38 protein-coding genes are annotated in these 43257 nt (G+C 73.3%); 9 read left to right on the top strand and 29 right to left on the bottom strand.

All coding sequences use genetic code 11. The features are described 5' to 3' along the window. Window positions 1–131: 131 nt before the first annotated feature. Complete coding sequence (locus R7226_RS18030) at window positions 132–1913, bottom strand: FAD-dependent oxidoreductase (protein ID WP_318598632.1); 1782 nt, start codon at window positions 1911–1913, stop codon at window positions 132–134. 123 nt (window positions 1914–2036) lie between these two features. Here R7226_RS18030 and R7226_RS18025 point away from each other — a divergent pair, with 123 nt between their 5' ends. After that, window positions 2037–2543, top strand: coding sequence for a c-type cytochrome (locus tag R7226_RS18025; RefSeq protein ID WP_318598631.1), 507 nt, complete (start codon window positions 2037–2039; stop codon window positions 2541–2543). A 115-nt stretch (window positions 2544–2658) separates the two neighbouring features. Further along, on the top strand, window positions 2659–3234 hold the full coding sequence (locus tag R7226_RS18020) for a helix-turn-helix domain-containing protein (protein WP_318598630.1): 576 nt from the start codon (window positions 2659–2661) through the stop codon (window positions 3232–3234). 9 nt (window positions 3235–3243) lie between these two features. On the opposite strand, the gene R7226_RS18015 is transcribed toward R7226_RS18020, so the two are convergent. The 19 genes from R7226_RS18015 to R7226_RS17925 form a co-directional block, all read right to left on the bottom strand. Continuing rightward, a complete protein-coding gene (locus R7226_RS18015; protein WP_318598629.1) occupies window positions 3244–3477 on the bottom strand; it encodes a DUF559 domain-containing protein in 234 nt (77 codons plus the stop codon). A 497-nt stretch (window positions 3478–3974) separates the two neighbouring features. Then, window positions 3975–4289, bottom strand: a complete 315-nt coding sequence (locus tag R7226_RS18010; RefSeq protein WP_318598628.1) for a Dabb family protein — start codon at window positions 4287–4289, stop codon at window positions 3975–3977. Continuing rightward, on the bottom strand, window positions 4286–5431 hold the full coding sequence (locus R7226_RS18005; RefSeq protein WP_318598627.1) for a M24 family metallopeptidase: 1146 nt from the start codon (window positions 5429–5431) through the stop codon (window positions 4286–4288). The genes R7226_RS18010 and R7226_RS18005 overlap by 4 nt, the downstream gene beginning before the upstream one ends. Next, entirely contained in the window at window positions 5428–6408 is a 981-nt protein-coding gene (locus R7226_RS18000; protein ID WP_318598626.1) for an NAD-dependent epimerase/dehydratase family protein, read from the bottom strand. Before R7226_RS18000 ends, R7226_RS18005 begins: the two co-directional genes overlap by 4 nt. A 37-nt stretch (window positions 6409–6445) precedes the next feature. Next, complete coding sequence (locus R7226_RS17995; RefSeq protein ID WP_318598625.1) at window positions 6446–7429, bottom strand: alpha-ketoacid dehydrogenase subunit beta; 984 nt, start codon at window positions 7427–7429, stop codon at window positions 6446–6448. Beyond that, window positions 7422–8417: a thiamine pyrophosphate-dependent dehydrogenase E1 component subunit alpha gene (locus R7226_RS17990; protein WP_318598624.1), complete on the bottom strand. Its 996-nt coding sequence runs from the start codon at window positions 8415–8417 to the stop codon at window positions 7422–7424. The genes R7226_RS17995 and R7226_RS17990 overlap by 8 nt, the downstream gene beginning before the upstream one ends. After that, window positions 8417–9799 carry a class-II fumarase/aspartase family protein gene (locus R7226_RS17985; RefSeq protein WP_318598623.1) on the bottom strand — a complete coding sequence of 461 codons (1383 nt, stop codon included), beginning with the start codon at window positions 9797–9799 and terminating at the stop codon, window positions 8417–8419. The genes R7226_RS17990 and R7226_RS17985 overlap by 1 nt, the downstream gene beginning before the upstream one ends. Next, a complete protein-coding gene (locus R7226_RS17980) occupies window positions 9796–10275 on the bottom strand; it encodes a VOC family protein (RefSeq protein ID WP_318598622.1) in 480 nt (159 codons plus the stop codon). Before R7226_RS17980 ends, R7226_RS17985 begins: the two co-directional genes overlap by 4 nt. After that, a complete protein-coding gene (locus R7226_RS17975; RefSeq protein WP_318598621.1) occupies window positions 10272–11474 on the bottom strand; it encodes an extracellular solute-binding protein in 1203 nt (400 codons plus the stop codon). Before R7226_RS17975 ends, R7226_RS17980 begins: the two co-directional genes overlap by 4 nt. Next, window positions 11474–12283: an SDR family NAD(P)-dependent oxidoreductase gene (locus R7226_RS17970; protein WP_318598620.1), complete on the bottom strand. Its 810-nt coding sequence runs from the start codon at window positions 12281–12283 to the stop codon at window positions 11474–11476. The genes R7226_RS17975 and R7226_RS17970 overlap by 1 nt, the downstream gene beginning before the upstream one ends. Next, window positions 12276–13517 (bottom strand): ABC transporter permease, encoded by a 1242-nt coding sequence (locus R7226_RS17965; RefSeq protein ID WP_318598619.1) that lies wholly within the window; start codon window positions 13515–13517, stop codon window positions 12276–12278. Before R7226_RS17965 ends, R7226_RS17970 begins: the two co-directional genes overlap by 8 nt. After that, on the bottom strand, window positions 13507–15033 hold the full coding sequence (locus R7226_RS17960) for a sugar ABC transporter ATP-binding protein (RefSeq protein WP_318598618.1): 1527 nt from the start codon (window positions 15031–15033) through the stop codon (window positions 13507–13509). The genes R7226_RS17965 and R7226_RS17960 overlap by 11 nt, the downstream gene beginning before the upstream one ends. Next, the gene (locus R7226_RS17955; protein WP_318598617.1) at window positions 15020–16042 is read right to left on the bottom strand and encodes a sugar ABC transporter substrate-binding protein; all 1023 of its coding nucleotides are present in this window, start codon (window positions 16040–16042) and stop codon (window positions 15020–15022) included. Before R7226_RS17955 ends, R7226_RS17960 begins: the two co-directional genes overlap by 14 nt. 78 nt (window positions 16043–16120) lie before the next feature. Then, window positions 16121–17221, bottom strand: a complete 1101-nt coding sequence (locus R7226_RS17950; protein ID WP_318598616.1) for a LacI family DNA-binding transcriptional regulator — start codon at window positions 17219–17221, stop codon at window positions 16121–16123. Continuing rightward, window positions 17218–18312 carry a Gfo/Idh/MocA family protein gene (locus tag R7226_RS17945; RefSeq protein ID WP_318598615.1) on the bottom strand — a complete coding sequence of 365 codons (1095 nt, stop codon included), beginning with the start codon at window positions 18310–18312 and terminating at the stop codon, window positions 17218–17220. Before R7226_RS17945 ends, R7226_RS17950 begins: the two co-directional genes overlap by 4 nt. Before the next feature lie 6 nt (window positions 18313–18318). Further along, window positions 18319–19263: an amidohydrolase family protein gene (locus R7226_RS17940; RefSeq protein WP_318598614.1), complete on the bottom strand. Its 945-nt coding sequence runs from the start codon at window positions 19261–19263 to the stop codon at window positions 18319–18321. Window positions 19264–19499: 236 nt separating this feature from the next. Continuing rightward, on the bottom strand, window positions 19500–20483 hold the full coding sequence (locus R7226_RS17935) for a type IV toxin-antitoxin system AbiEi family antitoxin domain-containing protein (RefSeq protein ID WP_318598613.1): 984 nt from the start codon (window positions 20481–20483) through the stop codon (window positions 19500–19502). Between the two features lie 58 nt (window positions 20484–20541). Further along, the gene (locus R7226_RS17930) at window positions 20542–22734 is read right to left on the bottom strand and encodes a 3-hydroxyacyl-CoA dehydrogenase NAD-binding domain-containing protein (RefSeq protein ID WP_318598612.1); all 2193 of its coding nucleotides are present in this window, start codon (window positions 22732–22734) and stop codon (window positions 20542–20544) included. Further along, the gene (locus tag R7226_RS17925) at window positions 22734–23951 is read right to left on the bottom strand and encodes an acetyl-CoA C-acetyltransferase (RefSeq protein ID WP_318598611.1); all 1218 of its coding nucleotides are present in this window, start codon (window positions 23949–23951) and stop codon (window positions 22734–22736) included. Before R7226_RS17925 ends, R7226_RS17930 begins: the two co-directional genes overlap by 1 nt. A 148-nt stretch (window positions 23952–24099) precedes the next feature. On the opposite strand from R7226_RS17925, the gene R7226_RS17920 reads away from it, so the two are divergent. Then, window positions 24100–25074, top strand: a complete 975-nt coding sequence (locus R7226_RS17920; RefSeq protein WP_318598610.1) for a M56 family metallopeptidase — start codon at window positions 24100–24102, stop codon at window positions 25072–25074. Beyond that, entirely contained in the window at window positions 25071–25472 is a 402-nt protein-coding gene (locus R7226_RS17915) for a BlaI/MecI/CopY family transcriptional regulator (RefSeq protein WP_318598609.1), read from the top strand. The genes R7226_RS17920 and R7226_RS17915 overlap by 4 nt, the downstream gene beginning before the upstream one ends. A gap of 46 nt (window positions 25473–25518) precedes the next feature. Here R7226_RS17915 and R7226_RS17910 read toward each other — a convergent pair whose 3' ends face one another. From R7226_RS17910 to R7226_RS17895, 4 genes are all read right to left on the bottom strand, one after another. After that, entirely contained in the window at window positions 25519–26691 is a 1173-nt protein-coding gene (locus R7226_RS17910; RefSeq protein WP_318598608.1) for a hypothetical protein, read from the bottom strand. A 111-nt stretch (window positions 26692–26802) separates the two neighbouring features. Beyond that, window positions 26803–28224, bottom strand: a complete 1422-nt coding sequence (locus R7226_RS17905; RefSeq protein WP_318598607.1) for an ATP-binding protein — start codon at window positions 28222–28224, stop codon at window positions 26803–26805. A 7-nt stretch (window positions 28225–28231) separates the two neighbouring features. Continuing rightward, a complete protein-coding gene (locus tag R7226_RS17900; RefSeq protein WP_318598606.1) occupies window positions 28232–29917 on the bottom strand; it encodes an FAD-dependent oxidoreductase in 1686 nt (561 codons plus the stop codon). A gap of 105 nt (window positions 29918–30022) precedes the next feature. Then, window positions 30023–32404 carry a hypothetical protein gene (locus tag R7226_RS17895; protein WP_318598605.1) on the bottom strand — a complete coding sequence of 794 codons (2382 nt, stop codon included), beginning with the start codon at window positions 32402–32404 and terminating at the stop codon, window positions 30023–30025. Window positions 32405–32490: 86 nt separating this feature from the next. On the opposite strand from R7226_RS17895, the gene R7226_RS17890 reads away from it, so the two are divergent. Next, entirely contained in the window at window positions 32491–33036 is a 546-nt protein-coding gene (locus R7226_RS17890) for an HhH-GPD-type base excision DNA repair protein (RefSeq protein ID WP_318598603.1), read from the top strand. 27 nt (window positions 33037–33063) lie between these two features. Here R7226_RS17890 and R7226_RS17885 read toward each other — a convergent pair whose 3' ends face one another. Continuing rightward, window positions 33064–34419, bottom strand: coding sequence for a DUF2254 domain-containing protein (locus tag R7226_RS17885; RefSeq protein WP_318598602.1), 1356 nt, complete (start codon window positions 34417–34419; stop codon window positions 33064–33066). Between the two features lie 8 nt (window positions 34420–34427). Further along, on the bottom strand, window positions 34428–35942 hold the full coding sequence (locus tag R7226_RS17880) for a flavin-containing monooxygenase (protein WP_318598601.1): 1515 nt from the start codon (window positions 35940–35942) through the stop codon (window positions 34428–34430). 166 nt (window positions 35943–36108) lie between these two features. Here R7226_RS17880 and R7226_RS17875 point away from each other — a divergent pair, with 166 nt between their 5' ends. The 3 genes from R7226_RS17875 to R7226_RS17865 all read left to right on the top strand — a co-directional run bounded on the left by R7226_RS17875 (window position 36109) and on the right by R7226_RS17865 (window position 38710). Then, window positions 36109–37095: a glycosyltransferase family protein gene (locus R7226_RS17875; protein ID WP_318598600.1), complete on the top strand. Its 987-nt coding sequence runs from the start codon at window positions 36109–36111 to the stop codon at window positions 37093–37095. Between the two features lie 101 nt (window positions 37096–37196). Further along, window positions 37197–38054 carry a hypothetical protein gene (locus R7226_RS17870; RefSeq protein ID WP_318598599.1) on the top strand — a complete coding sequence of 286 codons (858 nt, stop codon included), beginning with the start codon at window positions 37197–37199 and terminating at the stop codon, window positions 38052–38054. Between the two features lie 44 nt (window positions 38055–38098). Further along, window positions 38099–38710: a TetR/AcrR family transcriptional regulator gene (locus tag R7226_RS17865; RefSeq protein ID WP_318598598.1), complete on the top strand. Its 612-nt coding sequence runs from the start codon at window positions 38099–38101 to the stop codon at window positions 38708–38710. Here the strand turns inward: R7226_RS17865 and R7226_RS17860 are convergent. After that, entirely contained in the window at window positions 38707–40602 is a 1896-nt protein-coding gene (locus tag R7226_RS17860) for a CocE/NonD family hydrolase (RefSeq protein ID WP_318598597.1), read from the bottom strand. The genes R7226_RS17865 and R7226_RS17860 overlap by 4 nt on opposite strands. Window positions 40603–40695: 93 nt before the next feature. Continuing rightward, window positions 40696–41493 (bottom strand): alpha/beta fold hydrolase, encoded by a 798-nt coding sequence (locus tag R7226_RS17855; protein WP_318598596.1) that lies wholly within the window; start codon window positions 41491–41493, stop codon window positions 40696–40698. 87 nt (window positions 41494–41580) lie between these two features. On the opposite strand from R7226_RS17855, the gene R7226_RS17850 reads away from it, so the two are divergent. Then, window positions 41581–42873 carry a hypothetical protein gene (locus tag R7226_RS17850; protein WP_318598595.1) on the top strand — a complete coding sequence of 431 codons (1293 nt, stop codon included), beginning with the start codon at window positions 41581–41583 and terminating at the stop codon, window positions 42871–42873. Window positions 42874–42918: 45 nt separating this feature from the next. Here the strand turns inward: R7226_RS17850 and R7226_RS17845 are convergent. Next, window positions 42919–43257: helix-turn-helix domain-containing protein (locus R7226_RS17845; RefSeq protein WP_318598594.1), on the bottom strand; the 339-nt coding region annotated here is incomplete at its 5' end.

Below are 43257 nucleotides of genomic sequence, written 5' to 3'. Positions count from 1 at the left end.
CAGCACGAGGGTGGTGCCGGCCCCGGCGCCCGCGGCCGCGACGCTCGCCCGCGAGCCGGGCGCGGCCGCGGCGGGCGCGCGCGCCGGCTCCTCCACCCCGTAGACGAGCCCGGCGCGGTCGAGCGTCTCCATCACACCTCCTTGACCGGCTCGCCGATCGCGTTCTCGCCGGCCGTGAAGCCGTTCGTGATCGCCGGCCCGAGCGTGCCGCCGGCCGACCAGTAGGCCTGCCCGGCGAGCGAGGCGACGCAGTTGCCGGCGCCGTACAGCCCCGGGATCGGGCGGCCGTTGACGTGCTGGACGCGGCCGGAGGCGTCGACGACCGGGCCGCCGTTGGTGTCGAGCGTGCCGCCGCCGATCAGGATGCAGTGGTACGGCCCGCTCGGGCTGAGCGGATACATCGACGGGTTCTTGCTGTTGCCTCTGCGGCGCGGGCCGCCCCATGAGACCTGGATCGGCGTCGAGCCGCGGCCGAAGTCATCGTCGCGACCGGCGCGGGCGAAGCCGTTGAAGCGGTCGATCGTGCGCTGGAGGTTGTCGGCGAAGCCGTCGTCGAGCCGCACGTCGGGGCCGATCGCGCCGTTGACGGCGACTCTGCCGCGCAGTCTGTCGAGGCGCGTCTGCACGTTGGCGGCCAGCTCGCCGATCGTCGCGCCGCTGACCACGTACGGCGCTCTCGTGCCCGGTCTCGGGAAGGGCATGCCGTACGCCTGGTACGGGTCGTTCGCGACGGTGTCGTCGTAGACCATGAACTGCACGAGGTTGGGGTACTCCGAGCGCGTCGTGTCCCACACGAAGTGGCTCTGCGTGTGCTCGTTGTACGGCGTCTTCTCGCTCGCGACGCGGTCGCCGAAGCGGTTGACCATGATCATCGCGTCGCCCGGCGGGATCCACAGGTCGTCGACGACGCTCGAGTTCGCCAGCGCCTGCTCCAGCACGTGCTGGACGAAGAAGCCGTTGCGCATGTTCCCCAGCCGCGCGCCGAGCTGGGTCGCCATGTCGATGAAGTCGCCGGTGTTGGTCGGGACCGCGCAGCCGCCGAAGATCGGGCCCTTGAGGTAGTTCATCACCTTGCTGCGGTCCTGCGTGAAGCCGCCGGTGCCGAAGACCACGGCGCGCTTGGCGCGGTAGAGCCGGTCGCCTCTGTCGGTCTGGACCTGCACGCCGACGACCTCGCCCTTGCCGTTGGTCGCCAGCTGCACGACGTGCTGTCCGGTCAGCACTCTCACGCCCGCTCTGCGCGCGTAGGTCGCAAGACCGGTCATGAGGCTGCCGCCACCGCCGCCCTCGGCGCCGGTCGGATGGAGCGTGCGGCCATACGGCGCCTTGTTCTCCGCCAGCTCGGCGTGGTACTCGGGGTGGGTCCACTCGATCCCGTCGGTCGCCGTCTGTCCGGGGCGCAGCTCGGCGATCTGCGATCTCAGCACGCCCATTCTCTCGATCCGCTCGATCACGGCCGGCGCGAGGTCGAAGTACTTCGAGATCAGCCCGTGGCTGAACTCGCCGATGCCGAGGTCGGGCGACTGCGGATCGTAGACGCTCGGGTAGGCGAGCCGCGCCATCAGCTTGACGGCGTCGTCCTTCGGGTCTCTGACACCGTGCTCGCGGCGCATCACGTGGTTGTTGGGGATCCAGTAGGCGCCGCCGGAGCGGGCGGTCGTGCCGCCGATCGCCGGCGCCTTCTCCAGCAGCAGCACTCTCGTGCCGCCCTGCGCGGCACCGACCGCGGCCGCGAAGGCGGCACCGCCACCGCCGACGACGATCACGTCGGCCTCAGCGTCGAACGAGCGGCCGGCTGCCCGCGCCGCGCGCGGCATGCCCGCCAGCGCCGCGCCACCGGTGACCGCGCCCGCCGCGGCCAGCAGCGAACGTCGCGAGACCTTTGAACCGTGCTGCACGGCGTCGTCGCCCATCTCTCTCTCCCAACTCACACAATATTGCGCACAGACTGCGGCCGACTATCGCATATTCTGCACACGTCGTGTACGGTCTCCTCGCGCCGCGAAGCGCGTCCCGTCGACTGGAGAGAGCCGCCCATGCCGTCCCGAGCCATCCCGCTGTTCGCCGTCCTGCTCGCCTGCCTCGGGCTGACCTTCGGCCTCGCCGCCTGCGGTGGCGACGACGAGAGCACGACCGCCTCGATCGAGCTGACCGACCTGCCCGCGGATCCGCAGGGCGGCTCCGAACCGGATGCGTCCCAGCCGCCGGCGAGCAGCGACGACGACGGCGGCGCTGCGGCCGGTGACGGCGGCGATGACGACGCCGGCGCCTCGGATGGCGGCAGCGCCTCGGCCGGCGGCGGCGCGGCCGACGACGAGGGCAAGGCGATCTTCACGCAGAGCTGCGCCGGCTGCCACACGCTCGCCGATGCCGGCGCGAGCGGCTCGGTCGGCCCCAACCTCGACGACGCCAGACCGACGGTCGAGGCGGTCGCGGCGATGGTCAGAGGCGGTGGCGGCGGGATGCCGTCGTTCGGCGGCACGTTGCAGCCGGAGCAGATCGACGCCGTCGCGGCGTACGTCGCGGGCGCGGCAGGGTCCTGAGTGACGCCGTCGTCGGCGCGCGCGGGGTGGCGCCGCGCGGCACGTCGCGGCGGGCGTGTCCGCGCCTGAGCGGCCCCGGTAGATTTCCGTCGCGGGCCGCCGGCGGCCCGCGACGATGACCGACCTGCCCGATCCACCACTCGGCCCGCGCCTGCGGGAGCTGCGCCAGCGGCGCGGTCTGTCGATCAAGGCCGCCGCCGACCAGGCCGGGCTGTCGGCCTCCTTCCTCTCGCTCGTCGAGCGCGAGCAGAGCGACCTCGCGATGAACCGGCTGCTGCGTCTGCTGCAGATCTACGGCGCATCGCTGCGCGACCTCGCCGGGCCGCCGACGGCGCCCTCCGCGGTCGTCCGGCACGGCCAGGAGGCCCATGCGCACTCGCCCGGCGAGCACATCGAGGCGTTCATGCTCGTCGCCGACACCGATCGCCCGCTCGTGCCGATGGTGTGGGTCTATGAGCCGGGCGCGGCGATGAAGGAGACGGTCGCGCTCCCGACCGACCACTTCAGCCACGTGATCGCGGGCAACGTGACCGTCGAGACCGACGACGGCGCCCACGCGCTCGGGCCCGGCGACACGATCTACCTGCGCGCCGGTCGCCGCTTCCGCATCCGCAACGGCGACGACGGCACCGCGCGAATCCTCGGCTGCGGCATCGCGACGCACGCCAGCGCGCTGTTCGGATCTGGCTGAGCGGGGGCGTCAGGCGGCGACGCGGTGTGCGATCGCTTCGGCGAGCTGCGCCGCCGTCGCCTCGGCGCGCACGGTCACGTCGTGGTGGGTGAAGCGCAGCAGCGTCACGCCGCGCAGCGCCAGCCAGTTGCCCTTCTCGCGATCTCTCTGGAAGACGACGCGCGTGCCGTGGTCCTGCCAGCCGTCCAACTCCACCGCGAGCCCCGCCTCCGGCCACCACGCGTCGACCTCTCTGCCGTGCACGTGCACGTTGGTGCGTGGACGCGCCGCCCGTCGAAGCTCCGCAGTCGCTCCGCCTGCTGCACCGCCGCGGCGAGATGGTCCTTCGGCAGGGTTCCCGCGAGATCGACCAGCGTCCGCGCGACCGTCGTGACGGGAAGGCCGTCGATGCGAGTGACGTGCGCCGGCGGCAGGCTCGCGCGGTGGATGCGGATGCCGGGCTGCGTCCGCCGCTGCTGTGCCACCGTGACGTCGGTGTCGCGGTGGTTGGCGGGACGCAAGTTGTGGAGGCCGGCGGCGTCGCGGTGACTCAAGACGGCTCCCGGTCCCACCGCAAACAGCGCCGCGAGAGAGATGCCGCTCGGACGGAGGCGGCGGTGCCCGTGCTGTCGATCTGCCAGGGCGGCCAGCGCCCGATCCGGATGACCGTGAAGTTGCTGTTGCTGAGCAACAGCAACTTCACGCGCATCGGATCGGCGGGCGGGCATGGTCGGAGCCTGCCAGCGACTCCTGTGGAGGCGCTACTCCTGGTTGCGACGAGACTGCACCGCCCACCAGCCTTCGCACACCGGGGCGACGGTGGTGTCGACGAACGAGCGGTGGCGTGGGTCGGCCATGTACGCCGCGAGGGCGGCCTCGTCGGCGAAGGGGATCGTGACAGTGGCGTCTCCCGCGCGAGGGTGGTCGCCGAGCAGACCGAGGTCTGCGGCGACCGTGCCGGGTCCGGCGGCGTGCGGCGGATCGGCGGCGAAGCCGTCGAGCGCAGTGAGGAAGCGCTCGCGCGCGGCCGCGTCGGCGGGCCGGCGGAGGCGGAAGAGGACGTGGTGGTCGATCATCGGATGGCGGCCGTCGCGCGGGTCTTCGGTATGGGCGGCGGGGTCGTGGCGATGTGCGCACCGGCGACGGCATCCGGGGCCGACCAGGGCGCGCCGCGCAGCAGCTCGCTCGCGCCGTCGTCGCCGACCACCACGGGGCCGCCGGTCACCCACGTGCCCAGCGCCGCTCTGCGAACGCCGACGTGGACCGCGATCACCTGACCGACGGCGATCCGCTCGCCGAGGCCGGCGAGCAGCCGCGGGCGCTCGGGTGTCTCGAGCCCGATCCCGTGGCCGAAGTCGTACTCGCGGCTCCCGAGCAGGCCGTGGCGAGCCAGCTCGGCCTCGCCGGCCGCCACGACCGCGTCGACCGGCGTGCCTGGCGCGATCGTCGCGATGATCGCGGCGCGCGCCCGCTCGCAGGCGATCCGTGCCGCCGCGCAGCGCTGGGCGGCGAGGCCCTCCGCGTACGTGTGACAGACATGGCCGCTGCCGTCGGGCAGCTGGATCGTCAGCTCGACGCCGATCGGCCCATCGAGCGGCAGCGGCGCCCCGTGCGGCTCGGTCACGACCGCGCCGTCACCGGCCCCCACGAGGCAGAGCGCGCGCGTCGCCCCGCGCGCCCGGCAGGCGGCCTCGACGGCGGCTGCAAGGGCGAAGTCGTCGCTCCACTGGGTGCTGGACGCCCCCGCCCACAGGGCGGCGGAGCAGATCGCGGCCGCGCGCTTCAGCGCGGCGATCTCGGCGGGGCCCTTGATCGCTCGCCAGGCGTTCAGCTCGTCGTCGAGGCGCTCGTGGGCGATCCCGCAGCGGGCGAGCTCGGCAGCCACCTCGACCGGCAGCTCGTCGATCGCGACGTCGCCGGCGACGATCCCGATCGCGCGCGCGGCGAGCGGCACGACCGCGATCGGCAGCGGCGCCTCGACGCACGGCAGTCCGCTCTCGCGCGCCGCCCGCTCCAGCTCGAACGGGAAGCGCACACCGAGCGTCGCCTCACCGTCGCGGCCGATCCACAGCGCCGCCCAGTTGGTCGCGAACCCCGGCGTGTAGCCGCAGCACCACGCGACCGCCGCGCGCCGCCACGAGAAGACGAGCACCCCGTCGAGCCCGCGCGCCGCCGCCAGTGCCGACAGCCGCCTGCGGCGGGCGGGGAAGTCGATCACGACACCCCTTCCTCCGCGCTCGTCCGGCTCCACACCCGCCGCGCCGGATCAGCCAGCAGAGCCGCGTGCGCGTCGGCGATCATCGCGCGCACGCTCAGCTCCGGCACCGTCAGCCCGAGCGACTCCAGCCGCGCGAGGTCGAGCACGTAGGAGTCGTTCGGGAACGGGAAGACGCAGTTCGCCGCGTCGAAGACGGCGGAGCCGTCGCCGGTCGGGCCGCCGCCGACCGCGCGGGTGCGCGCCGCGACGCCGGCGACCGACGCGCACAGCTCGACGAAGCCCGCGAGCGAGACCAGCTCGCGCGTCGCGACGTTGAGCGGGACGAAGCCGGGCGCCGCCGGCCGCTCCGCCAGCGCGACCGCGACCGCGCCGACCTGCGCGACGTGGACGAACTGGATCAGCGCCGCGCCGCCGCCGGGCAGCAGCAGCTCGGCGCCGTCGAGCAGGCGGTTGAGCACGAACTCCTCGCGCGGGGCGTAGTTGCGCGGGCCGAGCACGTACGGCAGCCGCAGCGCCCACGTCACACGCCCGTCGCCGGCGCGCAGCGAGCGCAGCGCCCGTTCGCAGGCGAGCTTCTCGGCCGCGTAGGCGCCCCACAGCGGCGCCGGCCCCTCCGGGCCGTCCTCGCGCCACGGGAAGGTCGGCTGCGGCGCGTACACCGCGCCGGTCGAGACGTGCACGAAGCGCGGCACGCCCGGCAGCGTCCGCGCGAGCGCGCGCGTCTGCTCCTCGCTGTACGCCGACAGGTCGACGACGGCGTCGAAGGCGTCGGCGCGGGCGGCCAGCGCGGCGAGCGTCGCGGGGTCGGAGCGGTCGCCGAGCACCTCGGCAACCGGCGCCGAGAAGTCGGCCGCGTGGCTGCCGCGGTGGACGACCGTGACGCGGTGGCCGCGGACGAGCGCGGCCTCGACGACCGCGCGGCCCATGAAGCGGGTGCCGCCCATCACGAGCAGGTCGAGCTGGGCGGCGGGCGTCATCGCGCGGCGCTCCGGCGACCGCCGATCCGCAGCGGGCTCACGCCGGCACCGCGACCGTCTCGCGCAGCGCCGCCGCGATCTGCTCCGCGCCCGGCACCAACGCTCTCTGCAGCACCGGCGCCGCCGGGATGCGCGAGTCGGGCAGGCCGACGCGCACGATCGGCGCCTCCAGCGACCACAGCGCCTCGTTCGCGATCCGCGCCGCGACCTCGGCGCCGAAGCCGCCGCTGACGTTCGCCTCGTGGGCGATCACCAGCCGGCCGGTCTTCTCGACGCTCGCCGTCACCGTCGCGGTGTCGAACGGCGCCAGCCAGCGCGCGTCGATCAGCTCGACGGAGACGCCCTCGTCGGCGAGCTGCTCCGCCGCCGACACAGCCGCGCCGAGCATCGCGCCCCACGTCACGAGCGTCACGTCCTCCCCCGCGCGCCGCACGCGCGCGCCACCGACCGGCTCAATCGGGCCGTCGACCGACACCGGGGCTCTCGGGCCGAAGTACAGCGAGCGGTGCTCGATCACGACCGCGGGATCGTCGGCGGCGATCGCCGAGAGCAGCATGTCGTAGGCGTCCTGCGGCGTCGCCGGAAGGCCGACGATCAGCCCCGGCACGTGCGCGAAGATCGCCTCCAGCGACTGCGAGTGCTGGGCGCAGGAGCCGGCCAGCACGCCCTGCTGCGTGCGCACGGTCAGCGGCGCCGTCAGCTCGCCCTGCGAGACGTAGCGGACGTTCGCCGCCTGGTTGACGATCTGGTCGAGCGCGACGAGGAAGAAGTCGACCCACATGATCTCGACGATCGGGCGGCGGCCGCGCACCGCGGCGCCGATCGCGCCGCCGAGGATCGCGGCCTCGGAGATCGGCGTGTCGAAGACCCGCTCGCCGAAGCGGTCGCGCAGCCCCTTGGAGGCGGTGAAGACGCCGCCGGGAATCGCGAAGTCCTCGCCGAAGGCGATCGCCTCGGGGAACTCGTCCATCGCGCGATGGAGCGCGGCGTTGACGGCGGAGACGTAGTTCAGCTCAGGCATGGAGGTGCTCCCGCACGGTCGTGGTGTCGGCCGGCTCGGCGGCGAGCGCGGCGGCGGCGGCGGCGTCGATCTCGGCCTCGACGGACGTGACCAGCTCCTCGAGCGAGTCCGCGGACATGCCGCCGTCCAGCAGCGCGGCGCGCGCCACCACCAACGGCTCGCGCTCGCGCGCGGCGGCGACCTCGCCCTCCTGGCGATAGGCCTCGCCATCGCCGATGTAGTGGCCGACGAGCCGCTCGGTCATCGTCTCGACGACCGTCGGCCCCTCCCCCGCGCGCGCCCGCGCGGCCGCCTCGGCGACAGCGTCACGAACGGCGAGAGGATCGTTGCCGTCGACGCGCACGCCGGGGATCCCGTACGCGGCGGCGCGCTTCCACAGCTCGTCGTCGCGGACCATGTCCTTCGTCGGCGTCAGCTCGGAGTATCTGTTGTTCTCGATCACGAAGATCACGCCGAGGTCGAAGGCGGCGGCGAAGTTGAGCGCCTCGTGGACCGATCCCTGGTTCATCGCCCCCTCGCCGAAGGCGGTCAGCGCGATCGCGCCGGAGCCGTCGTATCTGGCCGCCAGCGCGGCGCCGGCGGCGATCGGCGCGCCGCCGCCGACGATCGAGTTCTCGCCGTAGAAGCCGTAGCTCGGCGCGGAGAAGTAGGCCGAGCCGCCGCGGCCGCCGTTGACGCCGGTGCGCTTGCCGAGCAGCTCGCCGAAGAGCGCCTCCGCCGGCACGCCGCAGGCGAGCGCCCAGCCGTGGCCGCGGTAGGTCGAGAAGAGCGCGTCACGCTCCTCGAGCGCCGCGCGCGCGCCGACCGGGATCGCCTCCTGGCCGATGCAGAGGTGGACCGAGCCGATCACCTCGCCGGCGTGACGCATCTTCTCGATCCGCTCCTCGAAGCGGCGGATCCGCAGCATCGCCGCGAACTGGCCGGCGAGCGCGGCGCCGGCCGGACCGGCGGGCGCGGCCGCGGGGGTGGTCGTGGTGGTGGGGGTCATCAGACGAGCGCTCCGTCATCGGTGGTGTGCGGTGAGAGGGGCCGCTGCCACGCCGCCAGCGCGGCGTCGCAGACGGCGTCGGGGTCGCCGACGTAGTCGGCCGGCGCGATCGGCGCCGCCAGCGCCGCGTCGAGCCCGGCGGCGCTGACGTGCTCGGCCAGCACGGCGGCGAGCGGCCGGTCCTCGGCCGCCGACTGCTGCGCGGCGGCGTAGACGAGGTCGTGCGCGCGCTCGCGACCGACCTGCGGCGCCATCGCGATCATGTGCGCCTCGGCCATCACGCGGCCGTCGGTCGCGCCGAGGTTGCGCAGCATCCGCTGCGGGTCGACGCGCAGCTCGGCGGCGACCTCGTGCGCGGTCGCCAGGGCGCCCGCGGCGAGCACGGCGACCTGCGGCAGCACCTGCCACTCGATCTGCCACTCGCCGGCGGCGCGCTCATGGCCGGACTCCATCGCGCGGTAGAGCGCGGCGGAGAGCGCGGCGGCGCTGGCTGACATCCCGATCACGGCCTCGGAGCCGATCGGGTTCGCCTTCTGCGGCATCGTCGAGGAGGCGCCGCGGTGGTGGCCGGCCGCCTCGGCGACCTCCTGCACCTCGGTGCGCGAGAGGTCGATCACCTCACGCGCGAAGCGGGCGGCGGTCGCGGCCAGCATCGCGGCGACCGCGCCGAACTCCGCCAGGCCGTCGCGCGCGACGTGCCACGGCACGCCCGCGTCGACCAGCCCGAGCCGCTCGGCGAGCCCTTCGCGGATCGCGTCGCGCTCGCTGCCGAGCGCGGCGTTGGTGCCGCCGGCGCCGGCGAGTGAGACGACCGCGACGCGCGGCAGCAGTGCGGCCAGCCGCTCGCGGTGGCGGGCCAGCTCGGCGACGTAGCCGGCGAGCTTGGCGCCGAAGGTCGTCGGGACGGCGTGCTGCGCGTGCGTGCGACCGGCCATCGTCGAGTGGCGATGGGCCTGCATGTGGCCGACGAGCGCGTCGCCGAAGGCGTCGCAGAGCCGCTCCAGCCGCGCGACCGCCTCGGCGAGCTGCAATGCCAGGCCGCTGTCCATGATGTCCTGCGTCGTGGCGCCGTAGTGGACGCGGCCCGCGGCGCCGTCGGGCAGCGCGCCGGTCAGCTGGCGCACGAGCGGGAAGATCGGGTAGCCGACGTTGCGCGCCTCGTGCCACAGCGCGTCGAGGTCGACGAGGTCGGCGTCCGCGGCAGCGCCGGCGATCTGCTCGGCCTGCTGCGGCGAGAGCACGCCGACCTCGGCCTGCGCGGCGGCGAGCGCCGCCTCGACGCGCAGCCACGAGCGCACAGTCGCGCGCTCGGAGAAGATCGCCGCCATCTCCGGGTCGCCGTAGAGCCGCTCCAGCAGCAGGAACGGGGAGGTCGTGCTCATGCCGTCACCTCGGCCCGCGACGGCGCCTGCACCAGCTCGACGGTGATCCCGTCCGGATCGCGTACGTAGACGGTCCGCCCGCCTCTGTTGATCCCGGCGACGATCTCGACCGGTTCGGAGACCGGCGTGCCGCCGGCGGCGACCATCCGCGCGACGATCTCGTCGAGCGCGTCGGTCTCGAAGGCGATGTGGCCGCTGCCGGTGGCGTTGGTGCCCGGCGCGATCGTCTCGCCGCGCGGCCGTACGTACTCGCACAGCTCCAGCACGTGGCCGGAGCGGCCGGGCTGACCGCCCGGGAGCGCGAACTGCGCGACGCGCAGCCGCGCGTCCGGGTACCCGATGAACGTCGAGGTGTACGCGTTCTCCTGCTCCTGACGGTGGCGCAGCTCGAGGCCGACAGCCTCCGTGTAGAAGGCGATCGAGCGCTCGATGTCGCTGACGGTGAAGCCGGCGTGCCAGACGGAGTTGATGGTCATCGGGAGGGTGCTCCTTGGTGGGCTGTCGGTGAGGCGTCCAGCAGCTCGGCGGCGCGCCTGGCGGCCGTCGTGAGCCCGGTCGAGAGGTCTTCGCCGTGCCAGATGGCAGCTTCGGCCATCTCGCTGAGCACGGTCGTGAGCGCCGGCAGACGGGGCGTGCGCGGCATCGTGACGGCGCCGCGGTGCGCCTCCTCCAGGACGGCGTAGTAGGGCGCGAGCGCCTGCACGGAGGGGTCGGCCCAGCTGTCGCGGCGGGTCGCGGTCGCGCCCTCCTCGGCGGTGATCAGGTCCATCCGCGCGCTCGCGACGTGGCGCGCGACGGCGCGCGCGAGCGGCAGGTCGCGGCTGCCGGCGCCGACGACGAGCACCCAGTAGACGTTGAGCGCGCGACCGGGCGGCGGGGCGCAGGCGACGAGGTCGCGGGTCGGCGAGCCGGGCGCCTGCGCGAGCGCGGCGAAGCCTGCCCAGTTGACCATCAGCGCGCCGTCGCCGGCGGCGAAGCGGGCGCCGGAGGCGACGCTGTCCCAGCCGCGCGCGGCCGGGTCGACGACGCCGTGGACGTGCCACAGGTCGTGCAGGAAGCGCAGCGCCTCGCGGCCGGCGTCGCCGGCGAAGGCGGGGCGGCCGTCGGCGTCGAGCAGCTCGCCGCCGCGAGCGGCCAGCTGAGCGACGAAGTCGTAGACGTCGTTGTGGCCGTCGGAGGCGCCGGCGAGGACGGTGCCGTAGCGGCCGGCGGCCGGCTCGCTGAGCCAGCGGGCGGCAGCGAGGAAGCCCTCCCAGTCGCGCGGCGGCTCGATCCCGGCGCGCTCCAGCAGGTCGCGGCGGTAGAGCAGCATCGTCGGCCCGTCGTGGTAGGCGGCGCCGTAGACCTCGCCGTCGGCGTCGGTCTGCAGGCCGCGCAGCGACGGCGTCCACGCCCGCTCCCAGTCGTCGGGCAGCGCGTCGGCGAGCGGCGCGACGTGGCCGTCGGCGATCAGCTCGGGCAGCCAGTCGGTCGGCACGAGCGCGAGGTCGAGGCGGCCGTCGCGCAGCGCGCCGTCGTCGAGCAGCAGCGCGCGCAGCTCGCCAAGCGGCAGCCACTGATCCTCCAGCAGCGGCGGCGCGGCAGCGCCGTCCTCGAACGCGGCGACCTGGCGGCGCAGGGCACGCGCGAACGGGTCGAAGCGGCGGCCGGCGACGTGCAGCGGGCGAGCGGACATCAGTCGAACTCCAGCCCGCCGCAGACGTTGAGCGCCTGGCCGGTGACGTAGGCGGCGGCGTCGGAGAGCAGGAACAGGACCGCGCCGGCGATCTCGTCCGGCGTGCCGAGCCGCTTCAGCGCCATCCTGTCGGTCAGCGCGTCGAGGTATCTCTGCCCGGCGCCGGCGCCGAACTCGCGGTCGAGCCCCTCGATCCGCTCCTCCCACATGCGCGTCATGATCACGCCGGGGCAGATCGCGTTGGCGCGCACGCGGGCCGGGCCGAAGGCGAGCGCGGCCGAGCGCGCGAGCGAGATCACGGCCGCCTTGGAGGCGGCGTAGTGGGGCGCGTCGCCGCGGCCGCCGCGACCGGCGACCGACGAGAACAGCACCAGCGAGCCGCCGCGGCCGGCCGTCTCCAGCGCCGCGCCGGCCTCCTGCACGAGGTCGAACATCGCGGTCGCGTTGACGTTCATGACCGCGTCCCACTCCTCGCGCGGCAGCTCCGCGAACGGCCGCGTGCCGGAGATCCCGGCGCACGCGACGAGCCCGTCGAAGCCGCCGTCGGCGACCGTGTCGGCGACCAGCGCGGTCGTCGACGCGCGCTCGCCGAGCGTCGCCGGGCGCGCGACCACCTCGGCCCCGGCGGCGCTCAGCTCGGCCGTCGCGGCGTCGAGCGCGTCGCCCGGCAGGTCGGACAGCACGACGCGCGCGCCGGCCGCCGCGACCGTCGCGGCGGTCGCACGGCCGAGGCCGGCAGCGGCGCCCGTGACGATCACGGTCCGTCCCTCCAGGCAGCGCCCGAACGGCGATGCCGGCTGCTCAGCCATGGAGCGCCTCCGCGCGGGCGGGCGGGGTGGCCGTGGACGTCGCGGCCGGGCCGGCGGGGGTCGAGGCGCCGTCCTCTGGCGGCTCCGGCGCGCTGCCGGCGCGCGCCTTGCGGCGGCTGGCGACGGTGTAGACGCCGGCGGCGACGATCAGCACCACGCCCTCGATCAGGTCCTGGTAGTTGGCACCGAGGTTGAGGACGTTGAAGCCGTTGGCGATCGTGAACAGGAAGAGCGCGCCGACGACCGACGTGATGACGCTGCCGGAGCCGCCGAACAGCGACGTGCCGCCGAGGATCGCCGCGGCGATCACGGTCAGCTCGAGGCCGTTGAGCGCGGTCGGGTTGGTCGCGCCGAGCTTCGCGCCGTAGAGCACGCCGACGACGCCGGCGGCGGCGCCCGTCAGCACGAACGGGACGACCTTGTAGCGCGCGACGTTGATGCCCGAGAGGCGCGCCGCCTCCATGTTCGCGCCGGTCGCGTAGAGGCGCCGGCCGACGACGGTGAAGCGCAGCACCGCCCACGTCATCAGCGTGATCGCGGCCATGTACCAGACCGGCTTCGCGTAGCGGAAGCCCATGTCGCCGGCGAAGCCCGCGATCGCCAGGATCGCGCCGCCGCCGCCGAGCACCGCCAGGCGCCGGCCGCGATGGCCCGCGGCGAAGGCCGCGCCGGCCGCCAGCAGCGCCAGCACGCCGAGGATCACCGGCACGTTGACGGTCCAGAAGCCGGACTCGATTGACTGCAGCGCGGTGCGCGCGTCGGAGCTCTCGGCGGTGATCGTGCGGCCGTCGGTGAGGATCAGCACGACGCCGCGCAAGGCGGTCATCGTGCCGAGCGTGACGATGAAGGCGTTGATGCCGAGCACCTGCACGATCAGGCCGTTGACGAGGCCGGCGGCGGCGGCCGCGCCGATCGCCAGCAGGACCGCGACGACGACGCCGCGCTCGTCGATCACGCTCAGCGAGATCGCCGCGGCGAGCGCACCGATCGAGCCGACCGAGAGGTCGAAGTTGCCGCTCACCAGGACGACCGTCATGAAGACCGCGAGGATCCCGACGAGCGACGCCTGGTCGAGGATGTTGGCGACGTTGTCGCCGCCGAGGTAGTTGGGGCGGCCGGTCGCGGCGCTGACGATCGTCAGCACGACCACGAGCAGGATCAGCGCGTAGACGATCCCGAGGTCACGCACCCGCAGCAGGTCGAGCACCCCGCGTCGCTGCTTGTCACGCTGCATGCTGCATCTCCTTCTCCAGTCCGCTGGCCAGACCGACCAGCTCGTGATCGGAGGTGGCGCCCGAGGCACGCTCGGCCACCACTCTCCCCCGCCGCAGCACCAGCACGCGGTGCGAGACGGCCAGCAGCTCCGAGAACTCCGAGTCGGCGACGAGCACCGCCGCGCCGCTGCGCGCCAGCTCCCGCACCAGCTCGACGATGTCGGCCTTGGCGCCGATGTCGATGCCGGAGCCGGGCTCGTCGAGCAGGAAGACCCGCGCGCCGCTGTACATCCACTTCGCGAAGACGACCTTCTGCGCGTTGCCGCCGCTCAGCTCGCCGACGAGCGCGTCGGGGCCGGGAGCCTTGATCTTCAGCGCTCTGATCGCGTCGCGGGCGCGCTCGCGCTCGCGCTCGGAGTCGGGCAGCGCGCGACCGCGCGAGAGCGTCGGCAGGTCGGTGATCGAGGCGTTGCGCCAGATCTCGAAATCGGGGAAGAGCGCCTGCTTGCCGCGGTCCTCCGGCACGAGCGCGAGCCCGGCGGCGACGGCGGCGCGGGGCGAGCGCGACAGCTCTCTGCCCTCCATGCGGACCGTTCCGCGCGCGTCGGGATCGGCGCCGAAGATCGCGTGCAGCAGCTCCGAGCGGCCGGAGCCGAGCAGGCCGGCGATGCCGACGATCTCGCCGGCGCGCAGTCTCAGCGAGACGCCCTGCAGGCGGTCGCCGGAGCGCAGGTCCTCGACCTCCAGCAGCAGCGGCGCGTCGGCCGGCGGCAGGTCGATCTCCTGCTGCTCGACGCGCAGCAGCTCGCGGCCGACGATCGAGCGCACGAGCGCGTCCTCGGTGAGGTCGTCGGTCACGTCGTCGGCGACGACGCGGCCATCGCGCAGGACGGTGACGCGATCGGTCAGGTCGAGGATCTCGTCGAGGAAGTGGGTGACGTAGAGGACGGCGGTGCCGCTCTTGGAGAGGCGGCGGACGGCCTCGAAGACGACCTCGCGCTCGCCGCGCGCCAGCGACGCGGTCGGCTCGTCGAGCACGAGCAGTCTCGCGCCCTGCGCGATCCCCTGGAGGATCGCGACCATCTGGCGCTGCCCGATCGACAGCTCCTCGACGGTCGCGTGCGGGTCGATCGCGTAGCCGATCCGCTCCAGCAGCTGCGCCAGCTCGCGTTCCAACTTGACGCTCGAACGGCGCCAGCCGGTGCGGCCGAGGAAGACGTTCTCGATCACCGTCAGCGTGTGTGCGAGCGGGATGTGCTGGTAGACGGTCGCGACGCCGGCCGCCTGCGCGTCGGCGGGGACGGCCCACGCCTGCGACGCGCCCTCCCACTCGATCGCGCCGTCGGTCGCCGGCACCGCGCCGGAGAGGACCTTGATGAGGGTCGACTTGCCGGCGCCGTTGGCGCCGACGAGGCCGACCACCTCCCCGGCGCCGACCCGCAGGTCGACGCCGGAGAGTGCGACGGTTCCGCTCGGATAGACCTTGCGGACGCCGCGCATGCTCAGCAGCAGCGGGCTGTGCTCACCACTGGGCATTGCATTCGCTCGCGTTGGCTCTGGTCGTCGCCGGCGTCTCGTAGCTGACGAACTCGGCCTCGACCGGTCTGTCGCCGGTCAGGTCGCCGACGATCGTCTCGAGCGCCACTCTGCCGAGCTCCTCCGGCAGGTAGCAGACGGTGCCGGCCATCTCGCCGGCCTCGACCGCGTTCATGCCGAGTCTGGAGCCGCCGACGCCGACGACCTTGACGTCGCGGTTGGCCTGTCCGACCGCCTTCGTGCAGCCGACGGCCATGTCGTCGGAGTGCGAGTAGACCAGTCTCAGGTTCGGGTGTGCGGCGAGCATGTTCTGACAGACCGCCTCGCCCTTGTCGGGCAGCCAGTCGCCCGGCTGCGACGCGACGGTTCTGAAGCTTCTGCCCGATCTGGCGAGGACCTCATCGAAGCCGACCTGGCGCAGCTTGCTCTCGGCGAAGCCGGCGGCGCCTTCGAGGATCGCGATCTCGCCGCCGTCGGGCAGCTCTCTGATGACGATCTCGGCGGCCTTCTCGCCGGAGGCGACCTCGTCCTGCGTCACGAGCGCGGCCAGTCTCGGGTAGACGTCCTTCAACTCGCGCTCGCTCGGATCGCCGACCTGCGAGGCGACGGCGACGACGGGGATACCCTCGGCGTCGGCCGCGTCGACGAGCCCCTGCGCGATGCCGGAGTCGACCGGCAGCAGCAGGATCCCGTCCGGTCTCTGCGCGATCAGGTCCTGCATGTCGTTGGCCTGCTTGTCGGGATCGCTCTTGCCGTCGAGCTCGACGATTCTGATCCCCTGCTCCTCGGCCGCGGCCTTGATGCCGCGGCTGATCGCGGCCGGGAAGGGCGCGGCGAGGCCGAGGTTGGAGACGCCGATCGTCAGATCGCCTGCGGACTTCGCCGCCTGCGTGCTGCCGCCGTCGTCGTCGCTCCCGCCCTCCGAGGCGCCGCAGCCGGCGCCCGCGATGGCGAGCGCGACGGTTGCAAGCGCGATCCCGGTTCTCCGGGAGACCTGGTGCATCTTCATCGACCCTTCTCCTCCTGGTGAGTCAATCGATTGACCCGCATCGCTATCTCTCCTCCGAAACCACATTTCCGGGGGCCCCTACGAACTCGCTGCCGGCGGAGCGGTCGAGGCGCGCTCGACCAGCTCCAACTCGCCGTCGACGACCTCCTCGATCGGCGCATCGGGCGCCGTCGAGGCCAGCAGTTCGATCGCGCGCGCGCCGAGTCGTTCCAGCGGCGTGCGCACCGTCGTCAGCGCCGGCCGCAACACTGCGGCCAGTGGCAGGTCGTGGACAGCCACGACCGACAGCTCTTCCGGCACCCGCACGCCGGCCTCCGCGGCCGCCGACAAGGTGCCGATCGCGGCCGCGACGTTGGCGACGAGCACCGCGGTCGGGCGCTCGGCGCGCGCCAGCAGCTCGCGCGTCGCGCGCGCGCCGCCCTCCGGCGTGTAGTCGGAGACGACGACGGCGCGCGCCGGCGTCGCCAGCCCGGCCGCTCTCATCGCCGTTCTCCAGCCGCGCATGCGGCGGCGTGCCGTGTCGGCGTCTCTCGGCCCGGCGACGTGCGCGATCCGCTCGTGGCCGAGGCCGATCAGGTGACGAACGGCCAGGCCGGCCGCCTCCTCGTCGTCGAGCACGACCCAGCGGCGCGCTCTCGGCAGCCTGCGGTTGACCAGCAGCCACGGGATCCCGCGGCGGTCGAGCTCGTCGAGCTGCGCGCGGTCGGTGTGGTCGCCGGCCAGCAGCAGGCCGTCGACGCGGCCGCGGCCGATCACGTCGAGGTGGTGGGCGGCCTGCTCGGCGCCGGCACCGACGCTGCCGGTCATCAGCACGCAGTCGCGCGCGATCGCGGCCGACTCGGCGCCCTGGATGATCGAGGCGTAGACGGGGTTGCCGAAGTCGGGGATCAGCAGGCCGTAGGTGTCGGCGCGGCGCGTGCGCAGGCTGCGCGCGAGGGCGTTGGGGCGGTAGTCGAGCGCCCGCACCGCTTCGAGCACGCGCTCGCGCGTCTCCTCGCGGATGTTCAGGCGCGGGTCGTCTCTGAGCACGCGCGAGACGACCGAGCGGTCGACCCCGGCGCGCGTGGCGACGTCGAGCAGCGTGACCGCCTTGGTCGCCTGCGCGGGCGTCTTCGTCGTCTTCGTCGTCGCCGTCGTCGTCGCTCGCGCGGGCGTCTTCGTCTCGGTGGGCGGGGTCACGCCGCCACCCTCTCATAGGACGGCCGCTCGACCTCGCGGTTCTCGGCCGAGCGGTAGAGCGCCTCGACGACGGCGAGCGTCTTGAGGTTGTCGGCACCCGCGGTGCGCGGGGCGGGACCACCGGCCGCGGCGAGCATCAGCGAGCCGATCGGACCGGCGAAGGCGTCGGGGATCCAGCGCTGCGTGACCGGGTACGGCAGCCAGCCGTCGGTCGGCAGCGTGCGGCTGAAGACCTCGACCGTGTCAGGGCGGCCGTGCGGGTAGTCGTACAGCAGGCCGAAGGTGCCGCGGATCGAGCCCTCGGCGCCGTCGATGCGGAAGCGCGCGTGGTGATCGCCGGCGATGTTCTCGTGGTTGGAGTGGACGACGGCGAGGCGGTCGCCCGGGAAGGTCAGCGTCGCCACCGTGCGCGTCTCGCCGCGGGCGCTTTGGCCGGGCCGGCGGGAGAGCACGCAGTGGACCTGGTCGGGATCGCCGAAGAGGTCGCGGATCGCGTCGATGTAGTGGATCGAGTGGAACATGATCTCCAGCCGCGGCGTCTCCATCAGCCACGACCAGGCGCTCCAGTCGGTCGCGATGTCGACGTCGATCGAGATCGCGGTCGGCGTGCCGATCCAGCCGGCCTCGATCATCGCGCGAGCGGCCGCGACGCCCTCGTCGAAGCGCAGCTGCTGATTGACGGCGAGCTGCACGCCGGCTTGTTCGGCCGCCACGACCAGCTCAGCCGCCTCTGCGAGCGTCGGCGCGAGCGGCTTCTGGCAGAGGACGTGCTTGCCGGCGGCGATCGCGGCCTTTGCGATCTCGACCTGCGCGCTGGCAACGACGGCGATGTCGACGACTTCGACGGCGGGATCGGCGAGGAGGGTCTCGAGGTCGTCCACGACAGGGACGCCGTGGCGGGCGCCGACCTCGCGGGCGCGCTCATGGTCGCGGTCGTGGATGCCGTGGATCGTGAGACCCGCTCTGCGGTAGGCCGGCAGGTGGGCGGCGTCGACGATCGCGCCGGCGCCGACGATGCCGACGCCGAGGCGCCGCTCGGCGGGGATCGAGAGGTCGCAGGCGACGGCGACCGGTTCGAGCTGGTGGAGCATGGTCGGCTAGGCCCCCGCTCCGGTCGTTGCGCTCTCCGGCGCGGCGGCATCGGGTTCGGCCGCGCCGGGCGCGGCGGGCGCGGCGGCCGCGACCTCCGCGACCGTGCCGCGCAGCCGCAAGCCGTAGAAGCTCTGCGCCGTCCCGCCCCAGATCGCCGCCTGCTGCGCCGCCGGGAGGCCCGCGAGCAGCCGCTCGGTCTCGCGCACGACGTCGGCGTACTCGCCGGCGAGCCGCGCGATCGGCCAGTCGCCGCCGAACATCAGGCGGCCGGCGCCGAAGCAGTCGAGCGCGTGGTCGACGTAGCGCTCCAGCGCCGCCGCGTTCCACGTCGCCGGGTCGGCGGCGGTGTTGAGGCCGCTGACCTTCGCGCAGACGCCCGGGACGGCGGCGGCCTCGGCCAGCAGCGACGCCCACGGCTCCCAGCCGCGGTCGGCGATCGGCGGCTTGGCGAGGTGGTCGACCACGATCCGCAGGCCGGGCACCTGCTCGGCGACCCGCGGCACGAGCGCGAGGTGCTCGGGCAGCACGGCGACGACGTCGAAGGGGATGTCATGCGCGGCGAGCACGCCGAGCGACTCGAGCACCTGCGGCCGCAGCAGCCAGCCGCTGTCGGGCTCGTCGTGGATCAGGTGGCGCATGCCGACGAGCAGCGGCTCCTGCGCCCAGGCGCGCGCGCCGGCCTCGGTCGCGGTCGGGTCGAGCAGGTCGAGCCAGCCGACGACGCCGGCGATCCACTCGTGCTCGCGAGCGTGGGCGAGCATCGCGGCGGTGTCCTCGTGATGGTCCTCCGCCTGCACGAGCACGGTCGCGTCGATGCCGGCGGCGACCAGCTGGGGGAACAGCTCGGCGGGCTCGTAGGAGCGGTTGACCGGAGCCGGCAGCGCCGCCAGCGTCGGGTAGCCTCCCGTCTCGATCTCCCAGACGTGCTGATGCGCGTCGATCCTCACCACCGGTCTCTCCTCCGATCGAATCCGCCGGGGAGAGTAACACAAGACAATCGTTTGTCTAGGTCAATCGGTTGACTGGCGTGTCTCCGCGCTGCTGCCCGCCCTCCGGCGACGCCGCCGGCGCCGGCTCCTCGCGCCTTCGCTGCCCCGGCCAACGACCGCTGCGAGGGTGAGCCGGCGGGGGAGCGCTCGGACTCCGCCGCTCTCTACCCCGCCCGCCAACCGCGCGCCCGACCTCTTCACGCCGCCCGGTGCTCGCGGTTTGCCAGCGCTTCGGCGAGCTGAGCCGCGACGCGCTCGGGGCGGCGCATCACGTCGTCGTGAGTGAAGCGCAGGAGGGTGATGCCGCGCAGCGCCAGCCAGTTGCCCTTCTCGCGATCTCTTTGGAAGACCACGCGGGTACCATGATCGCGCCAGCCGTCGGCCTCGACCGCCAGCCGCGCCCGCGGCCACCAGGCGTCGACCTCTCTGCCGTGGACATGGAGGTTGGTGCGCGGACGCGGCAGGCCGTACCGGTCGACGAGCGCGAGGAAGCGGATCTCGAGCGTCGAGCGGGTCAGCTGCGTCTCGATCCCGCGCAGCTCGGCCAGCAGTGCGGTCAGCGCGGCGTGTCCGGTGCCGTGACGGTTGCGCGTCCGGGCCAGCGCGCGCTCGACCGCCCGCCCGTCGAAGCTCCGCAGCCGCTCTGCCTGCTGCACCGCCTTCGCGAGATGGTCCTTCGGGACGACGCAGGCGAGGTCAACCAGCGTCCGCGCCACCGTCGTGACGGGGAGGCCGTCGATGCGAGTGACCTCGTCGGGCGGGAGGATGGCACGGTGGATGCGGATGCCGTCGATCGGCGCCCGCTTGGCGTCGATCGTGACCTCCGAGTCGCGATGGTTGGCCGGGCGCAGCTGATGGAGGCCCGCCGCGTCGCGGTGACTCAGCACGGCACCGCGTCCCACCGCCAACAGCGCCGCGAGGGAGGTGCCCTGCGGACGGAGCCGGCGGTGACCAACGGCGTAGACGCCCCGGTGGATTCTGATCAGCGAGCCGCGCTCCAAGCGGGTGCGGATCATCGCCGGCGTCAGTCCCGCTGCAGTGATTTGCCGCCGAGATACAACACCGTGCTGGCGGTCTGCCAGGTCACGAAGCGCGGCGTCGGGAACAGCGGTCGATTGCTGTTGTCTATCAACAGCAATCGACCGGTGTTCGGGGGCTCGGCCGGTCATGGCGCCGAGCATCACAGTCCCGTTGCGAACGGCGCAAGCGCCGATTCGCAACGAAACTGTGGAGAGACTGCTACGCCGGCGTGGCGACGCCGTCGAGGTAGAGGTCGCCCTTGTCGGCGGCCTCGACCAGCGACGCCGGCGGGTTGAAGCGGTCGCCGTACTTGGCGGCCAGCTCGCGCGAGCGGGCGACGAAGCCGGCGACGCCGCCTTCGTAGCCGTTGATGTACTGCAGCACGCCGCCCGACCAGGCCGGGAAGCCGATGCCGAAGATCGAGCCGATGTTCGCGTCGGCGACCGACTCGATCACGCCCTCGTCACGGCACTTCACGGTCTCGATCGCCTCGATGAACATCATCCGCTCCTCGAGGTCTCTCAGCGAGATCGAGGAGGGGTCGGCGACCGGCGGGAAGGCGTCCTTCAAGCCCTCCCAGATGCCCGTGCGCTTGCCGTCGGCGTAGGAGTAGAAGCCCTTGCCCTCCAGCTTGCCGGGGCGGTCGAACTCGTCGAGCATGCGGTCGATCACGATCTCGGAGGGATGCTCGTCCCAGCCGCTGCCGACCGCGTCGCCGGCTGCCTTCGCGGCGTTGCGGATCTTGCGCATCAGCTTCAGGTTCAGCTCGTCGGACAGCTGCAGCACCGGCGCGGGGTAGCCGGCCTGCGAGGAGGCCTGCTCGATCGTCGGAGCGGGGATCCCCTCCGTCAGCATCGAGATGCCCTCGTTGATGAACGTGCCGATCACGCGCGAGGTGAAGAAGCCGCGCGAGTCGTTGACGACGATCGGGGTCTTCTTGATCTGCTTCGCGACGTCGAGCGCGCGATAGAGCGTCTCGTCGCTCGTCGCCTCGCCCTTGATGATCTCCAGCAGCGGCATCTTGTCGACCGGCGAGAAGAAGTGCAGGCCGATGAAGTCGTTCGGCCGCGAGACGCCCTCGGCGAGCTGCGTGATCGGCAGCGTCGAGGTGTTGGAGCCCAGCAGCGCGCCCTCGGCGAGGAACGGCTCGATCTCCGCGAACACTCTCGCCTTCACGGCCGGATCCTCGAAGACGGCCTCGATCACGAGGTCGGCGCCGGCCGCGGCCGAGGGGTCGGTCGTCGGCGTGATCAGCGCCAGCAGCGCGTCGGCCTTCTCCTGCGTCGAGCGACCGCGCGAGACGGCCTTGTCGAGCAGTCTCTTCGAGTAGTCCTTGCCGCGCTCGGCAGCCGCCTGGTCGACGTCCTTGAGCACGACCTCGATGCCGGCCTTCGCGCAGACGTACGCGATCGCGGCGCCCATCATGCCTGCGCCGAGCACGACGACCCTCTTCGAGCGGAACGGCTCGATCTCGGCCGGACGGCCGCGGTCGCCGTTGACCTGCTGGAGGTCGAAGAAGAACGCCTGGATCATGTTCTTCGCGACCTGGCCGGTGGCGAGCTTGACGAAGTAGCGGCCCTCGATCTCGATCGCGCTGTCGAAGTCGACCTGCGCGCCCTCGATCGCGGCCGCCATGATCGCGGCCGGCGCCGGGTAGTTGGCGCCCTTCAGCTGCTTCTTCAGGTTCGCCGGGAAGGCCGGCAGGTTCATCGCCAGCGCCGGCGTCGACGGCGTGCCGCCGGGGATCTTGTACTTCTTGTCCGCGTCCCACGGCTGCTGCGCCTCGGGGTTCTCCGCGATCCACTTCTTCGCGGCCGGGATCAGGTCGTCCTTCGACGCGACCAGCTCGTCGAAGATCCCCAGCTCGACCGCCTTGCCCGGGCGGACTCTCTTGCCCTGGAGCAGGAACTGCATCAGCGCGTTGACGATGCCGAGCATGCGCACGGTGCGCACGACGCCGCCGGCGCCGGGCAGCAGGCCGAGCGAGACCTCGGGGAAGCCGATCTGGATCTTGCTGTCGTCGACGACGATGCGACGGTGAGTCGCCAGCGTGATCTCGAGGCCGCCGCCGAGCGCGGTGCCGCCGACGGCCGCGACGACCGGCTTGCCGAGCGTCTCCAGGCGCCGCAACTGGCCCTTCACCTCGCGCAGGAAGGAGGCGAACTCCTCGGCCTGCTCGGGCGTGACCGCTCTGAGGTTGTTGAGGTCGCCGCCGGCGAAGAAGGTCGACTTGCCCGACGTCACGATGACGCCGGAGATCGACTCCTTCTCAGCCTCGAGTCTCTCGATCGTCGCCGCCATCGAGCGGACGTACGCCTCGTTCATCGTGTTGGCGCCCTGGTTCGGGTCGTCCAACGTCAGGACGACGACGCCGTCGGCGTCCTGCTCCCAGCGAATCGTGCTCTCGCTCATCAGATCGCCTCCACGACGGTCGCGATGCCCATGCCGCCGCCGACGCAGAGCGTGGCGAGGCCGTACTTGCCGCCCGTGCGGTGCAGCTCGTCGATCAGCGTGCCGAGGATCATGCCGCCGGTCGCGCCGAGCGGGTGGCCCATCGCGATCGCGCCGCCGTTGACGTTGACCTTCTCCATGTCGAGGTCCATGTCCTTGACGAAGCGCAGCACGACGGCCGCGAACGCCTCGTTGATCTCGACGAGATCGAGCTGGTCGGCGGTCAGGCCGGCCTTCGCGAGCGCCTTCTTCGACGCCGGCGCCGGGCCGGTCAGCATGATCGTCGGATCGGCGCCGGAGACGGCCGTCGCGAGGATGCGGGCGCGCGGCTTGAGGCCCAGCTCCTCGCCGGTCTGCGCGTTGCCGATCGCCAGCAGCGAGGCGCCGTCGACGATGCCGGACGAGTTGCCCGGCGTGTGCACGTGGTCGATCCGCTCGATCCAGTGGTACTTCTGCAGCGCGACGGCGTCGAAGCCGCCCATCTCGCCCATCGCGGCGAACGACGGCTTCAGTCTGCCGAGCGTCTCCGTCGTCGTGCCGGCGCGGATGAACTCGTCGTTGTCGAGCACGACGTGGTCGTTGATGTCGAGCACCGGGACGACCGAGTCCTTGAACTTGCCGGCGGCCTGCGCGGCGGCGGCGCGCTCCTGCGAGCGGACGGCGTAGGCGTCGACGTCGTCGCGCGTGAAGCCCTCGACGGTCGCGATCAGGTCGGCCGAGATCCCCTGCGGGACGAAGTCGGTCTCGAGGTTGGTCGCCGGGTCGAGCGCCCAGGCGCCGCCGTCGGTGCCCATCGGCACGCGCGACATCGACTCGACGCCGCCGGCGAAGACGAGGTCCTCCCAGCCGGAGGCGACCTTCTGGGCGGCGACGTTGACCGCCTCCAGGCCGGAGGCGCAGAAGCGGTTGAGCTGCACGCCGGCGACGGTGTCCGGCAGGCCGGCCTTCAGGGCCGCCGTCTTGGCGATGTCCATCCCCTGGTCGCCGACCGGGGTGACGCAGCCGAGCACGACGTCGTCGACCCGCTTTGGATCGAGCGAGACGTTGCGCGAGAGGATCTCGTGCATCAGGCCGACGACCAGGTCGACCGGCTTCGTCGTGTGCAGCGATCCGTTGCTCTTGCCCTTTCCGCGCGGTGTGCGGATGGCGTCGAAGACCAGCGCTTCGGTGCTTGGCATCTCTCCCTACCTCTGTTGGGCTCGATCTGAGGCGGCCTGATTGGCCAGTCAGCCAATATCGTGGCAGGTCCGGCCACGGCGATGTCGAAGCATCCGCTTCACAGCGCGGTCACAGCCTGCTTCCGCCGCCATCGTAGCCTTGTCGAAGGTGCACGAACCCCAGTCAGGATCGACGATTCATGCCCTCCTGGCGCTGCTCGGCGCGCTCGCGACGATCGCGGCCGTGGCGGCCGTCGCGGGGGCCGTGCTGCTCGCCGACGGAGCTCCCGCCCACGCGATCGACCACGCGCACGAGCCGCTGCTGGCTCATCTCGTGCTGGAGTGGCCGCTGGTCAGCGCGCTGGCCGTGCTGGCCGCGATCGCGGCCTGGCGCGGATTGAGCGTCGTGCGCGCACACGCGCGGGCGGCAGGGCGGATGGCCCCGGCGCTGGCGGCGGCGCGGCCGCAGTTGGTCGCCGGCATCGCGGTCGGCGTGATCGACGACCTCCGCCCCGCCTCCTTCTGCGCCGGCCTGCGGCGGCCGCGGGTCTACGTGACGCGGGGGTTGTTGGAGGCTTTGGCGCCCGATGGGGCGGCGGGCGCGCGCGACGCGCCGACCCCGCTCCGCGCACTGCTCGCGCACGAGGACGCGCACGCGCGGCGGCGCGACCCGCTGCGGCGGCTCGCCTGCGAGCTGGCGAGCAGAGCGCTCTTCTTCCTGCCGGTCTTGCGGCCGTTGTGCGCCCGCAGCGCGGCGCTCGCCGAGCTGCGCGCCGACGCCGCCGCGGTCGCCGCCTGCGGCGGCGATCCCCGCCCGCTGGCACGGGCGCTGCTCGCGGTCGAGCGGGCGCAGCGCACGCCGCTGGCGATCGACCCCGAGCGGATCGACTCGCTTGCCGGCGTGCGGGTGCCGTGGGCGCAGCCGGCCGGCGCGACCGCCGCCGCGCTCGGCACGCTCGCGCTGGTGCTCGCCTGCCCGGTGCTCGCGGTCGAGCACACGACCGGCCGCGCGCTCGACCTCGCGCCGTTCGGCCTCCACCTCTGCCTCGCGGTCGTGCTGGCGCTGCCGTGCGCGGCGGCCGCGACGCTGCAGCTCGCGCGCGCGGCGCGCCAGGGCCTCGCCCCGGTACCGTCGGCGTCATGAGCGAGGCCACGCCCCCGCCATCGATCGTCGGCGCCGAGCGCGAGCTGATGGAGGCGCTGTGGGCGGCCGGCGGCGCCCGCACCGTGCGCGAGCTGCTCGACCTGCTGAACGCGAGCGGTGGCAGAGCCCGCGCCTACACGACCGTCATGACGATGGCCGTGCGGCTGCACGCGAAGGGGCTGCTGGAGCGCCGCCGCGACGGCAAGAGCGACCGCTACCGGCCGGCGCTCGGCCGCGACGCCTACCTCGCCGCGCGCGCTCGCGCCGAGGTCGACGCGCTCGTCGGCGAGTTCGGCGACGCCGCGCTCGTCCACTTCGCGCGCCAGGTCGGCGAGCTCGACCCGGAGCGCCGCGCGCGGCTGGAGCAGCTCGCGCGCGGGGAGGTCGCTCCGGGCTGAGCGCCGCGCGGGGCCGACGCGAGCCGCGACGGCCTGCGCCAGCCGCTCAGCGCGACTTTCTGAACGTGACGCTGTACCGCGTCGAGCTGCTCAGCCAGCCGCCCTCGATCTTCTCTCTGCGGTTGACGTTGAACAGCATCACCGCCTGGCCGGGACCGGCCGCCAGCGTCCGGTGCGCCTCGGCGTTGGCGCGCGCGACCTCCGGCTGCAGCGGATCGAGCGCGTCGGCGTACATCTCGAACGGGCAGTCGGGCTCGACCGTCGGCCGCTCGAACGAGGCGTACGTCGCGCCCGCGTAGAGGCCGTATCTGTTGTCCCCGTGGAAGACGTAGCCGAGGTCGAAGAAGGCCGGGCGGCCGCCCGTGCGGATGCATCTTCTTCTCTCGCTGCCGCCCGCGCCGCCGGCGGTGCCGCCGCCGCAGTCGCCCGAGGTCCCCTTGTTCTCGCTGCTGTCGCGCTCGGCCTCGATCCGGATCGGGATCATCGGCTCGAAGCTTCTTCCGGGCACGAGCAGCATCGGCCACCCGGAGGCGGTCGGCACGTGCTGGACGTAGTAGCCGTCCTTCGATCTGAACGTCAGTCTCTGGACGCCTCTGCCGTTGTCGACGACCGTGCAGCCGCCGGTCGTTCTGTTGCGGTCATACGACCATCTCGACGTCTGTCTGCCCTCGATCGTGACGGCGTAGTTCCATCTCTTCCCTCTCACCGCTCTCGGCGACTCCGTCACGACGATCGAGTCGACGACCGACGATCTCGGGAAGGGCGCGGGCGTCTTCGCCGTGCGGACGTTGAACTGGCGCACCGCGTCGGTCGTCGTGCCGTCGGCGGCGGTGACGCTCATCGTGACGTTGCCGACGAGCGCGAGGCCGGCCGGCAGCGACTCGCGCGCGACCGCCTGCACGTCGACGGGTACGACGATTCTGATCTCCTGCGGCTTGCCCGCCGCCAGCTTGTAGGTGCCCTTCAGCGGGCCGGCGGCGGCGTGCGGGAGCTGCTGCGGTGTGCCGCCGCGCGTCTTGTAGCGCAGCACGTTCAGCTCTCTCAGCTTCAGCGTGCAGCCCGGCCTGCAGCTCGCTCTCAGCTCCAGCTCGCCGAGTCGCGGATCTCTGCCCGGCGCCGTCAGCTCGAAGGCGGTGACAGTTGCGGCGGCGGAAGCGGCGGCCGGCGATGCCACGACGGCGGCCACGGCGAGCAGGGCTGAGAAGACGAGCGTGCGCATAGAGCGGCGACGGTAGGAGGACCGCCGCGACCGTGCATCGGGGCACCCCCTCTGCGTTCCCCCCAGCGCGCACCGCCCGCGGCCGGGGGCGGGCGGGAGGCCCCTCGCCCGCTACCCCTTCTTCGTGTGCTCGATCGGCAGCCAGACGTGGAACTCGGTGTGGCCCGGCCGCGAGTCGACGCTGAGGCTGCCGCCGTGGCGGTCGACGACGATGCGCCGCGCGACGTCCAGGCCGAGGCCGGTGCCGCTGCCGACCTCCTTCGTCGTGAAGAAGGGGTCGAAGATCCGTCTGACGATCTCCTCCGGGATGCCGGGGCCGTCGTCGGCGATGTCGACGACGACGCAGTCACCCTCTCTGCGCGTTCTGATCGTGATCGTGCCCGACTCGCCGATCGCGCTGATCGCGTTGTCGATCAGGTTGGTCCAGACCTGGTTCAGCTCCGAGCCGTACATCGTGACTCTCGGCAGCGTCTTGTCGAACTGCTTGTCGAGGCTGATCGAGCGGTGCTTCCACTTGTGCTTGAGCACCATCAGCGTCGTGATGATGCCTTCGTGGACGTCGGCCTGGACGACCTCGCCGCGGTCCATGAAGGCGTACGACTTGACCGCTCTGACCAACTCGCTCATGCGATCGGTCGCCTCGGCCAGCTCGTCGGCGAGCGTGTGCGCCTGCAGCGACGCGGCGACCCAGCTGACGACCTCGTTGACGACTCTGCCGGCGACCTGCGCGGTGCGATTCAGCCACTCGGCGTCGGCGCCGGCGGCGGCGAGCGGGCCGACCAGTCTCCAGGGCTCCTCCACGCCGATCGCCTCGAGCTGGTCGAGCAGCTCGTCCTCGAGGTCGGCGGCCTCCAGCGCGCTCAGCTCCTCGTTCGTTCTCGCACGCTCCAGCAGCTCGTCCTTGAGCCCGACGACGAGCGCCGCGTCCTCGCGCTCGACACCGGCCTCGACGAGCTTGCCGACGAACGCCTCGAACGTGATCAGCGTCTCGGCGAGGTCGGAGGCGGCGCGCTTGGCGGCCGCGGCGGGGTTGTTCAGCTCGTGCGCGAGCCCGGCCGCCATCGTGCCGAGCGAGGCGAGCCGCTCGCGGTTGGCCTCCCGCTGGGCGCCCTTGCTGACGACCGGCCGCACCGTTCTCATCAGCAGGTCGAAGACCGGGCGCGTGCTCAGCACGAGGTCGATGAACGGCTCGCGCGCGATCGTCGCGATCCGCGCGTCGCTCTCGACGACCATCCGCACGCGATGCCAGCCGAGCGTCAGCGTCGGGATCGCGCCGACCCACGTCGGCGCGACCTGCAGCCCGTCCGCCTCGACGCGGTCGCCGTCGACCGAGAAGACGCGCAGTCTGCCCTGCAGGATCAGGTGAAGCCCGTGACCTTCCTCCCCCGCCTCGACGACGACATCGCCGACCTTCTGCTCGCGCAGCGTCGTCGCCGCCGCCCAGCGCTCGAGCGTCGCGTCGTCGAGCCCGTCGAACAGGTCGACCGTGCGCAGGTCGGCGACGGTCGCGGTCTGATGCGCTTCGGTCGTCATCGGCCGCTCACCCCTCCGCGAGGTACTCGTGGGCGAGCGAGACCGACATCGAGCCCTCGCCGACGGCGCTCGCGACGCGCTTTATCGAGCGCGCGCGCACGTCGCCGGCGACGAAGACGCCGGGGACGCTCGTCTCCAGCAGATAGGGGTCGCGCGCCAGCGGCCAGCCGTTGCCCTTGACGTCCAGGCCGGCGACGATGAAGCCGCGCTCGTCGCGCGTGACCGTCCCCTCCAGCCAGTCGGTCCGCGGCGCGGCGCCGATGAAGACGAAGCAGGCGTCGACCCGCTCGGTGCTCTCGCTGCCGTCCGGGCCTCTCATCGTCAGGCGCGCGAGATGGTCGTCCTCGCCCTCGGCTCGGATCGCCTGCGTGCCGGTCCGCACGTCGACGTTCGGCAGCGCCGCGAGCTGCTCGATCAAGTAGTGCGACATCGAGCTGGTCAGTGATTCGCCGCGCACGAGCATCGTCACCTGGCTCGCGTAGCTGGCGAAGTAGACGGCCGCCTGGCCGGCCGAGTTGGCGCCGCCGATGATGACGACGTGCTGGTCGGCGCAGGAGCGCGCCTCGGTCAGCGCGGCGCCGTAGTAGATGCCGGCGCCGGTCAGCTCCGCGAAGCCGGGCGCTCTCAGCTGGTTGTAGGAGACGCCGGAGGCGATCAGCACGCAGTTCGCGCTCAGCTCGGCGCCGCCGGTCAGCTCGACGATCCGGCCCGAGCCCTCGACGCGCAGTCTCGCCGCGTCGCGCATCGTCAGCAGCTCGGCGCCGAGGCGGCGCGCCTGGTCGGCGGCGCGGCGCGCGAGGTCGGAGCCGGAGAGGCCGGCGGGAAAGCCGAGGTAGTTCTCGATCCGGCTCGACTGGCCGGCCTGGCCGCCGGGCGCCTCGCGCTCGACCAGCGCCGTCTTGAGCCCTTCGGAGGCGCCGTAGACGGCCGCCGCGAGGCCGGCCGGGCCGCCGCCGACGATCACGAGGTCGTAGTGGTCGGAGGCCGGCACGCCGACGACGCCGAGCCGCTCGGCCAGCTCCAGCACCGACGGCCGCTCCAGCACGCTGCCGTCCTCCAGCAGCGCGACGGGCAGGCGGTCGGCGGGGACGGCGGCGATTCTGAGCAGCTCGCGCGCCTCGCCGTCGCGCTCGACGTCGAGCCAGCGCGCGGGGACGCGGTTGCGCGCGAGGAAGTCGCGCAGGTCGTGCGACTCCTTCGAGAAGCGGTGGCCGATCACGCGCACGCCGCCGGCCTCCAGCGCCGCGCCGGACTCCCACGTCGTCAGCAGGTCCTCGAGCACCGGGAAGAACTGCTCCTCCGGCGGGTCCCACGGCTTCATCAGGTAGTAGTCGAGCGCGACCTCGTTGATCGCCGCGATCGCCGCCTCGGTGTCGGCGTAGGCGGTCAGCAGCACGCGCTTGGCGTCGGGCACGAGCTGGCGGGCGCGCGCGAGGTACTCGGTCCCCTCCATGCCGGGCATCCGCTGGTCGGCGACCAGCAGCGCGACCTGCTCGCCGCGCGCGCGGATCTGGCCCAGCACCTCGAGCGCCTCAGCGCCGCTGGAGGTCCGCATGATGCGGAAGCGCTCGCCGAAGCCGCGGCGCAGGTCGCGCGCGACGGCCGCGAGAACCGCGGGCTCGTCGTCGACGGCGAGGATGACCGGGCGGCGCTCACGCTCGCCGGTCGGTGGAGTGTCAGCGAGCGTCGTCATGGCCTGGGCCAAGCTAGCACGCGCGTCGAGCGACGCTCCGGCGCGGAGGACCGTCACCCAGCACCCCGTGGAGGGATGCGATGTGACGGTCCTCGGAGCGCGGGCTCAGCGGGGCAGCGTCAGCGGGAGCGAGTAGGCGGCCGCGGCGGAGCCGGCTCCGCGCGTGCGAGCCGACGTGCGCAGGCCGAGCGCGGAGAGGCGCGTGAGGCGTCTGACCGCCGCTCTCGGCAGGTCGAGCGCGATCGTCACGTCGCTGCCGCCGGCCTTCGTCCGACTCACGACACGCTCGCCGAGCGCGGCGTAGCTGCCGCGCGGCAGCCCGTTGGCGCGCGTGCCCGAGACGCGCCCGCCGGGCGCTCTCAGCGCCCGCGCGCTGCGATCGGAGACGTACATCGCGGTGCGCGCCGAGCAGGGGCTGGAGCAGGCGAGCGTGATCGGCAGCCCGCGCTCCGGCAGCCCGCGCAGCGGTCCGCTGCGCACGAGCGTCACCGCGCGGCTGATCGCCGTCGGCTTGGAGCCCTTCGGCGTCAGCGTGAAGCCGGCGCGGACCGCGAGCGACGAGGTCGCCGCGAGCGCGCCGCTCGACGCCGCTCTCACTCTCAGCGCCAGCGCTCCGCTGCCGGCGCGCGGACGCACCAGCTTGGCGCCGCCGACGACGACGTAGCCGGCGCCCCGCGGGCGCGCCGGGTCGCGGCGCGAGACCGAGCGGAAGGCGAGGCCGGCCGCCTGCGCCGCGGCACGCGGCATGTAGAGCCGCGCGTCGACACGGCAGCTGTCGGCACACGCGGTGCTCACCGGCAGGCCCAGCGAGACGGCGTCGCCGAGGCTCGCGGTGCGCGGCAGCAGCGCCGTCTGCAGCGAGACGACGCGCCACGTCGCGACGGACGGTCTGCGCTGCACGTTGCCGGCGACGTCGGTCGCTCTGACGCGCAGCGTGTGCGTGCCCAGTCTCAGTCTCGACAGCTTCAGCGGCGCCGTGCAGGGCGTCCACGGAGCGCGGTCGACCGAGCAGGCGAAGGTCGCGCCCGGCTCTGAGGCGACGAACGTGACGGTCGCGCTGTGCGCGCCGGTCAGCGCCGGCGGGACGCCGAGGAATCTCGTCGTCGGCGGCACCGTGTCGACGGTGAAGGCGGTGTCGACGCTGATGCCGGAGGAGCTGGGGTTGCCGACCTGCGTCGCGCGCGCGGTGTAGGCGCCGTCGGGCAGCGAGGCCGCTCTGACCGCCCAGCGCCCGCCGGTGACCGTCCCGGTCCCGGTCTGCAGCGGAGCGCTGCTCTGCGTCGCCGAGATGCCGCTGAAGATCTGCAGCTGAACCGTCGCGGCGGCACGGCCGCCGGTCGCGGCCTGGCCGTTGAAGTCGGGCGTGCGTCTGTTGACCGCCTGCGCCTGCGCCGGCGTGTCGATCGTGACGACCGGCGGGACCAGCTGCGCCGGCACGATCACGGGGCCGCGGGCGGCGAAGACGCCGTAGGCGGCGCGCGGGCGGTTGGGCGTGTCGTAGTCGAGCGGGCTGCCGTCGACCGGCGTCGGCGACAGCAGGCCGCGATCCTGTATCGCGCATCTGCCCGCAGTGTTGCAGCCGTTGGAGTAGTTGTAGTAGTAGATCGCGTCGATCCGCGGATCGAGCGTCCCGAGCCCGAGCAGGAACTGCGTCGCGAGCTGCTGCGAGTCGTCGCCGAGGACCGCGCCGCTGGCGTCGCGGAAGCGCGCGCCGACCTCGTTGATCCAGATCCGCCCGCCGGCCCACGGGCCCTGCAGCTTGGAGATGAAGTAGCGCGCGACGCGGGCGCTGTCCGGTCCGTCGGACTGGAACGAGTTGACGTCGCCGTGGTCGTGGAAGGCCCAGACGCGCGGGATCGCGCCGGCTGCCAGCAGCGTCGCCTGGTAGGCGTCGACGTAGGCGTCGTCGCCCGCGATCCCGGCGAAGTCGCCCGCCACGATCGTGCAGCTGGGGCAGATCGCCTGCGCGCGCAGCCACAGGTTGGCGGCGAGCACCGGGTCGGCGGCGAGCGGGTAGGTGCGCCCGTCCGGGTTGTTCGGCTCGTTCCACGGCGAGATCTCGACGACCTCGGGATATCTCTCGCGGAAGGCGCGGAAGCCGACGTCGAACTCCTCGACGGTCGGCGCGAGCGCCTCGCCGCTGGGCGAGCGCACGTCGGCGCTGGCGGCGAAGGAGACGTGCAGCAGCGCGCCGCGGGCGTTCGCCGCCGTGCGCAGCGTCTCGAAGTCCTCGCGCCGTCTTCTGCCGGCGTCGCCGGTCGCGTTGACCACGTCGAACGGCAGCACCACGCGGATGCGGTTGACGTTCAGGCCGGCCCAGAACGGCTCGTCGAGCGTCTGCGCCTTCGAGTCGGAGACGCCCAGCTCGACCGCGCGGGCCGGGGTGGCGGCTGTCAGGAACGCGGCGAGCAGGCTGAATGCCAGCGTCGCGGCGATCAGCGCGCGCCGCCGTGCGCGCGTCGTCGTCGCTTCGTAGAAATACCCCACGCCAAGGACAACACCAGCTTTGCGCGGACGTTGCGCCGCGGCACAGCTCGTTCACAGTTGAAGCTGGTCTTGCGTACCATCGCCGCATGCCCGAGCGCCTCTGGTTCACCGAGTCCGACGCCGCCAACGCGCTGATCGCGGCCGACCCGCTGGCGCTGCTGATCGGCTTCGCGCTCGACCAGCAGGTGACCGTGCAGAAGGCGTTCGCGGGGCCGCTGGCCTTGCAGGAGCGGCTCGGATCGCTCGACGCCGGCGCGATCGCCGCCGCCGACCTGGAGCCGCTCTTCCGCGAGAAGCCGGCGATCCACCGCTACCCGGGCGCGATGGCCCAGCGGATCCACGAGCTGGCCGTGCACGTGCGCGACCGCTACGACGGGGACGCCGCGCGCGTCTGGCGCGACGCCGCCGACCCGGCCGAGCTGCGCGCCAACCTCGCCGCGCTGCCCGGCTTCGGCGAGATGAAGGTCAAGTCGCTCGGCGCGGTGCTGGCCAAGCACTACGGCGTCGCCGCCGCCCAGCCGCTGGTGCCGTGGCACCCGACGCTCGGCGACGTCGACTCCGCGCAGGCGCTGACCGACTACCAGGCGGCGAAGAAGCTGCACAAGGCGGAGTGGTCGAAGGCGCGGGCGTGAGGGCGGGGCGCAGCGCGCCCGCCGGCCTCACACGCCGCGCGTGAGCGCGGCCGCGCCGCCGATCCCGAGCCGGTCGGGCTGCTCGGCGTGCGCCCGCTCGACCGGATCCGGGTAGGCGCGCGCGACGGCGGCGTCGAGCCGCGCGAGCTGCGCCTCCAGCGCCGGCCGGCGCGGCTCCGGCGCGCCGTCCAGCAGCCCCAGCAGGAGTGCCCGCATGCGCCGCGCGATCTGCGGCTGCGCGACGCCGTAGACGCGGATCTCGGTCAGCGACAGGTCGAGCAGATCGGCCCAGCCGGGGTTGGGGTAGACGAGCCGGACGGTGCCGGCGTCGTCGGCGATCTGGCCCCGTTCGAGGTCGCGCGCAGTCAGCTCGCGCAGCAGCTCCTCGATCCCGTCGAGCGCCTGCACGCCGGTCGTGGGGTCGTTGACGGCCGGCGACAGCGCGCGCAGCCCGATGTCGGCGATCGCGCGGATCGCGAACGCGGGGTCCTGGCTGATCGTGCGCTCCTCGGCGAGCATCGCGGTGCGGCGCAGCGCGGCGGCGTCGATCCGCTCGCCCGCGCCATGGACGCGGAACAGCGGCGCCCCGCGCGGCACGAAGCCGCCGATCGGGACCGTCACCTCGACGAGCGCGCCGGCCGCCCGCGCGAGCGCGACGATGCCCGCGCGGTCGAGCGTGGCGAGCACGCCGGCGCGGCCCTCGTGGCGGACGACGGCGCCGACCGGCGCCGGCGGCAGCGACGGCCGCGGCGGCGCCGCGTCGAACGGGAACGGGTACGCCTCCAGCACGGCCTCCCCGGCGCGCTCGACGACCTGCGCGATCACGCGCCGCGGCCGCAGCAGGTCGAGCAGGCGGCTGACGAGCCCGAAGAAGGCGAGCATCGCCGCGATCAGCAGCAGCAGGTTGAGCCCGACGGTCACGCTCGGCACGACGGTCGAGCCGTCGCGGCCGATGTTGCGCAGTGAGACGAGCGCGTAGATCGTCGGCGCGACGAAGACGCCGAGCGCGTGCTTGACGATCGGGTCGCGGCGGAAGCGGTTGACGAGCCGCGGCGTGTACTGACTGGCGCCGAACTGCACGACGACGACCGCGATCGAGACGACGAGGCCGGTGAAGGCGATCATCCCGCCCGCGATCGAGGAGAGGATCGTGCGCGCGGTGTCGGGGTCGAGCTGCAGGTGCAGCAGGTCGCGCCGCTCCTCGATCGCCGGCACCGCCTCGGCCAGCAGCAGCGCGGCGATGATGTAGAGCGTCGGCACGAGCACGAGGCTGCGCGAGCGCCACTCGCGCAGCTGGAAGCGCAGCCGCCAGCTCGGCGATCGCTCGCCGGCCGACAGCTGCTGGCGCGGCGGCGACGCGGGGCTGTCGCCGGCGGCGCTCATCGTGCGCGTCAGACTACGAGCTGATCCGGCGGCGCTGCCTGCGCGGCGACGCGCGCGGCCGCCTCGCCGCCGCGCGTGAAGCGGATCCCGTCGTCCTCGAGCGCCCCGCGCTTGAGCATCACGACGTCGAGCGCGTAGTTCTGGTGCAGCCGCCATGGCGCTCTCATCCCCTGGCGCGGCAGGTCGTCGATCGAGCGCAGCACGTAGCCGGAGGCGAGGTCGATGAACGGCTCGGTCGGCAGCGACGGGTCGGGCGCCAGCGGCGTCACGACGTTGTTGCCGGTCGCCTCCATGTGGTTGACGAGGCGGCAGACGTACTCGGCCGCGAGGTCGCCCTTGAGCGTCCAGGAGGCGTTCGTGTAGCCGATCGTGACGGCGAGGTTGGGGACGCCGCTGAACATCATGCCCTTGTAGCCGACGGTCTTCGAGAGGTCGATCTCGCGGCCGTCGACCGCTATCGACATGCCGCCGAGCAGCAGCAGGTTGAGGCCGGTCGCGGTGACGATCACGTCGGCCTCCAGCTCGCCGCCGGAGGCCAGTCTGATGCCGCTCTCGGTGAACGTCTCGATGCGGTCGGTGACGACCGACGCGCGGCCGGAGCGGATCGCCTTGAAGAGATCGCCGTCGGGCACGAGGCAGAGGCGCTGGTCCCACGGGTCGTAGGTCGGCGCGAAGTGGGTGTCGACGGCGTAGCCCTCCGGCAGCTGGCGCTGCACGCCCTTGCGGATCAGCTTCTTGACGAAGCCGGGAGCGCGGCGGCTGAGCTGGAACAGCGTCGAGCTGAGCGCGACGTTCTTCCAGCGCACGATCGGGTACGCGGCCTTCGCCGGCAGCAGGCGGCGCAGGAAGTCGGCTATCGGGTCCTTCGCCGGCAGCGACATCACATAGCTCGGCGAGCGCTGCAGCATCGTCACGTGCGCGGCTCTGTCGGCCATCGACGGGATCAGCGTGACCGCGGTCGCGCCCGAGCCGATCACGACGACGCGCTTGCCGGCGTAGTCGAGGTCCTCAGGCCAGTGCTGCGGGTGGACGACCTCGCCCGTGAACCGCTCGCTGCCGGGGAAGCGCGGCGAGTAGCCCTCGTCGTAGCGGTAGTAGCCGGTGCAGCCGAAGAGGAAGTCGCAGGTGAGCGTGACCTGCTCGTCACTGTCGGTGCGCGCGGCGGTGACCGTCCAGCGCGCCTCCTGCGAGGACCACTCGGCGCGCACGACGCGGTGGTTGTAGCGGATCCGCTCCTCGACGTCGTGCTCGGCCGCGGTCTCGCGGATGTATCTGAGGATCGAGGGGCCGTCGGCGATCGCCTTCGCCTCGGTCCACGGCTTGAAGGCGTAGCCGAGCGTGAACATGTCCGAGTCCGAGCGGATGCCCGGGTAGCGGAAGAGATCCCAGGTCCCGCCGCTGGCAGCGCGCGACTCGAGGATCGCGAAGCTCTTGCCGGGCGAGTCGGCCCGCAGGTGGCAGGCGGCGCCGATGCCGGAGAGGCCAGCACCGACGATCAGCACGTCGACGTGTTCAGGCTCCATTGGGACATCTTCCCCATCGAGCTCGTTCGAGGCGCCGGTACCCGAGAGTACCGGGCGCGTAGACGCTCATGTACTACCACCTTCCACTTGCCCCGGCGCGGGCGTTCGTGCATTGTCTCTCCATGATCGACGCCATTCCAGAGCGACGCGCGAACGCCTGCGCGCTATGAGGATCGCCGCCTTCACGTCGCACCGCTTCGGCAGCTCGTACTACCGCGTCTACGACCCGCTGCAGGAGCTGCTGCGACGCGGCCACTCGGTGCAGCTGACAACCGAGACGGTCGACGTCACCGACGACGTGCTGGCGGCCGACGTCGTCTTCCTGCACCGCTACCAGGACGCGCCGACGCAGAAGATATTGCGGCAGCTGCGCACCGCCGGCGTCCCGATCGTGTGGGACCACGACGACAACGTCGCCAACGCGCCCGAGCGCAGACGCGGCGGGCTGCGCAGCCAGGAGGTCGCCGCCGGCCTGCGCGCGATGGTCGGGCTCGCCGACGTGATCACGACGACCAACGAGCTGCTCGCCGCCCAGTACCGCGAGGCCGGCGCGCGCCAGGTCTGCGTCGTGCCCAACTTCCTCCCGCGCGGCTTCGACGAGGTGCGACCGTCGACGCGGCCCGGCGAGCTGCGGATCGGCTGGATAGCGTGGGCCGACCACAAGCGCGACTGGCAGGCGCTGAGACTGCGCGAGGTCTTCCGCGAGCTGCTCGAGGAGCGCCCCGAGGTCGTCGTCGAGAACGTCGGCCCGTTCGACCTCGGGCTCGGCCACGAGCGCTACGAGCACACGAGAGAGGTCGAGTTCCCGCTGCTCGCCGGCAGAATCGCCCGCTTCGACGTCGGCATCGCGCCGCTCGCCGACTCGCCCTTCAACCGCGGCCGCTCCGACATCAAGCTGAAGGAGTACGCGGCCTTCGGGATCCCGTGGCTCGCCTCGCCGATAGGTCCCTACGTCGGCCTCGGCGAGCGCGAGGGCGGTCTGCTCGTGGCCGACGACGAGTGGCCGGCGGCACTGCGGCGGATCGTCACCGACGCGAAGCTGCGCAAGAAGCTCTCCAAGCGCGGCGAGAAATGGGCCCGCGGCCACCGCCTGGCGGGCAACGCCGACGTCTGGGAGGCGGCCTTCCGCAGCGCGATCGCGGCGCCGCGGTAGAGGCGCGCGGGCGGCGCGGCGACGCATCCGGAGAGCAACGCGGCAGACGCGCGCGGGACTCCCCGCGCATGAGCCGGCCCGCACGCGCGTAGGCTGGCTCCATGACCGCGCTGCACGTCACCAACGGCGACGTCGTCGCCCCCGCCGTCGCGGCGGCGGCCGGCGTCCCACTCGGCGACGTCGTGCCGTGGCGCGACGTGCTGCACGACGGCCCCGTGCCGGCCGGGCTCGGCCCCGAGGCGCTCGCGCTCGTGCGCGCCGCCCACCTCGCCGCGCGCGGATGGGAGGAGGAGCACGCGGCGCTGGCGCAGCTGCACGAGCGCGACGCCCGCGTCGCCGTCCACCCGGCCGGCGCCGAGGTCGTGCTGTGGTTCGAGCCCGATCTCTACGACGCGCTCCAGCTCGCCCAGGTCAGCGACCGGCTCGCCGGCCGCCCCGGGCCGGTCACGCTCGTCGTGCTGCCGCACACGCCGCGCGCCGACCTGCGCGAGCTGTTCCTCGCGCGCAGCCCCTTCACGCCCGACGGCGCCGACTTCGCCGCGCTGCGCTCGCCCGACCCGCGCGCGTGGGAGCGGGTGCCGGCCTTCGCGCGGCTGTGCGAGGAGCTGCCAGACGCGCGCAGCGGCCTCAGCCGGCTGGAGGCGGCCGTGCTCGCCGCGCTCGCCGACGGCCCGCTGACGCCGCACGACCTGTTCGAGCGGGTCGCCGCGCGGGAGGAGGTGCCGTGGATCGCCGACCTGCCGCTGTGGGCGCTCGCCGACGAGCTCGCGCCGCTGGTGGTGTGGAGCGACGGCGGCGACCGGCCGCGCTACGCGCTGACGGAGGCCGGCGAGCAGGTCCGCGCCGGCGAGCTGCCGCGGCCGCCGGCCGAGCGCTGGCTCGGCGGCGTCCAGCTCGGCGGCGGCCGCCCGCGCTGGGCGTGGGACGCGGCCGCGCGGCGGGTCGTCTCGCTCGACTGATCGCCGGCCGCCCGCGCGGCGCCCGCCGCTACTGTCAGCGGTCCGTGACCTCGCCGCCGCCAGATCCGCCCACCGGCCGCGCCGACGCCCAGCGCAACCGCGAGCGGGTGCTCGAAGCCGTCTTCGCCCTCTCCGGCGATCTGCGCGACCTCTCGCTCGACGACATCGCGCGCCAGGCCGGCGTCGGCCGCTCCACGCTCTTCCGGCACTTCCCGACGCGCGAGGAGCTGCTGCTCGCCGCGACGCTGCGGGCGATCGAGGAGGGGCGCGAGATAGCGCGCGCCGTCGTCGCCGACGGCGGAACAGCGGCCGAGGTGTTCGTGCGCCTGAGCCGCGACATCGCGCGCCTCGCCGCCCGCTTCCGCGTCCTGCACGCCGACCGCCAGCTCGCCGCGCGGCTGGTAGAGCCGGCGAGCGCGGACGATCCGCTGCTGACCTGGATCGTCGCGGCGCAGGCGCGCGGCGAGCTGCGCCGGGAGCTGACGCCGCGCTGGATCATGGAGATGCTGATCGCGCTCGCGATGGCCTCGGCCGACCAGCTGCGCGATCCCGGGCAGGACGAGGCGGTGGTCGCGGCGATGCTGGCGCAGACGCTGATCGGCGCCTTCGTCGCGCCGACGGGGGCGGCTGGCGCCCCCGCCGGCGACGACTCCTAGGGGTTCGCCTCCGCGGTCGGCAGCGCGACCGCGACTCTCGTCGCCAGCGTGCTGCTGGCGAAGTTGCTCGGCCGCATGTACGGCGAGTCGGTCGAGAGCAGCTCGACGCGCGGGCGGCTGCCCACGCCGAAGCGGTACTGGTTGCCGTCGAGTTGGAAGCTGACCCGCCCGATCTGGCCGGCGCCGACGCGGTAGACGCCGCGCGTGACGAGGATCTTCGAGCCGTCCGGGCGGACGTCCCACAGCCGCGCCGCGAGCAGGCCGTCAGGCCCGGTGTGGGCGAGGTCGACGGTCACTCTCGGCATCCCGAGCAGCGTGAACGCTCTGAGGCGGATCGAGCCGGTGCTCTCGATGCTGTTGGGCGAGATGCCCGGCAGCTTGACGGTGCACGGGTCGGAGTTCTGCAACGCCTGCGTGAACAGTCTCCCGAAGCTCGCGCCGCCGGTGATCTCGCCGAGGTCGAGGTCGCCGGTGATGACGCCGGTCAGCACGTCGCCGACGGTCGAGCCGAGCGCCGGGATCAGCGGGTCGTCGTCGAGCTGGCCGAGGTAGTTGAGCCCGCTTGAGGTCGTCGTCTGCGGCCACGTCGTGCTGAACGACAGCGTGCCGGGATGGGCGGCGGCCCACGACGCGGCCGTCACCGGCGTCGCGGCGGAGCCGGCCGGGCAGGTCATCGGGTAGAGCTTCACCGACGACGGCGCCGGCGCGGAGCCGATCGCGCGCAGCTTCGCGTCGAAGAAGGCGGCGCCCTGGTCGACGAGCGCTCTCACGAGCGGCGTGCGGTTGGACGCCGGCATGTGGCCGGTGTCGGCGAGCACGAGCGAGACGTCGGCGCTCGCGCTGGCGGCGCGCGCCTGGTTGTAGAGCGCGAGCCCCTGATGGGCGGTGAAGAGCGCGTCGGTCCAGCCGTTCTCGATCAGCATCGGCGCCGGGACGCCGGGGACGCTGATCGTGCCCTTGAAGGCGAACGCTCTGATCACGCCGTCTATCACCGTGCCGGTGTACGGCTCGCCCTGGATCAGGCGGTTGTACCAGCCGGTCAGATCGGCTTCCGCGTCGGCGCCCTCGGGCGCGACCGTCCCGACGAGCGAGCTGATCAGGTAGAGCAGCGTCGTGTACGACAGCTTCGCGACGCCGGGCGGCGTGGTCACCTGCGCGTAGGTGGTCGGCGCCGCGTCGTCGGCGCGGCCGTTGGGAACGAGCGCGGTCGCCAGCTCCGACCAGCCCCAGCGCGGGTAGGAGGCGGCGATTCTCAGCGACGTGCCGGCCGGACTTCTCCACGTCTGGAAGCTGCCGTTCGGCAGCCGGACCCGATCTCTCAGGAAGGCGAGCTGCGCGGCGGTGCCGCCGCCGTAGGAGACGCCGGTGGCGCCGAGCGCGGCCGGCGCGGCGATTCTCTGGTCGACCAGCAGGCCGAGCAGGTGCTGGACGTCGCGCGCCTCGTAGCGCGTGTCGTCGAGTCGTGTCCAGCCTCTCTCGCAGCCGGCGCCGCCTCTGGCGGCCGCACCGCAGGAGCGGCCGAAGCCGCGCGCGGTCGGCGTCACGACGGCGTAGCCCCGCTGCGCGTAGAAGACGTCGTTGTAGTGGTACGTCAGCGCGCTGTTGCCGTCGGCTCTCGTGTCCTGGAACATCGCCTTGTCGCCGCCGAGCCCGTGCATCAGCACGATCGTCGGGAACGGACCCTCGCCGCTCGCCGGCAGCGTCACGTCGACGTCGAGCGGCAGGCCGTCCCACGACGGCACGCGCTGTTCGAGCGTCGCGGTCGGACAGAAGCGCACGCCGTTCTGCGCCGTGCAGGCGTGGCCGAACGGCGTGGCGGCCTGCGCGGCCGTCGGCGCCCCCGCGGCCAGCGCGAGACATCCCCCTGCGACGAGTGTCGCCAGCTTTCGCATCTTCTCTCCCCGTTTGCGAAGTGGAACTCGACCGTACCAGATACGGCTGTCCGCTGGGCTTGTTTTCGGTGCCTCGGGAAGGCGCGCCGCGGTTCAGCGCGCGGTGAAGCCGGCGATCAGCTGCGCCGCTTCGAGCGGCACGTCGAGCTGCGGGCAGTGGCCGACGCCGTCCAGCTCGACCCAGTCGGCGCGCGGCAGCCAGTCGTCGCGAAAGCGGGCGGCGGTCGAGGGCCACGCGAGCACGCGGTCGTCGGTCCCCCACACGATCCGCACCGGGCAGTCGATCCGCTCGGCGTCGAGCTTCCAGCCCTCGCGCTCGGCGAACTCGATCAGCGGCACGACCCCGGGGCAGCTGGCGGCGCCGCGCATCAGGTGGGCGATCAGCTCGGCTGGGATGTGCTCGAAGTTGGTCGCGATGAACTCGGTCGCGCGGCGGCGCCCCTCCGGCGAGGCGACGATCATGTCGGCGTGCGGCACGGCCGCCGCCAGCAGCTCCTGCATCGTCGTGAAGTAGGCGAGCGTCTCGTTGAACGACTCATCGCCGACCGCCCAGCCGCCGGCCGGCGCCAGCGCCACGACCGACTCGGCGCGGCCGCGCGCGGCGAGCTGCAGCGAGATGTAGCCGCCGAGCGAGTTGCCGGCGACGTGCGCGGTCGCGAAGCCGGCCTCGTCCATCGCCCGCTCGACCGCGTCGACGAGCGCCGCGTCGCTGACCTCGTCGAGGGGAGGCCCGCCGGCGTGGCCGGCGAGCGTCACCGCGAGCACGTCGTGGTGGCGCTCCAGCTGCGGCAGCACCAGCTCCCACGTCCGCCAGGTGTCGGTGAAGCCGTGCAGCAGCACGAGCGGCGAGCCTGAGCCGCCGCGATGGAAGGGGGTGAAGGTCGAGCTCACGCGAGGGAGGCTAGCTATGCGGAAGCGGTGAGGCGGCGGTGACGTTCGAGGGATGGCCGCCGCGCCAACAGGGGCGATCCTGGCCCGATGCGCTCACTTCCGTTCCTTCCCGCCGCGCTGCTCGCGTCCTGCGCGCTCGGCGTCGCGGCGGGCCCGGCCGCCGCCGAGATCGTCACCTACGTCGACGGCCGCAACGTCTGGGCCGAGAACGTCGACGGCACGTTCAGAAGACAGCTCACGACCGACGCCGACGACCGCTTCTCCTACGGCTACCCGAGCCTCAACGACGCTGGCGACCTCGCCGCGCTGCGGCTCGACAGACAGACCGGCAACCCCGCGATCGTCTTCGTCGCCGCCGCCAACGGCGCGCGCACGGTCAACATGATGCCGGCGTGGGGAATCGGCGTGACGGTCCCGTTCGCCGCCCGCATCCAGCCCGAGGGCAGGCTGCTCGCGTACACCTTCGGTCGCTTCGTCGGCGCCGGCGGGACGCCGAAGGGCAACGTCGTGCCGGCCGACGCGCCGGGCTCGCCGACCGGTCCCGGTCCCGGCTTCCAGGGGATGCTCGACGCGACCTGGCATGCCGGCAAGCTCGTCTGGAGCAACACCAACGGCATCTACTACGGCCACGGCGGCGAGACGACCGCCTGGATCAACGGCCCCTTCTCCTACGCCGAGGTCTCGCGCGACGCGACGCGCCTGCTGACGACGTTCAACGACGGCCAGCGCAGACTGCTCTACCAGACGCTCTCCGGCCCGATGCCGTCGAACACCGACGGACCCGGCTGCTATGTCCCGACGAGCGGCGAGCTGGGCGACGCCGCGCTGTCGCCGAGCGGCACGACGATCGCGTTCGTCGACGACGCCGGCCTCCACCTCGCGCGCCCGACGATCGGCGCCGACGGCAGCGACTGCGCGCTGCAGGACCGGATCGTCTCCGCGACCGCGAACGATCCCTCCTTCTCCAACGCGACCTATTCGGCACCGGCGCCGCCGCCGCCCGCTCCGCCCGCGCCCCCTGCCCCGCCCGCGCCGCCGGTCCCGCCGACGCCGCCCGCCAGAAGAGGCGGCGACAACGGCGGCGGCGGCAACGGCGGCAGAAGCGGCCCGCAGGCGACCGTCGCGACGAGATCGCTGAAGAGCGTCCGCGCGCAGGGCCTGACGGTGAAGCTGTCGGGGCTGCCGAAGGGGACGGTGACGGTGACGGCCAAGCTCGGCCGCACGACGCTCGCCTCGGCGCGCGTCAGAGTCGGCGCCGCCGGCAAGGCGACGGTGAAGCTGAAGCTCACCAGAGCGGGCAGACGGGCGCTGAAGGGCAAGCGCTCGGCGACCGTCACGATCGTCGCGGGCAAGGCGCGCGCGCAGGTGAGACTGAAGTAGCGGCGCGCTGGGGGCTTCCGCGCGGGGGCTTCCGCGACGGGCCGCTCAGCGCGGCAGCGCGAGACCGGCGGCGCTCTGCTCGCCGGTCTCGTCGGCGAGCATCGCCGCCAGCTGGGTGCGCGAGCGCAGCCCGAGCTTGCGGTAGATCGCGCTGAGGTGGTGCTCGATCGTCTTGGCGCTGAGGAACAGCGCCGCGCCGACCTCGCGGTTGGTGCGGCCGCCGGCGACCAGCAGCGCGACCTGCAGCTCGTGCGGGGTCAGCTCCTCGACCGGCGTCGCCGCGGCCGGCTCGGCGGCGCGGCCGCCGGTCGCGCGCAGCTCGCTGCGCGCCCGCCGCGCCCACGGCTCGGCACCGAGCCGCTCCAGCACGTGCAGCGCCCGCCG

This window comes from Conexibacter stalactiti, from assembly GCF_033542075.1.
Taxonomy (GTDB): domain Bacteria; phylum Actinomycetota; class Thermoleophilia; order Solirubrobacterales; family Solirubrobacteraceae; genus Conexibacter; species Conexibacter stalactiti.
This window is presented reverse-complemented; position numbering and strand designations above follow the sequence as displayed.

Coding starts and splice junctions, on each gene's coding strand:
- R7226_RS17885 (WP_318598602.1), bottom strand. CDS start 34,419: ATGAGCGCCGCCGGCGACAGCCCCGCGTCGCCGCCGCGCCAGCAGCTG.
- R7226_RS17930 (WP_318598612.1), bottom strand. CDS start 22,734: ATGAGCGAGAGCACGATTCGCTGGGAGCAGGACGCCGACGGCGTCGTC.
- R7226_RS17955 (WP_318598617.1), bottom strand. CDS start 16,042: ATGAAGATGCACCAGGTCTCCCGGAGAACCGGGATCGCGCTTGCAACC.
- R7226_RS18025 (WP_318598631.1), top strand. CDS start 2,037: ATGCCGTCCCGAGCCATCCCGCTGTTCGCCGTCCTGCTCGCCTGCCTC.
- R7226_RS17995 (WP_318598625.1), bottom strand. CDS start 7,429: ATGCCTGAGCTGAACTACGTCTCCGCCGTCAACGCCGCGCTCCATCGC.
- R7226_RS17965 (WP_318598619.1), bottom strand. CDS start 13,517: ATGCAGCGTGACAAGCAGCGACGCGGGGTGCTCGACCTGCTGCGGGTG.
- R7226_RS17875 (WP_318598600.1), top strand. CDS start 36,109: ATGAGGATCGCCGCCTTCACGTCGCACCGCTTCGGCAGCTCGTACTAC.
- R7226_RS17960 (WP_318598618.1), bottom strand. CDS start 15,033: ATGCCCAGTGGTGAGCACAGCCCGCTGCTGCTGAGCATGCGCGGCGTC.
- R7226_RS18030 (WP_318598632.1), bottom strand. CDS start 1,913: ATGGGCGACGACGCCGTGCAGCACGGTTCAAAGGTCTCGCGACGTTCG.
- R7226_RS17980 (WP_318598622.1), bottom strand. CDS start 10,275: ATGACCATCAACTCCGTCTGGCACGCCGGCTTCACCGTCAGCGACATC.
- R7226_RS17915 (WP_318598609.1), top strand. CDS start 25,071: ATGAGCGAGGCCACGCCCCCGCCATCGATCGTCGGCGCCGAGCGCGAG.
- R7226_RS17925 (WP_318598611.1), bottom strand. CDS start 23,951: ATGCCAAGCACCGAAGCGCTGGTCTTCGACGCCATCCGCACACCGCGC.
- R7226_RS17970 (WP_318598620.1), bottom strand. CDS start 12,283: ATGGCTGAGCAGCCGGCATCGCCGTTCGGGCGCTGCCTGGAGGGACGG.
- R7226_RS17985 (WP_318598623.1), bottom strand. CDS start 9,799: ATGAGCACGACCTCCCCGTTCCTGCTGCTGGAGCGGCTCTACGGCGAC.
- R7226_RS17880 (WP_318598601.1), bottom strand. CDS start 35,942: ATGGAGCCTGAACACGTCGACGTGCTGATCGTCGGTGCTGGCCTCTCC.
- R7226_RS17850 (WP_318598595.1), top strand. CDS start 41,581: ATGCGCTCACTTCCGTTCCTTCCCGCCGCGCTGCTCGCGTCCTGCGCG.
- R7226_RS17900 (WP_318598606.1), bottom strand. CDS start 29,917: ATGACGACGCTCGCTGACACTCCACCGACCGGCGAGCGTGAGCGCCGC.
- R7226_RS18010 (WP_318598628.1), bottom strand. CDS start 4,289: ATGATCGACCACCACGTCCTCTTCCGCCTCCGCCGGCCCGCCGACGCG.
- R7226_RS17990 (WP_318598624.1), bottom strand. CDS start 8,417: ATGACCCCCACCACCACGACCACCCCCGCGGCCGCGCCCGCCGGTCCG.
- R7226_RS17910 (WP_318598608.1), bottom strand. CDS start 26,691: ATGCGCACGCTCGTCTTCTCAGCCCTGCTCGCCGTGGCCGCCGTCGTG.
- R7226_RS17935 (WP_318598613.1), bottom strand. CDS start 20,483: ATGCTCGGCGCCATGACCGGCCGAGCCCCCGAACACCGGTCGATTGCT.
- R7226_RS17890 (WP_318598603.1), top strand. CDS start 32,491: ATGCCCGAGCGCCTCTGGTTCACCGAGTCCGACGCCGCCAACGCGCTG.
- R7226_RS18020 (WP_318598630.1), top strand. CDS start 2,659: ATGACCGACCTGCCCGATCCACCACTCGGCCCGCGCCTGCGGGAGCTG.
- R7226_RS17945 (WP_318598615.1), bottom strand. CDS start 18,312: ATGCTCCACCAGCTCGAACCGGTCGCCGTCGCCTGCGACCTCTCGATC.
- R7226_RS17975 (WP_318598621.1), bottom strand. CDS start 11,474: ATGTCCGCTCGCCCGCTGCACGTCGCCGGCCGCCGCTTCGACCCGTTC.
- R7226_RS17905 (WP_318598607.1), bottom strand. CDS start 28,224: ATGACGACCGAAGCGCATCAGACCGCGACCGTCGCCGACCTGCGCACG.
- R7226_RS17870 (WP_318598599.1), top strand. CDS start 37,197: ATGACCGCGCTGCACGTCACCAACGGCGACGTCGTCGCCCCCGCCGTC.
- R7226_RS18000 (WP_318598626.1), bottom strand. CDS start 6,408: ATGACGCCCGCCGCCCAGCTCGACCTGCTCGTGATGGGCGGCACCCGC.
- R7226_RS17860 (WP_318598597.1), bottom strand. CDS start 40,602: ATGCGAAAGCTGGCGACACTCGTCGCAGGGGGATGTCTCGCGCTGGCC.